Origin of the sequence: Paenarthrobacter sp. YIM B13468 (assembly GCF_042788025.1) — a bacterium.
GTDB classification, from domain to species: Bacteria; Actinomycetota; Actinomycetes; order Actinomycetales; family Micrococcaceae; genus Arthrobacter; species Arthrobacter aromaticivorans.
On sequence record NZ_JBHZPI010000013.1, the window covers coordinates 1 to 57,671 of the forward strand.

At 60.4% G+C, this 57,671-nt stretch carries 48 protein-coding genes (1 of these 48 running past the window's edge); 18 read left to right on the forward strand and 30 right to left on the reverse strand.

What is annotated here, in order from left to right; translation table 11 throughout:
- Positions 1-197: 197 nt before the first annotated feature.
- On the reverse strand, positions 198-2,288 hold the full coding sequence (locus ACFX4T_RS13380) for a PhoX family protein (protein ID WP_377652304.1): 2,091 nt from the start codon (positions 2,286-2,288) through the stop codon (positions 198-200).
- A 76-nt stretch (positions 2,289-2,364) separates the two neighbouring features.
- Positions 2,365-3,405: an o-succinylbenzoate synthase gene (locus ACFX4T_RS13385; protein ID WP_377652305.1), complete on the reverse strand. Its 1,041-nt coding sequence runs from the start codon at positions 3,403-3,405 to the stop codon at positions 2,365-2,367.
- 94 nt (positions 3,406-3,499) lie between these two features.
- Here ACFX4T_RS13385 and ACFX4T_RS13390 point away from each other — a divergent pair, with 94 nt between their 5' ends.
- Positions 3,500-3,877 carry a VOC family protein gene (locus tag ACFX4T_RS13390; protein ID WP_377652425.1) on the forward strand — a complete coding sequence of 126 codons (378 nt, stop codon included), beginning with the start codon at positions 3,500-3,502 and terminating at the stop codon, positions 3,875-3,877.
- An 18-nt stretch (positions 3,878-3,895) separates the two neighbouring features.
- On the opposite strand, the gene ACFX4T_RS13395 is transcribed toward ACFX4T_RS13390, so the two are convergent.
- Positions 3,896-4,504 carry a hypothetical protein gene (locus ACFX4T_RS13395; RefSeq protein ID WP_377652306.1) on the reverse strand — a complete coding sequence of 203 codons (609 nt, stop codon included), beginning with the start codon at positions 4,502-4,504 and terminating at the stop codon, positions 3,896-3,898.
- Positions 4,505-4,608: 104 nt separating this feature from the next.
- On the opposite strand from ACFX4T_RS13395, the gene ACFX4T_RS13400 reads away from it, so the two are divergent.
- Together ACFX4T_RS13400 and ACFX4T_RS13405 are read left to right on the forward strand one after the other, a co-directional pair.
- Positions 4,609-5,229 (forward strand): DUF2510 domain-containing protein, encoded by a 621-nt coding sequence (locus ACFX4T_RS13400; RefSeq protein WP_223946670.1) that lies wholly within the window; start codon positions 4,609-4,611, stop codon positions 5,227-5,229.
- 113 nt (positions 5,230-5,342) lie between these two features.
- Complete coding sequence (locus tag ACFX4T_RS13405) at positions 5,343-6,398, forward strand: LacI family DNA-binding transcriptional regulator (RefSeq protein WP_377652307.1); 1,056 nt, start codon at positions 5,343-5,345, stop codon at positions 6,396-6,398.
- A 114-nt stretch (positions 6,399-6,512) separates the two neighbouring features.
- Here ACFX4T_RS13405 and ACFX4T_RS13410 read toward each other — a convergent pair whose 3' ends face one another.
- The 4 genes from ACFX4T_RS13410 to ACFX4T_RS13425 are packed head-to-tail and all read right to left on the reverse strand — an operon-like array spanning position 6,513 to position 11,282.
- Complete coding sequence (locus tag ACFX4T_RS13410) at positions 6,513-7,997, reverse strand: glycoside hydrolase family 32 protein (RefSeq protein ID WP_377652308.1); 1,485 nt, start codon at positions 7,995-7,997, stop codon at positions 6,513-6,515.
- A gap of 23 nt (positions 7,998-8,020) precedes the next feature.
- The gene (locus tag ACFX4T_RS13415) at positions 8,021-8,893 is read right to left on the reverse strand and encodes a carbohydrate ABC transporter permease (protein WP_377652309.1); all 873 of its coding nucleotides are present in this window, start codon (positions 8,891-8,893) and stop codon (positions 8,021-8,023) included.
- A gap of 8 nt (positions 8,894-8,901) precedes the next feature.
- A complete protein-coding gene (locus ACFX4T_RS13420) occupies positions 8,902-9,867 on the reverse strand; it encodes a carbohydrate ABC transporter permease (protein ID WP_377652310.1) in 966 nt (321 codons plus the stop codon).
- The gene (locus ACFX4T_RS13425) at positions 9,864-11,282 is read right to left on the reverse strand and encodes an ABC transporter substrate-binding protein (RefSeq protein WP_377652311.1); all 1,419 of its coding nucleotides are present in this window, start codon (positions 11,280-11,282) and stop codon (positions 9,864-9,866) included. The genes ACFX4T_RS13420 and ACFX4T_RS13425 overlap by 4 nt, the downstream gene beginning before the upstream one ends.
- Before the next feature lie 193 nt (positions 11,283-11,475).
- Between ACFX4T_RS13425 and ACFX4T_RS13430 the strand changes: the two genes are divergently transcribed.
- Together ACFX4T_RS13430 and ACFX4T_RS13435 are read left to right on the forward strand one after the other, a co-directional pair.
- Positions 11,476-14,160: an AMP-binding protein gene (locus ACFX4T_RS13430; protein WP_377652312.1), complete on the forward strand. Its 2,685-nt coding sequence runs from the start codon at positions 11,476-11,478 to the stop codon at positions 14,158-14,160.
- A gap of 303 nt (positions 14,161-14,463) precedes the next feature.
- Positions 14,464-15,375: a phosphatase PAP2 family protein gene (locus ACFX4T_RS13435; RefSeq protein ID WP_223946677.1), complete on the forward strand. Its 912-nt coding sequence runs from the start codon at positions 14,464-14,466 to the stop codon at positions 15,373-15,375.
- A gap of 32 nt (positions 15,376-15,407) precedes the next feature.
- Here the strand turns inward: ACFX4T_RS13435 and ACFX4T_RS13440 are convergent, their stop codons facing one another.
- A complete protein-coding gene (locus tag ACFX4T_RS13440; RefSeq protein WP_377652313.1) occupies positions 15,408-15,623 on the reverse strand; it encodes a hypothetical protein in 216 nt (71 codons plus the stop codon).
- A gap of 246 nt (positions 15,624-15,869) precedes the next feature.
- On the opposite strand from ACFX4T_RS13440, the gene ACFX4T_RS13445 reads away from it, so the two are divergent.
- The 5 genes from ACFX4T_RS13445 to ACFX4T_RS13465 all read left to right on the forward strand — a co-directional run bounded on the left by ACFX4T_RS13445 (position 15,870) and on the right by ACFX4T_RS13465 (position 19,756).
- On the forward strand, positions 15,870-16,400 hold the full coding sequence (locus tag ACFX4T_RS13445; protein ID WP_377652314.1) for an alternate-type signal peptide domain-containing protein: 531 nt from the start codon (positions 15,870-15,872) through the stop codon (positions 16,398-16,400).
- A gap of 33 nt (positions 16,401-16,433) precedes the next feature.
- The gene (locus tag ACFX4T_RS13450) at positions 16,434-17,057 is read left to right on the forward strand and encodes a SipW-dependent-type signal peptide-containing protein (protein ID WP_377652315.1); all 624 of its coding nucleotides are present in this window, start codon (positions 16,434-16,436) and stop codon (positions 17,055-17,057) included.
- Complete coding sequence (locus ACFX4T_RS13455; RefSeq protein WP_377652316.1) at positions 17,041-17,760, forward strand: signal peptidase I; 720 nt, start codon at positions 17,041-17,043, stop codon at positions 17,758-17,760. Before ACFX4T_RS13450 ends, ACFX4T_RS13455 begins: the two co-directional genes overlap by 17 nt.
- Positions 17,757-18,269, forward strand: a complete 513-nt coding sequence (locus tag ACFX4T_RS13460; protein WP_377652317.1) for a hypothetical protein — start codon at positions 17,757-17,759, stop codon at positions 18,267-18,269. Before ACFX4T_RS13455 ends, ACFX4T_RS13460 begins: the two co-directional genes overlap by 4 nt.
- Before the next feature lie 119 nt (positions 18,270-18,388).
- Complete coding sequence (locus ACFX4T_RS13465) at positions 18,389-19,756, forward strand: acyltransferase (RefSeq protein WP_377652318.1); 1,368 nt, start codon at positions 18,389-18,391, stop codon at positions 19,754-19,756.
- Between the two features lie 117 nt (positions 19,757-19,873).
- Here ACFX4T_RS13465 and ACFX4T_RS13470 read toward each other — a convergent pair whose 3' ends face one another.
- A complete protein-coding gene (locus tag ACFX4T_RS13470; protein ID WP_377652319.1) occupies positions 19,874-21,091 on the reverse strand; it encodes an MFS transporter in 1,218 nt (405 codons plus the stop codon).
- Between the two features lie 103 nt (positions 21,092-21,194).
- Complete coding sequence (locus ACFX4T_RS13475) at positions 21,195-22,409, reverse strand: cell wall anchor protein (protein ID WP_377652320.1); 1,215 nt, start codon at positions 22,407-22,409, stop codon at positions 21,195-21,197.
- Positions 22,410-22,428: 19 nt separating this feature from the next.
- On the opposite strand from ACFX4T_RS13475, the gene ACFX4T_RS13480 reads away from it, so the two are divergent.
- The gene (locus tag ACFX4T_RS13480) at positions 22,429-23,052 is read left to right on the forward strand and encodes a hypothetical protein (protein WP_377652321.1); all 624 of its coding nucleotides are present in this window, start codon (positions 22,429-22,431) and stop codon (positions 23,050-23,052) included.
- An 82-nt stretch (positions 23,053-23,134) separates the two neighbouring features.
- Here ACFX4T_RS13480 and ACFX4T_RS13485 read toward each other — a convergent pair whose 3' ends face one another.
- The 4 genes from ACFX4T_RS13485 to ACFX4T_RS13500 form a co-directional block, all read right to left on the reverse strand.
- On the reverse strand, positions 23,135-24,304 hold the full coding sequence (locus ACFX4T_RS13485) for a hypothetical protein (protein ID WP_377652322.1): 1,170 nt from the start codon (positions 24,302-24,304) through the stop codon (positions 23,135-23,137).
- A gap of 116 nt (positions 24,305-24,420) precedes the next feature.
- Positions 24,421-25,308: an MBL fold metallo-hydrolase gene (locus ACFX4T_RS13490; protein WP_223946688.1), complete on the reverse strand. Its 888-nt coding sequence runs from the start codon at positions 25,306-25,308 to the stop codon at positions 24,421-24,423.
- A gap of 109 nt (positions 25,309-25,417) precedes the next feature.
- Positions 25,418-27,829, reverse strand: a complete 2,412-nt coding sequence (locus tag ACFX4T_RS13495; RefSeq protein WP_377652323.1) for a S8 family serine peptidase — start codon at positions 27,827-27,829, stop codon at positions 25,418-25,420.
- 230 nt (positions 27,830-28,059) lie between these two features.
- A complete protein-coding gene (locus tag ACFX4T_RS13500; RefSeq protein ID WP_377652324.1) occupies positions 28,060-28,896 on the reverse strand; it encodes a hypothetical protein in 837 nt (278 codons plus the stop codon).
- A gap of 296 nt (positions 28,897-29,192) precedes the next feature.
- Here ACFX4T_RS13500 and ACFX4T_RS13505 point away from each other — a divergent pair, with 296 nt between their 5' ends.
- Positions 29,193-29,924 carry a DUF6270 domain-containing protein gene (locus ACFX4T_RS13505; protein ID WP_377652325.1) on the forward strand — a complete coding sequence of 244 codons (732 nt, stop codon included), beginning with the start codon at positions 29,193-29,195 and terminating at the stop codon, positions 29,922-29,924.
- A 48-nt stretch (positions 29,925-29,972) separates the two neighbouring features.
- Here ACFX4T_RS13505 and ACFX4T_RS13510 read toward each other — a convergent pair whose 3' ends face one another.
- Genes ACFX4T_RS13510 through pdhA form a run of 3 tightly spaced genes read right to left on the reverse strand, consistent with a single transcriptional unit; the run spans position 29,973 to position 33,753 of the window.
- Positions 29,973-31,436 (reverse strand): dihydrolipoamide acetyltransferase family protein, encoded by a 1,464-nt coding sequence (locus tag ACFX4T_RS13510; protein WP_377652326.1) that lies wholly within the window; start codon positions 31,434-31,436, stop codon positions 29,973-29,975.
- A 2-nt stretch (positions 31,437-31,438) separates the two neighbouring features.
- A complete protein-coding gene (locus tag ACFX4T_RS13515) occupies positions 31,439-32,539 on the reverse strand; it encodes an alpha-ketoacid dehydrogenase subunit beta (protein ID WP_377652327.1) in 1,101 nt (366 codons plus the stop codon).
- On the reverse strand, positions 32,536-33,753 hold the full coding sequence (pdhA, locus tag ACFX4T_RS13520) for a pyruvate dehydrogenase (acetyl-transferring) E1 component subunit alpha (RefSeq protein WP_377652328.1): 1,218 nt from the start codon (positions 33,751-33,753) through the stop codon (positions 32,536-32,538). The genes ACFX4T_RS13515 and pdhA overlap by 4 nt, the downstream gene beginning before the upstream one ends.
- Before the next feature lie 171 nt (positions 33,754-33,924).
- Between pdhA and ACFX4T_RS13525 the strand changes: the two genes are divergently transcribed.
- The 4 genes from ACFX4T_RS13525 (at position 33,925) to ACFX4T_RS13540 (ending at position 38,415) form a co-directional block, all read left to right on the forward strand.
- The gene (locus tag ACFX4T_RS13525) at positions 33,925-34,389 is read left to right on the forward strand and encodes an Lrp/AsnC family transcriptional regulator (RefSeq protein ID WP_377652329.1); all 465 of its coding nucleotides are present in this window, start codon (positions 33,925-33,927) and stop codon (positions 34,387-34,389) included.
- Between the two features lie 59 nt (positions 34,390-34,448).
- Positions 34,449-35,018, forward strand: a complete 570-nt coding sequence (locus ACFX4T_RS13530; protein ID WP_377652330.1) for a YdcF family protein — start codon at positions 34,449-34,451, stop codon at positions 35,016-35,018.
- Positions 35,019-35,446: 428 nt separating this feature from the next.
- Entirely contained in the window at positions 35,447-36,601 is a 1,155-nt protein-coding gene (gene wecB, locus ACFX4T_RS13535) for a non-hydrolyzing UDP-N-acetylglucosamine 2-epimerase (protein ID WP_377652331.1), read from the forward strand.
- Positions 36,602-36,762: 161 nt separating this feature from the next.
- On the forward strand, positions 36,763-38,415 hold the full coding sequence (locus tag ACFX4T_RS13540; RefSeq protein ID WP_377652332.1) for a hypothetical protein: 1,653 nt from the start codon (positions 36,763-36,765) through the stop codon (positions 38,413-38,415).
- Between the two features lie 75 nt (positions 38,416-38,490).
- Here ACFX4T_RS13540 and ACFX4T_RS13545 read toward each other — a convergent pair whose 3' ends face one another.
- The 11 genes from ACFX4T_RS13545 to ACFX4T_RS13595 are packed head-to-tail and all read right to left on the reverse strand — an operon-like array spanning position 38,491 to position 53,352.
- Positions 38,491-41,040 carry a hypothetical protein gene (locus ACFX4T_RS13545; protein WP_377652333.1) on the reverse strand — a complete coding sequence of 850 codons (2,550 nt, stop codon included), beginning with the start codon at positions 41,038-41,040 and terminating at the stop codon, positions 38,491-38,493.
- Between the two features lie 9 nt (positions 41,041-41,049).
- Positions 41,050-42,702: a glycosyltransferase gene (locus ACFX4T_RS13550; protein WP_377652334.1), complete on the reverse strand. Its 1,653-nt coding sequence runs from the start codon at positions 42,700-42,702 to the stop codon at positions 41,050-41,052.
- Positions 42,703-42,707: 5 nt separating this feature from the next.
- Positions 42,708-43,790, reverse strand: a complete 1,083-nt coding sequence (locus ACFX4T_RS13555; RefSeq protein WP_377652335.1) for a hypothetical protein — start codon at positions 43,788-43,790, stop codon at positions 42,708-42,710.
- 29 nt (positions 43,791-43,819) lie between these two features.
- On the reverse strand, positions 43,820-44,728 hold the full coding sequence (locus tag ACFX4T_RS13560; RefSeq protein ID WP_377652336.1) for a hypothetical protein: 909 nt from the start codon (positions 44,726-44,728) through the stop codon (positions 43,820-43,822).
- Positions 44,729-44,788: 60 nt separating this feature from the next.
- Positions 44,789-46,069: a UDP-N-acetyl-D-mannosamine dehydrogenase gene (gene wecC / locus ACFX4T_RS13565; protein WP_377652337.1), complete on the reverse strand. Its 1,281-nt coding sequence runs from the start codon at positions 46,067-46,069 to the stop codon at positions 44,789-44,791.
- Between the two features lie 36 nt (positions 46,070-46,105).
- Entirely contained in the window at positions 46,106-48,001 is a 1,896-nt protein-coding gene (locus ACFX4T_RS13570) for a glycosyltransferase (protein WP_377652338.1), read from the reverse strand.
- Positions 48,001-48,891: an ABC transporter ATP-binding protein gene (locus ACFX4T_RS13575; RefSeq protein WP_377652339.1), complete on the reverse strand. Its 891-nt coding sequence runs from the start codon at positions 48,889-48,891 to the stop codon at positions 48,001-48,003. Before ACFX4T_RS13575 ends, ACFX4T_RS13570 begins: the two co-directional genes overlap by 1 nt.
- Entirely contained in the window at positions 48,878-49,765 is an 888-nt protein-coding gene (locus tag ACFX4T_RS13580; RefSeq protein WP_377652340.1) for an ABC transporter permease, read from the reverse strand. The genes ACFX4T_RS13575 and ACFX4T_RS13580 overlap by 14 nt, the downstream gene beginning before the upstream one ends.
- Positions 49,766-49,786: 21 nt before the next feature.
- Positions 49,787-51,517 (reverse strand): glycosyltransferase family 4 protein, encoded by a 1,731-nt coding sequence (locus ACFX4T_RS13585; protein ID WP_377652341.1) that lies wholly within the window; start codon positions 51,515-51,517, stop codon positions 49,787-49,789.
- A complete protein-coding gene (locus tag ACFX4T_RS13590; protein WP_377652342.1) occupies positions 51,514-52,785 on the reverse strand; it encodes a glycosyltransferase family 4 protein in 1,272 nt (423 codons plus the stop codon). Before ACFX4T_RS13590 ends, ACFX4T_RS13585 begins: the two co-directional genes overlap by 4 nt.
- A 3-nt stretch (positions 52,786-52,788) precedes the next feature.
- Positions 52,789-53,352: a hypothetical protein gene (locus tag ACFX4T_RS13595; RefSeq protein ID WP_377652343.1), complete on the reverse strand. Its 564-nt coding sequence runs from the start codon at positions 53,350-53,352 to the stop codon at positions 52,789-52,791.
- Between the two features lie 261 nt (positions 53,353-53,613).
- Here ACFX4T_RS13595 and ACFX4T_RS13600 point away from each other — a divergent pair, with 261 nt between their 5' ends.
- Both ACFX4T_RS13600 and ACFX4T_RS13605 read left to right on the forward strand, forming a co-directional pair.
- Entirely contained in the window at positions 53,614-55,353 is a 1,740-nt protein-coding gene (locus ACFX4T_RS13600) for a DUF4434 domain-containing protein (protein ID WP_377652344.1), read from the forward strand.
- Positions 55,354-55,418: 65 nt separating this feature from the next.
- Positions 55,419-56,474 (forward strand): LCP family protein, encoded by a 1,056-nt coding sequence (locus tag ACFX4T_RS13605; protein WP_377652345.1) that lies wholly within the window; start codon positions 55,419-55,421, stop codon positions 56,472-56,474.
- A 76-nt stretch (positions 56,475-56,550) separates the two neighbouring features.
- Here ACFX4T_RS13605 and ACFX4T_RS13610 read toward each other — a convergent pair whose 3' ends face one another.
- Together ACFX4T_RS13610 and ACFX4T_RS13615 are read right to left on the reverse strand one after the other, a co-directional pair.
- Positions 56,551-57,405, reverse strand: a complete 855-nt coding sequence (locus tag ACFX4T_RS13610; protein WP_377652346.1) for an acyltransferase — start codon at positions 57,403-57,405, stop codon at positions 56,551-56,553.
- On the reverse strand, positions 57,395-57,671 hold the 3' end of the coding sequence (locus ACFX4T_RS13615; protein WP_377652347.1) for a hypothetical protein. It continues 1,622 nt past the right edge of the window; the window shows 277 of its 1,899 coding nt (coding positions 1,623-1,899); its start codon lies beyond the right edge, outside the window — the gene reads right to left on this strand; its stop codon occupies positions 57,395-57,397. Before ACFX4T_RS13615 ends, ACFX4T_RS13610 begins: the two co-directional genes overlap by 11 nt.

A 57,671-nucleotide genomic window follows, 5' to 3' on the forward strand; every position in this document is an offset into this window, starting at 1 on the left:
CCTCTCGGGCCAACAGTCATGGCTACTCCTGCTCTCGTCACACACCACCTGACTCACAACCAGCCTGACGCAGAGGGACCCGACTGGAAGTGAGAGAGGAACGCTCAAAACCGGACAGGAAGTGAGAGAGCATCGGGGAAGACAGAAACGCTCCCCTGCTGGGAGATCCCAGGCAGAGGAGCATTTCTGGGCAAGTGCTACTTACGGAATACCTGGACGATCGACGGCCGGGGAGCCCGCGCCGCACCAGCGGCAGGCGTGGCTCCGGCGTCTACGTAGTCCGGGAAGAACGAGTGCTGGTCCGCGAACGTACCTTCCTCGCCCGGGTGCTGGACCGCTACGAAAACGGTCCGCTCGTCGTCGTGGATGATCGGACCACAAGTCTCAGCGTCGCGCGGAACAGCGAGGAACTGCTCCACCTTTCCGCGTTCGCGCCCTTCGAGGGTGACCTTGAACAGCCCATCTGCGTAGCCGATAGAGGACGGTGCGCCATCGGTGGAGATCCAGAGGTTGCCCACGGAGTCGAAGGCCACGTTGTCGGGGCAGGAGATGGGAGAAACCTTCTCCGCGGGGAACCCTGAGAAGTAGGTGGACGTGTTCTTGGCCGGGTCACCGGCTACCAGCAGCAGCGTCCAGTTGAACTTGGTGCCCGTCTGATCCGGCCCTTCGGTGATTTCCACGATGTGGCCGTCACGGTTCTGCGTCCGAGGGTTGACTTCGGTGGCGCCTTCCTTGCCGGTCTTGCCGCGGTCCGAGTTGTTGGTGCAGGCCACGTAAACCTTGCCGGTGAGCAGGTTGGGCTGGACGTCTTCGCAACGGTCCATCTTGGTGGGCCCAACCTTGTCAGCGGCAAGACGGGTGTAGACCAGGACTTCAGCAACAGACATGCCGGGAACTGCCGAGACGCCACCCACCACCAACGGCAACCACTCACCGGTGCCGTCAAAGGCACCATCGGCCGGAACCTTGCCCGTGCCGTCAATCTCAGCAGCTGGGGAGTCCCCCGTGAAGCGGGCAACATAGAGGTCGCCTTCGGAAAGGAGGCTCATGTTGTTCTTACGGGCCTCCGCTGAGTCGCCCGGCTGGTATTTGCCCTTGGAGACGAACTTGTAGAGGTAATCGAAGCGCTCGTCGTCACCCATGTACGCCACCACTTGGCCGGACGGGGCGACGATCACGTTGGCACCCTCATGCTTGAAACGGCCCATGGCGGAGTGTTTCTTCGGAGTGGAAGTGGGGTCGAAGGGGTCAACTTCCACGATCCAGCCGAAGCGGTTGGTCTCATTGGCGTAACCGGCGTTGCGGGTATCGAAGCGGGGCTCGTCGAGTTCCCACTGGCGCGTGGTCGGCTTCGCAGATATGCCGTAGCGCTTGTCGCTATCGCTGGTGCCCGGAGCGGCGAAGTAGCCGTTGAAGTTCTCTTCGCCGGAGAGAATGGTTCCCCACGGGGTGGTACCGCCGGAGCAGTTGCCCAAGGTTCCCTTGATCCAGCGACCCGCGGGGTCGTCGATGGTCTTGACCAGGTTTGTACCGGCAGCGGGGCCGGTCAGTTCGTAGACGGTGTCGGTGAGGAAGCGGCGGTTCAGAGGGGCTGCCTGAACGTAGTTCCACGGCTTGTTCTTGTTCTTCCGCTCGAGCTCTACAACGGTCAGGCCGTGACCGGCTCGGCCGATTGCGCGGGCTTCGGCGGCGTCAAAACCTGCCGGCAGCATGATGTTCTCGTTCGTGTACTCGTGGTTGGTGAACAGCACTGCACGGCGGTCCTTGGAATCGGGAACCGGGATGATGTCCGTGTAGTCGTTGTTGTAGCCAAATTGGCGTGCTTGGGCAGCAGCCGTCTGCGCATTAAGGTCGAAGGCTGGCGAATCAGCGAAGAGGGGATCGCCCCAGCGGATGATGGGCTTCCAGTCGTAGCCCTCTGGAACCGTGAAAGCGTCAACAGCGGCGTCAACAGGCTTGATGGCTGTGAACTGGAGCTTGGACTTCGCGAAGCCCTTCTTAGCTGCGTCCGACAATCCGTTGCCAGCATCGGCAACTGCAGTGTCAGAACCGGTTATGGCACCACCAAGAACGACGGCGAGAGCACCGGCGGCGCCAAGCCCCAGGGCGGCGCGGCGGCTCATTGCCGTTGAGGCGATGTCGCGGAAGTAGCCGTTGGAGCTCGTGTTGCAAACATCGCCGGCACAGGCGTTGTCGCATTTGAGAGCGCACGTGACGGCACTGCGTTTGCCTTTGGTGTGGCCGAACATGGGCAGCAGCGGGAACGTGCGTCCGGTGGTATCAGACATGAGGGGACCTTCCAGAGAATGTACGAGGTTCCCGCTGAGCCTTTCAGCGCAATCCGAATCCGAGAGGACTCTCTGGTTAAGTTTCGGTGAACAGGTCTTCTTGGGAGGAAGCGAGCGCCGAATGTACGCGTCGCAGCCTCTCCAGCCACCAGTCGCGACGTTCCGCCGAAGCGGCATGCTGCTCCAGCAGCCCAGCATCGGCGACGGCTTCGCGAAGGCGAATGGCGCCGTCGTCGGCTACCAAGGGATCCAGGGTGACGTCCGAGGCGAAGAGCGAAACGGTGCCAAGCCCACAGGCGTACGGCAGCGAAGGTAGCGCGGCTGCGAGCGCCAGACCGGCGCGGATACCAATGGAGGTATCCAAGGCGGAACTGACGACGGCGGGAAGGCCGGCTTGGGCGACGATGTCCAGGGCACGTGCCACACCCCCAAGCGGCGCTACCTTGACGACGATCAAGTCCGCAGCTCCAGCCCTCGCGACGCGAAGGGGGTCGGATTCTTTCCGAACGCTTTCATCGGCGGCTATGAGGACGGGCGCTCCCGCGGAGGCAAGGCGACGGCGCACCTCAGCTAAGCCCTCAATGTCCGGGACCGGTTGCTCTGCATATTCAAGTCCGACAACTGACAATTTGCCCAGCGCCTCTACGGCTTGGACGACATCCCAGCCGCCGTTCGCATCGACGCGGATGGCCGCGTCCGGGAGGGCATCGCGCACGGCGGTGACCCTTGCAAGGTCCTCGGCAAGGGATTGCCCACGTTCAGCAACCTTGATCTTGACGGCATCCACCCGGCCGAACCGGGCAAGTACTTCCGGGACACGTTCTGCAGCGACCGCAGGAACCGTAGCGTTCACGGGAATGCTGTCCCGAAGCGCTGGAGGGAACCCAACCCAGCCCCCTTCCAAGGCGGCAGAGAGCCAGCGCGAGGATTCGGCGTCGTCGTATTCCGGAAAGGGGCAGAATTCGCCCCAACCCAGCGGCCCTTTCAGGAGGAGTGTTTCCCGCTCCATGATGCCGCGGAACTTCACGCGCATGGGCAGTGAGACGACGTGGGCGTTGTCGAGGAGTTCTTCGAGCGACGGCAGAGGCGACGGTAAATCAGTAAGGCGAGCAGGCATATTGCCACTGTACCGGCGGCTCCTGGCGTCAAAGGCTGGCCAATCACGCTATGTGGACAACCCGGACATTCCAGGAATCCGTACACTGGGTTCCATGGCTTGCCGTATCAGCGAACTGGTCCTCCACTGTGCCGATCCCGAAGTGCTCGCGCGGTTCTGGAGCGACGTCCTCGGTTACGTCGAACTCGACCGGGAAGATGGCGCGATCGAGATCGGCCCTCCGGACGTGGGGTTCGGCGGCCTCCAGCCCACCATCATCCTGAGTCCCAGCAGCGACCCGCGGACTGGAAGGCTCCCCTTGCACATCGACGTCAATCCGGTCGACAGGGACCAGGAAGCCGAGCTGGAACGTTTGCTCTCCCTCGGCGCCCGTCCTGCTGACATCGGGCAGACCGGGAACGAGCAATGGCACGTCCTGGCAGACCCGGAGGGCAACGAGTTTTGCCTCCTGCGTAAGCGGCTTGAGCCCTGATCCCATAACCGGACGACGTTAGTCGGACCAGTACTTGCGAACCCTCCCGAGCGCCTGACCTAACTGTTCGGCGGATATCACCACTGAGCTTTCGGGCAATCCGATCGCATCCCATTTGGCGATGAGCCGTGTGTCTCCTTCGAGCGGCAGTGGCCAGAGCCAGTAACGTCCGGTGGACTCCACCTGTTCTCCACTCGCGCTGCTTCCTCCGCCACCGAGGACAGTCAGCACCGGCCCGGTCACATCCTCTTGGTCTCCTTCAAATGTCGGACCGTTATGGGCTGCAATGGCCCGGCGGCCATCCGCAAGCGCAACACCTATCCTGAGCCCGGAGTCGATTTCCAAGCCGGTGCGGGGATAATTGAGGGCTTGGTCAGCAGCGTCCCTCCACTCGCGTTCCGATTCGTTGCTGCGTCGCATGCTCCACACAAGATTCAGGACGCAGCCCGTAGAGAAAACTTCCACGGATTTCAGCGCCATCACCAACTGGGGACGAGAGTGGATGAACTCACCGATGTGGACCACGCCGGGTAACTCGTCCGACGGCGGTCCGGCCCAGCCTGGCCGCAATGGCTGGGGCTGACGTGGCCTTTCCGGAGGTTCGGGGAGGTCGTCGAAGAAGCTCATGCTCCAATCCTTACACCGTGGCAAAGAATTACGGGAGGACCCGCTGACGACTGGGAGGAAGCAACCGCGATATCCTCTGATTCACGACTCAACACGGGGGCAATATGACGCAAGCAGCAAACGGATCATCGACGCCGGCGGGCTGGTACCCGGATCCGTCCGAACCGCGGCAGATGCGCTGGTGGGACGGGTTCCAGTGGACACCACATCTTGCGCCTGCCACCGCGCAGTTCATGCCGCTCCAGCGTGTCCTGATCAGCAACGCAACCCCGGTTTACAACCCGTTCATTTGGGCCATGTTGATCCTGCCTTTGCTCTCTTTGGGGCTGTTGCTGACCTGGCAGCCAAATTTCCACTACATCACCACCCGGCAGGGCGCAACGACGTTTGACCCTACGTCCATCTATACGCCCGGCTACTTCATGCTTCAGATCTCGGGCTTCCTCATCTGGGCTTTATGCGTGCTCTGCGCGTACTTCGATTACCAGCGCCTAGCCCGTTCAGGGGTAATTCGTCCGTTCCACTGGGCGTGGTGCTTCCTGAGCCCAACCGTGTACATCATTGGCCGAACGGTCATCGTCCGTAAAGTGGCGCCCGGCCGAGGCATGGCCCCCATCTGGGCAATGATTGGGACGATCGTATTGTCATTCATCGTGGTGGGCATTTGGACGGCAACCCTGATGTCGTCCCTCTACTCGCAAGTCGGATACTCGGTCAACGCGTAAGTTCTGCGGCACGGTCCATAGGGCGGTGATCACTTCGGAGTCCGGCATTGCAGCCCACGTCCTCACACGCGTTAGGTAGAATGCTGACAAATGAAGGATGGAAGGACCTCCCGATGAACCGCAAGGCCACTGCACTGGACGTCGCCAAAAGGGCGGGGGTGTCCAGGAGTGCGGTCTCGCTGGTGCTCAATGGCCGCGGCGACGGCAACGTGGCCAAGGAGAGCCAGGACCGGATCCGTTTGGCCGCACAGGAACTCAACTACTCCCCCAACGCGATCGCGCTCAGCCTGCGGAATCAGCGCTCCCGGGTGATCGGCATCGTGTCTGACGAAGTTGTGGTCAGCCCCTTCGACGGCAACATCATCGGCGGCGCGGACGATGTCGCCCGCAGCCGTGGTTTCGTCACCGTGGTCATGGACACCGAGCTCGATGCCGCCCGGGATGCGAGCGCAATCGAAACCCTCCTGGACCGGCAAGTGGACGGGCTCATGTACGTGACCGTGGGTTTGAAGCCCCTCGACGTTCCCCACGGCATGCTGCGGGTCCCGTCAGTCCTGGCCAATTGCTACGACAGCAGCCCCAAACCTCAACTTCATCACGTCATCCCGGACGAAATCACCGGCGGCAGGGACGCTACCGAGCACCTGCTGCAGTTGGGGCATCGGGACATCGCCTTGCTCGCGGGCGCTGAGGGTTCCCCGGCCGCTCCCCTGCGCGTTGAGGGCTACCGGGATGCGTACGCCGCCGCTGGCCTGTCGGTTCGCGCGGACCGGATCACCATGGCGGGTTGGGACATCGACGCCGGTTTCCACGGCGCCATGAAACTGCTCGACGGCGTGTCCCCGGCTGAGCGGCCCACGGCCATCATGTGCGCGAATGACCGCCTGGCAATCGGTGTTGCCTTGGCCGCCGCCCGATTGGGCCTCAGCATTCCGGCGGATCTCTCGGTGATGGGTTACGACGACGAAGCACGCATCGCCGACACCATGGTCCCCGCCCTGACCACCATGGCCTTGCCGCTGCGTGAAATCGGACGCGCGGCCATGACGACGCTTCTTGACTCGATCGAGGGCGTTTCCGGCACGGACACTGCCGAAACTAGCGTGGAAACGATGGTTCCCTGCCGTCTGGTTATCCGGGAATCAACCGGCCCTGCGCCAACACGCTGAGCACGCTGAACCGCTGGGCAACCCCGTTGCTGACCCGCTATCTCGTTGTTGGGCAACAACGGAATAGCGGGCTTACGACGTCCTAGCTCCAAACGCACGACGTCGGCCTGCCGCCTACTCGGGGAGCTTCAACTCCCACACGTCGGCAGTTGCGCCGTCGGGCAGGGTGAGCTGCCATTCCTCGCCGGCCGCAGGGTACGCGCGAAGCGTCGTCGCGACCGAACCCGTGCGGTAGACCTCCACGAGGGAAGCATCGATGAAGATCCGGAGCTCCTCCCCCGGAGCCAACGAACCCGAATAGACCACTTGCCTGTTGCCGACGGAATCGCCATCTGCACTTGAAGCAAGCACCAGCTCCACATCGCCGGAAGACACGCCACTAGAGGGCACAGCACCAGCAGGCACAGCACCACCCCTCACGAGCACCTCGGCAAACGCGGGCACCACCACCGAACCGGCAGCACCCGCAACCACGGCAGCATCCGCATCCAAGGCAGCACCCGCAGCCACAGCAGCACCCCTGTATGCCAACACCTCGGGAGCCGGGGAAACAGCCAGTGCCCCGTCAACCAAGGACAGAACGCGAGGATGTGTCAGCACGCCGGCCCATCCGGCGTCGTCGATTTCCTCCTGGGTGCGGCCACGGCGACCGTCGCGTCCGGGACCTTCGTTGGCCCACCCCCACAACAATGCAGCAGGCGAAGAATCAGCCGAACCATAAGTGAGCTGCACGATCTGCGGGGCATAGAAGTCGCGTCCAAGATCGGATTTCCCACCGGAGGACGGCACAAACACAGGCAAGCCCGTCGCGGGGTCCGAGGAAAGGGAACCGATCAGGTGCCCAACCCCGTTGGCGTGCTCGTGGTCGTCGCCGGATAACCAAAGCGAGAACATCATCACCCAGGCAGAACCAGAGGAAGCACCAGAAGCAGGCACCTCTACCAGCTGCGGGCACTCCCAAATCTCGGCCGGCGTGTGAACAGCAGCCACTGGGTCAGCAGAGGTGAACCAGATGCCTTGGTACTTCCAGTCGTTCATGTCCTCCACTGTGTACAGGAGCAACGCGGCGCGCCCATCAGCTAGACCAGCTCCCTGGATGGCATATCGAGCACCGTTGAAGCGGAAGAGGAAGGGATCGCGCACTGCCGTGACCAGAGGATCGGAGGGCATGGAGGCTGCAACATGGCCGTCCTGCTCCCACGTCACCAAGTCCGAGGAACCGCGGGCAATCACTACCTGCGAATGCCCTCCATGATCGCGAACGCCCGAGTAAGCTGCGGTCGGAACGCCACCATCAGAGGCCACCACGCCGGTCCAGCAGCCCGCGGAATCGGGACCGCCGGCCTGAGGCGAAAGTGCGACGGGGTGTTCTTCCCAATGGACCAAATCCGCAGAACTCACGTGTCCCCATTGGATCTGCGAGTGTCGGGCCGATTCCGGGTTGTACTGGAAGAAGACGTGGTACCGGCCGTTGATGTAGCTGATGCCGTTGGGATCGTTGATCCAACCTTGGGCCGGACGGGGGTGGAATCGCGGGAAGGCCGGATCCGGGTGCGTCGAAGCAGACAACAGAGAATCAAAAAGTGCAAGGTCCGTCACTGGAACCCTTTCAATGGGAGAAGCTACTTGCCCGTTCCAGCGGTGAGTCCGTCCTGCAGTGCGCGCTGGCCGAACATGAACACCACCAGCGCGGGAATCATGGAGAGGACGACGCCTGCCAGCACCACGGAGATGCTTCCGGTGCCGAGGTTGCCCTGCAGCGACACCAGCCCCAGGGGCAGGGTGAAGTTCTGCTCGGAGATGGTCATGATGAGTGGCCTGAAGAACTCGTTCCAGTGGAAGTTGAACGCCAGGATGCCCACGATCGCCAGGCCGGGCACAGCCAGCGGTGCGTACACGGATCGGAAGGTGCGCCACGGCGAGGCGCCGTCGATCGCAGCCGCTTCAGCGAGCTCACCCGGCAACCCCAGGAAATACTGGCGCATCAGGAAGGTGCCGAACGCCGTCGGGATGGCCGGAATGATCAAGGCGAGCAGCGTGTCCGAGAGTCCGACGCCGCGGATCAACATGAAGACCGGCACGATCGTCACCTGTGCGGGCACCATCATGGTGGCCAGGACGATGGAGAACAGGGCGCCCCGTCCCCTAAAACGAAGGTGCGCGAATGCGTAACCGGCAAGTGCTGCTGTGACCATCTGCCCGACGGCGATCAGTCCGGTCACCAGGGCACTGTTCAGTACTAGCAGCACGATGTTGAGTTGCTTGAACACCTGCTGATAGGACGTGAGGTCCGGGTTCAGGGGCAGGAATGCCGGCGGCAGTTTGAAGGATTCCGACGGCGGCCGCAGCGAGGTGGATAGCGTCCAGAGAACGGGGCCCAGGACAAAGACGGCCGCGATCAGCAAGGCGGCGATGCGTCCGGCAACTGACCAGTCGCGCTTCTTGCGCGTAACCACAGGCGCCGTGGTTTCAACACGTTCTGAAATGAGGGTCATGGCGGGCCTTACTGGTAGAAGACGAATCGTTTGCTGAGCCGGAACTGTGCGGCTGTGATGGCCATGATGATGAGCGTCAGGATCACGCCGATCGCCGAGGCCTGGCCGAATTCGAGGCGTTGGAACGCGGATTCAAAGATGACCATGACGGCGGTACGCGTTGAGTCGCCGGGCCCGCCCCGCGTGAGCACGTAGGGCTGATCGAATACTTGCAGCGCGTTGATGATGGCCATCACGGATGCCACCAAGGTGGTGGGGCTCAGCAGCGGCAACGTCACGTAGAAATGCTTGCGCCAGCCGGTGGCGCCATCGATCGATGCGGCTTCGTACGTCTCCACCGGGATCGAGGCCAACCCACCGATGAACAGCAGGAATGAGAACCCGAAGTTCTGCCACACGTACACAAGAATGACGACGGCGGCCGAACCACCTGGCGTCGTCAGCCACGGCACCGCTGGGATGCCGACGAGCGAGAGCAACCAGTTCACCACGCCGAACTGCTCGTTGAAGAGATAGCGCATGAAGATGGACACCGAAGCTGCGGACAGGATCAGTGGGAAGAAGAAGGCGGAGCGGAAGAACACCCTCAGCCAGGCAGGAAGCTTTTCCTGCACCATGATCGCCAGGCCTAGGGCGAGTCCCAGCTGGAGGGCTACGGCCACGATGACGAACACGATGGTGTTAAGGAACGAGACACGGACGGTCGGGTCCTGGACTACCTCGGCGAAGTTGTCGAAGCCCACGAACGTCGGCGCGGAGATGATGTCCCAGCGGAAGAAGGCGAGCGCCACGGACGCGACGATCGGCAGCAGGGTGAAGATGCCCATGCCCACGATGGTCGGGGCAAGGAAAGCCCATGGCAGCCAGCGTTGCTGGACGCGGCCACGCTTGGAGGGTTGGCTGTGCTTGTGCGTGACCTGACGGCCGCCCGGCTTCCTCCCGGTCCCGGTGGGGGTACTGGTTGCGGTGCTCATGGCTGCCTCCTCAGGGCCAGTTCGAGATCGCGCTGCATTGATTCGAGGGCCTGCTTGAGCTGGCGCTCGTCCCCGCTGACAGCGAGGGATACGTTTTTCATGAGGGCCGTTTCGACGGCGGCCTGCTGGGGTGGTGCCGGAATGGGACCTGTGGTGGGGAACTTATCCAGGGTTTCGTAGAAGACCTTCCAGTTCCGTGGACCGGTGCCCGCGTAGAGTTCTTCGTTGACCATGGAACGGCGTGCCGGGGTGGTGTTCGGGGTGGGGAACACGATCTGCATGGCTTCCTTGCTGGAGCTGAACTTCACCCATTCCCAGGCTGCGTCCTTGTCCTTGGCGGTCTTCATGATCGCGTAGCCGGCCGTACCGAACTGGTGCCGCTGGGTCCGCCACTTCGGGAAGAACTGGACGTCGAATCCGTCCTCAGTCATCCCCGCTTCGTGGAGGCCTTGTACCCAGTAGCCGCCCGCCGGCGTCGTACCTATCCTGTTGGAGGCGAACAGACCGATCAGTGCACTGCCGCCGCCTTCCTCAGGCCGGACACCCAGTCCGTCCTTGACCAGACCACGGAGGTAGTCGAAGGATTCGAAGACCCGGGGATCGTCAGCGTTGGGTTCGAGCCACTGGTAACCGCCGGAGCGGAGGCTGCGCGAGGGGTCGTTGGCGTAGAAACCATCCCAGAGCCATTCGCCTCCGGTGGACTTGGTTTCTTTGAGGAAGCTCGTGTCGTTTGCGTAGAGCCATGGCACTACTCCGCCGAAGAGACGGTTGGTCCAGTAGTACGGCGTGAAGTCCTGGGGCTTGACCTTCTTCATCGCAGCGAGGGTGCTGCGGAAGTCCAGGTGCGTCCAGTCGTCGGCGGGGCGATCCAAGCCGGCCTGACGGAATGACGCGGTGTTGTAGTACATGTTGGCGGCATTCCAGTCGATGGGGAGCTGAAAGAGGCTGCCTTTGTACATGAAGGCTTCCACCAAGCTGGGGTGAACGTCCTCGAAGTACTCCTTCATGTGGTCGGCGTCGCGGCGAAGGTACTCGTCCAGCGGATGCGCCAGTTTCTCGGCGAACAGCTGGGCACCTTCTGTGGCCACGTACACAACGTCCGGCGGCGTGCCTGCTGCCACCATGGTGAGGATCTTGGTGAAGAAGTCCTTCCAGTCCACGGCCTGGATGGCTTGAACCTTGACCTTGATCTCTGGGTGGACCTTGGCGAAGGCGTCAATTACCTTCTGGCGGGCCGCGGCGTCGGCGGCGGTGCCCATGATGGCGATGCTGAGGCTGTTGTCTCCCCGGCCTGGAATATCCATCGCGGTCAATCGCGGCCACGACGCCGCTGTTGCTCCGACTATCCCAGCACCGAGGGCTGTGAGGGCGGTCCTGCGTGTGAATTGTCGCAAAGCCCCATTGGTTCCCGGCATTCTGAATTTCCCTTCCTAACACGTGTTAGGAACTGTAGACCCGCCACCTAACACGTGTCAAGCGTCACAGGAAAGTTGCAGCGAGCTCACCAGCACTCTCCGGTCCTATCGGGAGCAATAGCCGCGTCATGATTCTTCGCCAAAGCATTATCCAGTTGAGTTAGGTTAGGTTTACCTTGTTACATAGTCTTTCGTGACTACCCATCCGGACGTGGCCCGAATCTCGTTCGCCACCAACCTGGCGTCCTTCGGCGACCGCACCGCCATCAGAGCCGGCCACGGCTCCATCAGCTACCGCGACCTGGCCGCGCGCGTAGAGGATATGGCACGCCAACTCGGCCCTGGGCGCCGCCTGATTGCCCTTGAAGCCGACAACACCTTGCCGTCCCTGACGGTGTATCTCGCAGCCCTGGCATCGGGCAATCCACTGCTGATCCTGCCCGCTGGCGGTGGGAAAGCAGCCGAAACTCTCATTGCCGCTTACGATCCAGACATCATTGCGCGGTCCTCCGACGGCGAGCCTGTCCTGGACGTGCGCCGCCACGAGACAGCACACCAACTGCACCCGGATCTGGCACTTTTGGTCAGCACTTCAGGGTCTACTGGCTCGCCGAAACTCGTCCGACTTTCCGCGGATTCCATCCAAGCGAACGCAGCGGCAATCGCGCAATACCTGCACCTGCGTCCCAGCGATACTGCCGTCACAACACTTCCCCTCTCCTACTGCTATGGGATGAGCGTGGTGAACAGCCACTTGTTGGTGGGTGCATCCCTGGCGCTGACAGAGCTCTCCGTTGTGGACCCATGTTTTTGGGACTTGGTCCGCGCTGAGGGCGTCACGTCGTTCGCCGCCGTCCCCTACACCTTCGAGCTTCTGGACCGTGTGGGATTCGAGCACATGGACGTTCCCAGCCTGCGCTACATCACCCAAGCTGGAGGTCGTCTTGCTCCCGAGCGCGTCCGATCCTATGCAGAGTTGGGCCGCAAACGGGGTTGGGACCTTTTCGTCATGTACGGGCAGACCGAAGCCACCGCCCGCATGGCTTACTTGCCACCGGACCTGGCAGCGGAGCATCCGCATGCCATTGGCGTCGCGATCCCCGGCGGAGAATTCCGGCTCGAACCAGTGCCGGGGCTGGATGACTGGGAGCTCGTCTACACCGGGCCAAACGTCATGCTGGGGTACGCCGAGAAACCCGAAGATCTGGCCCTGGGCCGGGAAATTACCGAACTCCACACCGGCGACCTCGCCCGGCTCGGTCCTGATGAACTCTATGAGATTGTGGGCAGGCGCAGCCGCTTCGTGAAGATCGTTGGGCTCCGCGTTGACCTGGGACGTGTTGAGCGGCTCCTTGCAGATCTTGGCCTGATCGCAGCTGCCGCTGGTTCAGACGACGTCGTGGTTGTGGCCGTGGAAGGACACCACGATCTTGCCTTGGTCGCCAAGAGCCTTGCGCAGGCTCTGGGTGTCCCCCGCGCGGCCGTCCAACTGCATTCGGTACCAGCCATTCCACGGCTGGGCAACGGGAAGCCTGACTATCCGGCCATCCTCGCGTTGTCTGCGCAGCCGGAGCCCCTGTGTGCGGAGACGGAGCCCCTGTCTTCGGAGACGGAGCGCCACCCCGGGTCAGAATCCACTCCGGGGACAGAGACTGTGCTTGAGATTTTCGCAGAGGTCCTGGAACAGCCAGACATCACCGAGACCGACAGCTTCGTTTCCCTTGGCGGAGATTCACTCTCCTATGTGGCGGCGTCGGTACGGCTTGAGCGTGCACTTGGCCGCATCCCGCAAGGGTGGCACCTGATGCCCATTTGCGAGCTTATCCCCGCACCCGAAGCCGCAACCCATCCAGCACATGAAGATGCGCGCGCCACTGGCAGGAAATTTCTCCGGAATTGGCGCGGGAAGTTGTCAGCACGTATGGAAACCGGGATCGTGCTGCGCGCGGTCGCCATCATTTTCATCGTCGCCACTCACATCAAGTTCTTCTCCTGGGAAGGCACCGCCCACGTGCTGATGGCGGTTGCCGGCTACAACTTTGCCCGCTTCCAACTGACGGGATCCCGGCGCGAACGGCTCCGGAGGCAAATGCGTGCCGTCACGCGGATCGTCGTACCCAGCGTCCTGGTGATCGGCGTCGCGTTCGCCGTCACTGACGACTACGGCTGGCACAACGTGTTCTTGTTGAACTCAATCGTTGGTCCCCAAGGGGGGACGGATATGTCCCGCTTCTGGTTCGTTGAAGTGCTGGTGCACATCCTGATCGGGTTGGCTCTGCTGCTGGCCATACCCGCGGTGGACCGCGCGGCACGCAGATGGCCGTGGGCGTTTCCACTCGCGTTGGCCGGCGTCGACCTCCTGCAGCGCTTCGACATCATCGAGCTGCCCTACCCTGGCCAAGGGCCTGTCCTGTGGCTGTTCGCTTTCGGATGGGCTGCGGCTGTATCGCGGCAGTGGTGGCAACGCGCCGCTATGACCGCGTTCGCCCTACTGACGATTCCTGGGTCCTTCAGCAACGAATACCGCAGCGCCACCATCCTGGTAGGTTTCCTCATCCTCCTCTGGATTCCTACCTTGCCCGTGCCCCGCGGCCTTCACCGCATCACGGCTCTTCTGGCCAGCTCGTCACTGTATATCTACGTCACGCACTGGCTGGTGTACCCGCTCTTTGAACAGACCCACAAAGGGCTGGCCGTCGCGGCATCATTGTTGGTGGGCGTGGCCTACTGGGCCACCGCGACGCGCGCCATGGGCAGCATCGAGCGGTGGCTTCGTAACCGACAAAAGCGGAGCCACTTCAATTCCCCCGACCCGCGGCCGGACAGGATTTCAGTGCTGGATGCGAGGGTGCCGCATCGATCGCGTTCTCGCGGATGAGTGCGAGAAGACCGGCCGAGCGCCCGAAAACGCCCGTGCGTGACCGTCACGGCGGCCCCTCCGGTTCGCGGAGGACCCATCTTCCCGCCGAGAATGCGACGGAGCCAACAGCGCCAGCGGCACAATGGTTATCCCCAACCAGACAATCACAGCCAGCAACGCCAGCATCAGGCCTGTAGTAGGTTCCATAGGTTAAGAATAGGCTGATTTGCCCTTGACCATAAGGCGCCTTATTGGTAGGTGCGCCGCGCCGGAGGCATCTTTCACATGAGCCTTCCAGCGAACTGTGGCAGTCTTGATTCAATGAGTTCCCAGCAGTCCCGCCCCATCGCGATGTCCCCTGACCGGTCAGCACAAGGTCGCAAGCCCGGCATCGGTACAGGACTGCTTTTCGGCTTGGGTACCCTTGCCAGCATCCTGGGGTTGGTTGTCACGTACTACTTCTTCGTGCGAACCACCATGGGTCAGTTCATCGACGAGTCGGCATTGGTTGAGGCCACTGAACTGAGCGGCTCTGCGGGCAGGGCGTCTACAAAGTTCCTGGATATGCTGCCCATTCTGTCCCTGGCAATCGCTATCATCGTGGTGCTCTTCGTGACCGTTGCGCGCCGCCGTTGGACTGCGGCCGGAATTGCCGTGGCCGCATGTATCGCCGCCAACCTGGCTACCCAGGTGCTCAAGTTCTTCATCCCGGACAGGCCCGATCGCGGCGTTCAAACACTTGAACTCAACTCACTCCCCTCCGGCCACACAACATTGGCAGCGTCCGCTGCTACGGCGGTCTTCCTGATGGTCTCGCCCCGCTGGCGGCCCCTGGCGGCGTTCCTTGGCAGCACCTTCGCAGTTGCCACTGGAGTTTCGACACTCATCAACCAATGGCACCGGCCCTCCGATGTCGTAGCCGCCTTCCTCGTAGTGGGCGCCGTCATGCTTCCTGCCGGATGGCTGATCCTCCGCGGCGGCAGTGACTGGAATGTTTGGAAAGGCTACGGCGAGCACTGGGCAGCGTCGCGCTTCTGGGTATGGTTGACCGCCATTGCCTTGCTCCTGGCAGCTGTCGTGGCCGGCTACTCACTGCTCCAGGTCATGCCGGGGCTCAGCGCCGACAGCACTGTGGACTACTTCTGGGCCGGCACTGCATTCATTGTGGTCGCTGGCTACCTTTCCGCGCTGGGCGGGACATGGCTGTTCGGCCTGGCGGCCAGGAAGCGCTAAGGACCGGAGATTTAGGGCTCGACGGCGGCAGCTTACTTCCGCTCGATGCGCCGGGCCTGTGTGCGGATGAACTCCCGGTCCTCTTCCGTCAGCAAGGTGCCTCCGTGCCCGTCGACAGGGCTATCCTCACCCGTCTCATGGTTGAGGATGGCCGTCTGGGTGCGCGGGATGATCATGCTTCCCGGATTATCGATGAGCCATTGCTGCGTTTCCGGTGAAAGTTGATCCCAGAATTCCTTGATGTGCATGGTAATCAGCGCCGCCCCTTCAATGTTTGAGTAAATTCCCGCACTGCCAGATTCCCTTAATGCCTCAAGCATATTTTTACAAGATTACAAACATCTTTACGGATTATTTCCAAACTGCAACATCTTCGGTTTCAAGCCCCGAAAAGCTTGATCCAACCTTGAGCCAGCGCCGCATGGAGCCTTGATCTGAGACCGCGACAGTAATCGCAAGGCAGAAGCCACAACAACACGAAAGAAGGTCTCACCGTGAAAAACACAACAATGCTTAAAGGCGCAGCGGCCGTTGCACTTGGTGGAGCGCTGCTCCTGGGTGGCGGAGGAACACTGGCTTGGTGGAATGCTTCGGATTCCGCCGCAGCAGGCACCATTGTGGCTGGCGACTTGAATGTCCAGGCAGCAACCGGCGTTTGGACCGACCGCGCAGGCAACCCTGTCAACATCGGCACATACTTGGTGGTTCCCGGCGATCTCCTGACCTACACACAGGATCTGGACATCACCCTCACGGGCGACAAGATGGCCGCCAACCTCGTCGCCACCAACACCGATGCGGGCGCAGGATTCGATCCCGCCAACGTCACCGTCACCTCGCCCAAGCTGACTGACGCTGATGGGGACGTCATCGCCAACCCCCTCACTACTTCACAGCACGTCACGGCCAGCATCACCTTCGAATTCAAGTCCAGCACCTCAACCCGCACGGACGTGAACGCCAGCAGGAATCTGGGCAACGTGTCGTTCACGCTGACACAGGTGCAGCAGTCCGGCCTCCAGTAGTCCTTACCCCGCAACAATTCAACAGGAGTGTCAATGGGAATCCCCAGGAGCATCAAGACGGCTGGCCTTATGGTCGCTGCCGTACTCCTGGGGCTCATGGCCGTTCAGGGTACGTACGCACTCTGGTCTGCTAACGCCGTTGCCCAGCCGGGCACGATCAAAGCATCCAGTTTTACGGTCAACCTGACAGGAAACCCTTCAGGGTCCTCGATGCCCATGACCGTCAATGACCAAGCGACAACGTTGGCACTGACCACGGCACAGGCACCTCTGGCGGACTTGGTCCGCGGCAGCTCCGTCTATACGTCCATGGGAATCGGAAACGCCAGCGACGCCGGAGGGGTCTTCGACATCACCGTCACCGCTACGGCACCTACAGTCAGCAACGTGTCCGGCGGTACCTTGGGCGACTATCTCACTGTGAGTGCCGCCAGTGCGGCGTCGAGCACCGCATGCTCATCGGCAAGCGGCTATCAGCCTTTGGGCGGGGCAGGATTTACGACGCCGGCAATCGCCAAAGGTGCCACCGCCACACTCTGCTTCAAGGTGACCTTGGACGCTGCCGCGCCTTCCAGCGTTGAGGGCAGTTCCGTCTCAATCACTCTTCCGCTACACGCTCGTCAGAAATGTGGGGTTCCCAATGGTTGCGCCCAGTAGCCTGAAAGATCGCAATAGCCTTGATGAGCTACTGCTGGAAACAACGCCTGGCACCGAATCGTCCAGCACTCCTGCATTTGGTGAAACTGGCGCCGACGTGTCCGTCGCAGTCGAACTAGAAAACGCGGAACCGCAGGAATCCGAGCGGCTTTCCTCAGAACGTACTTCCAGCCGCCGGTTACTGGGCCGCATCGGCCGGGGACTCGGCGTCGTACTTCTTTCGCTCGCACTCCTGGCGGTCACGGTGCTGATCATGCTGCCGAAGGTGACCGGTTCGCAAACATATTCAGTGCTGACCAACTCCATGGCACCGAAGTACGCACCGGGTACGTTCCTGGTTTCGCAGGCGGCGGACTTTGACGAGCTGAAGCTCGGCGACGTGATTACGTACCAGATCGAATCTGGCAAGCCGGGTGTCATCACGCACAGGATTGTTGGTTTCGGATTCCTCCAGACGGGCGAGAAGACGCTCACCACCAAGGGCGACAACAACGACGTCGCGGATCCCCAGCCCGTTCGTGAAATCCAGGTTCGCGGTAAGTTGCTGTACGCCGTACCGTTCGTGGGGTTCGTCGCGAACGCCCTGGGCAACAGCGACCGCTCGCTGTGGTTGGCTGTGGGCGCCGTGGGTTTGATCGGCTACGGTGGGTTCACCATGCTCCGGGAAGTACGGAGCTCGCGAAAGGAAAGGCAGTCTGCGTGAAGCAGGGAACTGGCCCCTCGGCCAAAGCCTGGGCCGTTGGCCTTTTCTGCCTGACTGTATTAGTGGGCATCGGCGGAACGTCCGCATTCGGACTGTGGGAGCAGAGCTCCACCGCAACCATGACCGTAAGAGCCGCGGTTTCAACGCCTACCCCCACGCCTACCCCGACCGCAACACCCACGCCTGTCGGATTGACGTTGACCTGCACCCAGATAACTACAAGCACTGTCCGGATCAGCATCGCGGGTTTAAGCTCCCCGACAGCGATGACGGTCGGCGGCAAGATGAGTACCAGCAGCGTCTACGTTTCCATCCCGGTGGTGCCTCCGTCTGCAACTTTGGACTTGACGCCCAGCAGCCCCATCTTCCTCACCGGCGTTCTCGACGGCCACAACCCAGAAGTTGACGTTCAAGTGACGGCGTTGCAAAACACTGGGACCACGGCCACGGGCGAGCTACGTCGCTTGAAGCTCTCCGGCAATGGAAAATACCTGACCTGTCCGGTGTAGACCGGACCGACCTCGAGCCGGCGATAACCACCTGGTAGAAGTACCCATGGCCTTCACGGGACGCTTGATCTACGATTAATCTAATCGATGGAGTAAAGCCCAAGTTTCCCAGGAGCCCCATGTCTTCCACTTTTAGGTCCGGTCAGCGCCGCGGCACTCCCCGTTCCCTCGCGGGAGTTCCGGCCTCCCGCGACCTCGTGGTCGATCTGATCCGGGTCTCCTGCATGTTTGCCGTGGTCGCCGTCCATTTGCTCATGATGGGGATCAGCGTTGATGGCTCCGGGATCGGCGTCGGAAATCCTTTGACATCACTGAGCTGGTTCGCCCAAGGCACGTGGTTCGGTCAGGTCATGCCACTGTTCTTCGTCGTGGGTGGATTCGCTTCGCTCACCTCGTGGCGCAGTCTTCGGCGTAAGGGCGGGGATGCCGGCGACTACCTGCGTAACCGCGTCCTGCGACTGGTCCGCCCCACAGTTGCGTTGTATGCGTTCCTCGCGATTGCATTGTGGACCGCGACGGCGGCAGGTGTCCCTAGTGGCCTGCTGACAGTTATCGCTGCGGGCGCCGGGGTGCAGTTGTGGTTCCTTGCCGCCTACCTGATCTGTCAGGCAATGGTTCCCACGATGGCGAAATTTCACGAGGCAGCTCCTTACAGGACCGTCGCAGCGCTGGCCGCGGGCGCCGCCGTCGTCGATGTCCTGCGACTGGGGCTGGAACATAACCCGTGGGGTTTCGACTCGAACCCCATTGGCTTGGTGAACATGGTGTTCGTCTGGGGCTTGCTGCAGCAGTTCGGGTTCTTCTACGCCGATGGTTTCTTTAACCGGTTTGCCCGCTGGAAGCTCGTGGCGGCAGCAGTCGGCTGCTATGTCGCCCTGGTGCCGCTCACGCACGTCGGCCCCTATCCCGTGGACATGCTGACCAGCCAGAACCCGCCGATGTTCCCGCTGATCCTTGTAGGTCTGGCGCACGTCTTGCTTGTGAAGGCCGCGTATCCCCTGCTTCAGCGTGCTGTGCAGTTGGCATGGATTCAGAAAGTGATGTTCGTGGTGGGTAGCCGGGCGATGACTATCTATCTTTGGCACCTGCCGCTGATCATCGCCATGTTCGGGATCGCCTTGGTGCTTCGGCTTCCCTTCCCCGAGCCTGCCAGTACGGATTGGTGGCTGAGCCGGCCACTGTTCTACGTGGCAGCCTGGGTGCTCGTTCTGCTGGTGTCCACGCCCTTGGTCCGCTTGGAACTCGCGAGCACTGCGCTGGCGCCCGGTGCTGCGAGGCCGGCAATGTGGCGCATCGCAGTTGCTACGGCGCTGGCAATCATTCCGCCGTTCGTCGTGATGCGGACGGCATTGGATACCGCAAATGCAACGTGGGGATTGGTGCTGCTGGTGGTTGCCGTGGCGCTGGTGACGGGACGTCGTCCGGACAGGAAGTGGAAGACTCCCGTTGCCCTAGATCGCGTGGCTCAGGAGCGCGCGGCTTCCTGACCTACTTTCAGCTTTCGTCGGCTTGGAAACAGCCTGAATGGGTTGATTTGCGGCCTGACCAGCCTCAAACAGGGTCCGGAAGCAACGTCGCCCGGTACCCCAACCAAGAATTGGAGCCTAGTAGTTCCGCCGATGCTTCAACCTGGGGATTGCGACGGCGAACACGGCTGCCGCTGCGAAGCCCAGGACGCCCGTGGCCCAGACTCCAGCGGCGAGCGAAATGGCAGCAGTCAGGGCGGACAACAGCACAGGCCCACCCGTGGCACCCGAATCAGCAATGAACCGCCAGATGCCAAGGAAGTGGCTCCTTCCGTTATCCGGGGAGAAGTCGGCGCCCAGTGTCATGATGAGCCCGGAGCTAATGCCGTTGCCAAAGCCAATCAGCAGAGCTGCCAGCAACAGTGGAACGAACCCGCCAGTGAACGGAATGAGGATCAAGGCCGTGCCCATGATCACTGTGGAAGGAACCGCCACCCATTGCCGTCCCTTGCGATCCATCAGCTTCCCAGCCGGATAGAACACCAGCATGTCGATCGCGCCGGAGAGGCCGTAAATCAGCGATGCTTGCGTCGCATCCATGCCCAAGTGGTCGGCCCACAGTGGGATGACCACTTGGCGCGAAGCACGCAGCGCGCTGAGCAACAGAATTCCGAAGCCCACGGACAGGAACACACCGGCATGCGAAGCAGCTACATTGCGCAGCGTTGACGCCGGAATGACCGGTCCGCCGTCGGACGTAGCGGGAGCCACCAAGTCGGGAATGGTGAGCGACAAAGCAGCGGCCGCCATCATCCCGACAAAGCCAACCCAGTACGCCCCGCTGATTCCGGCGAACTGCATCACCCCTGCACCAATGAACGGACCTATAAAGATTCCGATCCTCGTGACTCCGCCCAAAGTCGACAGCGCACGGGCGCGGAACATCACTGGGACGGCCTCGGTGAGGTACTTCTGCCGGGCCAGGTTGAAAACGCTCGCAGACATACCCACCAACGTCATAGCCGCGGCCAGCAACCAGATTCCGTGCTCCATTTGTGGAGCGAAAGCTGCCGCGCCGAGCGCGAGGGCTCCTACGGCACCTGCCCCAACAATCGCCCAGCGTTCGCCGAACCTCATGGTGATGAGCGATGCCGGGATATTGAATAGCCAGGACCCCAAGCCGATTAGAGTCACGATCAACGCCGAGACTGCCACGGATGCTCCAAGATCACGCGCCGAGAGCGCGATCACCGGAAGAACCGCCCCCTCGCCGATACAGAACAACAGCGCAGGCCCGAATGCCGGTAACGCAATGCTGCGGAGGCTGAAGTTTTGATCTTCCTGGGTGGTTGTCATCCCCTTCATCCTAGGACTCCAGCCCAGCCGCCTCGCAGTTGTCGCAGTTCCGGGAGTCCGGAACCGCAACAACTGCTCGCGAGACTAGGCCTCGTCCAGGCGATTAGATGCGGTTAGCAGTTGCCTTCCGATGACCGCCTGCCGAGAGTGCCAAGCCGGTGAGGAGAAGGCCAACTGCCCAGAGGGTGAAGCTGCCGTCCAAGCCCGTAGTGGCCAGAGAATTGGAACTCCCGACGCCTGTCGCCGCGCCTGCAGTCAGCACACCCTGAGTGCCTCCTGCGGTTACCAAGCCGCTACCCAGCTGAGCGCCTCCGATTCCGGTTGTCCCGACGCCGGCATTGCCGAATCCGGCCCCACCGATCTCGATGCCAGGGTTGTTGGTGCCCGTGTTGGCACCGCCCAACCCAATTCCACCACTACCAGCAGGCTGGTTAACTTCCGGCGGATTGACGGCTGGAGGGTTCACCACTGGAGGGTTGACCACCGGTGGGTTCTCTACCGGAGGCGTGACCGCCGGAGGATTCACCACCGGAGGATTCCCTGCCGGAGGGGTGACCAGGGGAGGATTCACAACCGGCGGCGTGATGGAGCCAACTGAAGCGCCACCGATGCCAAGCGACGTGGAGTCGACAGTGATGGGAGCCGTGATCGGAGCAACCAGTTGCGTACCGGAAAGGATCCCGTCACTTCCACTCGTAGTTCCACTTGGTGCGGTTCCCGCCGGGGCCGTCCCACCGGACGTACCGGCAGTGTTGGCCGACGAATCACCCAACACACCAGCCGACGTCGAACCAACAGTCACGGGAGCGGTAACCGGAGCAACCACCTGAGTCCCAGAAGCAACGCCATCCGATCCGCTGGTCCTGGCACCCGACGTTCCCGCCGGGGCAGTCCCACCGGACGTACCAGCAGTGCTGGCCGACGAATCGCCCAGCACACCAGCCGACGTCGAACCAACAGTCACCGGAGCGGTAACCGGAGCAACCACCTGAGTCCCAGAAGCAACCCCATCCGATCCGTTCGTGGTGGACCCTGATGTCATACCCGTCCCGGAAGTACCGGTTGAGGTCCCGGTGTTGCTAGCCGACGAATCACCCAGCACACCAGCCGACGTCGAACCAACAGTCACGGGAGCGGTAACCGGAGCAACCACCTGAGTCCCAGAAGCAACCCCATCCGATCCATTGGTCGTAGCACCGGGTGTAGCGGCAGCAGGTGCGCTGCCTGTATTCGAGGGTGCGCCGGACGTGGCTGTTGAATCTCCAGCCACACCCGCGGCAGTGGCTCCGATGTTAACAGGGACCAATATCGGAGCCACTACCTGAGCGCCGGATGCGATGCTATCTCCCCCCGACGTTGTTGCCTGCGCCGGCGCTTGGGCTGGCGCAGAACCTGATGTTGCTGCTGGTGATGTCGTTGCCGATGAGTCCCCCAGGACACCCGTCGACGTCGATCCCACCGTTACGGGGATCGTCACCGGTGCAACTACTTGGGTACCGGAGGCTGTGCCTCCAGTACCGTTGGTGCCAGCCGCCGTCGAACTGCTTGTTGCAGTTGGAGCGGCAGGTTTGGCTGGGCCCGTCGCAGTGGAGCCCCCCAGCAGACCCACTGATGACGAGCCCAGGTTTATGGGCGCTGTTACTGGCGCGACTACCTGTGTCCCGGAGCCGACGCCGTTGGAACCGTCGGTGCTGGCAGCGGGCGCCGTCCGTGCAGCCGGAGCGGCTGCTGGCGCCTTTGTGGTTGAGGAAGAATCTCCCACGAGGGCCAATGACGTCGCTCCGATGTTGACTGGCGCTGTCACCGGTGCCACCACCTGTGTGCCGGAAAGGGTGCCGTCCTTTCCGCTGGTCGTATCTGCCGCGTTGGCCGCGGTCCCGCCGAGGGCAATTAAGCCTCCGGCAAAGCATGTGCCGATCAGGCACCTGCGAATTGTCGAGTTCATTGTGATCTTCTCCTGAAGGTCGTGTTCCCATAGACGTCCGATGACGGATCGTCCGGCTAACCATCGGCCGCATGTAGAGGCGCGGCTGGGTTGGGGAACTAGTCAGGAGATGAGCCGGGATCGAAAGAAACCGGCTTTGGATGATCTTCATTGCTGGCCGCTGCTGGACCAGAAAGTGTGTCTGCAGGGACGATTAGCGCACCGTGCAGGAAGGCTGCGGCAGGGCTTGGTGGCCCATTTTGTGAGGTACCCGAGCCCGTACCCGTGACACCAAAGGGTGCCGCGTCCGGGTCGGCAGGCAGCTCGGATGGAGCGTCAGGTTCGACGATCACAGAGGCGCCGGTTATGGCACCGGGTGAAGCAGAAGCAAAACCTCGCGCCAGGACAAAGGCCAGTGAAACGTCGGCATTGAGGCTGGGCGGGGTTGTCCCGAGGGGCACGCCAGTAGATTCCGTGGCCAACCCTTCGGCCGTTGAAGTCCCTGTTGAGCTCCCGACGGCGGGTGGCGGCACCGCGCCAGCGCCGGGCGTCGTGGGGAGCATAGCTCCGTCGCCCCCCAATAGCGGCGGAAGCAGGCTCCCGGGTCCAACAATCGGGGGCAAGGCGTTGCCGACAGGCGCGAGGATAGTGCCGATGACCCCAACGATGGGGACTACAACCGGGTTGCTCACGTCCGTCACGGGGTCGAGGCCAGCCGGTTCCAGGACATTATTTACCGGAGGAACAACTGCCTCGACGGTGTCGTCAACGGCGCCAATGACAGGTTTGACTACCGTGTCCACAACGCTGCCGACCGTATCGCTGGGAACAACCCGATGAACCACGGGGACTGTGGCTATGACTTTGTCCGCGGAGTCCGCGACGCGCTCAACCACCGGCGTCACAGAGGGAACGTGCACGGTTATCGGTTGCGCCGGGACCACGGCTTTGGCGGGAGCCGGCAGGGGTAAGTTCGGTACCGGGACAGTGACGACGGGCGCGGAGGGCTTAGGCCCAACGGAAGTAGCAACGGACGCGGCCGCCTTCTTGACCGCACCCGTTGCAGCACTGAGAGTCTTGTTGGTTTGCTTGCTTACGCTGTCGGCTGATGGAACGGCCGACGACACCGAAGACGTCACTCCATCCAACAGCGAGTGGTTATCGGTGATCCCGGAATCGGCGCTGGCGGCCGTCGCGGACAATGCCATCCAAATTGCGGTACCGGCGCCAGCGATCATGACGGAGCGGAGAATCTGAGTAGCGCGCGGAAATACGCGAATGGCCTTCATCTCGACACCCCCCAGGTAGCCGCAAACCGATGGTCGACTTCATCCTAGGACTGGTCTGACCCAATAGTCCATGGGGAGACGGTAATCAAGATGACAAATTTATAAGGAACCTTCATTTATGAAGAAGGATAGAAGCCAGTCTTCCCGGGGCCAACGTCGGGGGTTGCCAGGGATCCGCCAGCAGCCCTTCCGTGCTGGGCGTTGGTCTCCTGGAGCCGCTTGATGAACCAGCGCGACTGCTCCGGTCCATAAGGAAGCACCGGGATGGCCTTGGTTGCATCGTTGGGCATGTCGCGGATGGACTGTGTTGCCTGCCGCACTGCGGTGCTCATGGTGTCGGCCATGGTTTTGACGAATTCGTCGCTCGCAGGCTTGCCGTGGCCTGGGACCAGGAACTCGTACCGGTGACGCAAAGCGGAGATGTGCCGGAGGACGTCCGCCCATTCCTCGGGGTACGAGTCCTCGAACGAAGGATGGGCGCCCTGCTCGACGAGGTCCCCGACGAACAGGGTCGAGTTTGTCCCCACCAAAAGGTCACCGTCGGTGTGGGCGCGGCCCAGATAGAACAGCGTCGCGGTGATTCCGCCAAGGTCCACCAGAACGGGCTGGTCACCAACGATTGCGTTCGGAACAACGATGTCGACGGCGTCACCCTCCCCCGCGGCCATCTCCGGTTCGTTCGTGGCGACGAAGCGACGCTGGTTGTCCGCGTCCCGTTCGATGGTTGCCGCACAGTTGGCGTGCGCCCAGAACTCTGTCACGCCGTCGTCGGCAAAAACAGCGTTACCGAAGAAGTGGTCGTAATGGGCGTGCGTGTTGACTACCACCAGCGGAAGCTGGGTCTTTTCGCGGACAGCAGCGAGGATCTCGCGGCCTTGGCGCGGGCCACATCCGGTGTCGATGACCATGGCGAGCTCACTGCCCACCACGAGCCCGGTGTTGAGTAAGGACCCCTCGGTCTCCAAGACGTAGTTGTCTGTGCCAAGTTCGTGCCAAGCTGACAATGAGTTCTCCGTATCCAATGCAATCCGGCGATGTTCAGGCCTCGATTCTACCCATGCCCGGCTGGGAGAAGCCGGAATGACCCGGCGCCAGGTGAACCCGGGGGCCGAACTACACGATGGCTGTCATGACGTTCCAGCCGGACCCAATCTGACGGGCAGCAAGCCAACCACCAGAACCGTCACCGGGGTACAACCACAACACCCCGGACCCGTTGCGGGCAACGACGTCAACCTTGCCGTCACCGTCAAAGTCGCCGGGGCCTTCCATCGCGGTCATGACATTCCAACCGGAACCAATCTGGCGGGCAGCAAGCCAACCGCCTGTCCCGTTACCGGGGTACAACCACAAAACGCCGGATGAGTTGCGAGCAAGAACGTCAGCTTTGCCGTCCCCGTCGAAATCTCCGGGACCATCGATAGCGGTCATGACATTCCAACCCGAACCGATCTGGCGGGCAGCAAGCCAGCCACCTGAACCGTTACCGGGATAAAGCCACAAAACTCCATTGGCATCCCGGGCGATCACATCGGCTTTGCCGTCCCCATTGAAGTCACCGGGTGCCTCGATCGCGGCCATCCCGTTCCAGCCAGTACCGATCTGGCGGGCGGCAAACCAGCCACCGGACCCATTGCCCGGGTACAACCACAAAACACCATTCGCATCCCGCGCGATGACATCCATTTTGCCGTCACCGTTGAAGTCGCCGGGGGACTCAATGGACGTCATGGCATTCCAGCCTGCACCAATCTTGCGGGCTGGAAGCCAGCCACCGGAACCGTTGCCCGGATACAGCCACAAAACACCGGCGGTGTCCCTGGCAAGAACATCACTCTTGCCGTCACCGTCGAAATCAGTGTTTTTTTGGGTGGAAGTCTTGAAGGTGAACTTCCACTCGGCCACTGCCGCAAGAGCAAACGAATAATCTGTCAGAGCCCTGGCGGTAACAGTCACTGATCCGCTGCCGGCATAGGTGCCAGCGGCAAGAACCTTTCCGCCAACCAAGTATTCAACGCCGGCCGACGTGGGAATCGTGTAGGTATCGTTCGAGGTGCCGTCCCGGTCAATGAATACGACTGCTGCAGGCGTCACGGGAAGATGCCCACCAAACGTTGTGAGGGCTGCAGTGGCATCAATCAGACCGGCGCCACACCCGGCGGAACAGCCAGCAGGAAGTGGCCTCGAGGTCTGCTTCAGTTGTTGTTCCAAGTGCTCCGGAGTCAGGGTGATGCCCTCAGCCGAATAAAGGAGAGCCGCAAGGCCCGCCACGTGAGGGGCCGCCATGGACGTACCCTGCATGAATGCGTAGCCCGGCGTTCCCTGCGTGGTTGTCCCGGAGTTGTAGGTGGACAAGATACCGTTCAAGGCTGAGGAACTCATCTCGCCGCCGGGAGCAGTTACATCCACAACGCTCCCGTAGTTGGAGTACGACGCCTTTGCTCCTGTCCTGTCGCTGGCGGCAACCGTGATGACGTTCTGGCAGTTTGCAGGGCTGGAGTCTGCCGCGGGCCGATTGGAATTCCCGGCAGCGACTACCACGGCAGCGCCAGCGTTATAGGCGAAATTGATCGCGTTTTGATAGGTGGCAGAGCACGGCTTGATGCCACCAAGGCTGAGGTTGATGACGCGTGCCGGGTTGGGGTTGATTGGAGCCCCGGCAACAACGCCGCCTGCTGCCCAAATGATTGAATCCGCGATGTCCGACGTATAGCCGCCGCAAGCACCCAATGCCCGCACCGGAAGAATTTTTGCCTTCGGCGCCACGCCCGTTACTCCGGTGGCGTTGTTTCCGATGGCTGCAATTGTTCCCGCCACGTGGGTTCCATGCCAGGAAGAATTTATCTGCGGGCTCCCCACTCCGCATTCATTTGCCGTAGACCAATCGCCAGGGTCTGTAGGGTCTGCATCCCTGCCGTTCCCATCCCTTGCATCGGCGGCATCGGACATCATGTCATAGCCGGGCAACACATTGGCGTTGAGATCCGGATGGCTCGTGATCCCGGAGTCGACTACGGCAACGACTACGCCTTCACCGTGATTGTATTGCCACGCCCCGGAAGGCCGAATGCCGGCCAAATCCTCTGAGAGATCCCACTGCGTTGAATAGTAGGCATCGTTCGGATCAGCAGCCACCTGCATGATGTCGTCAGCTTCGGCGTAGGCAACGTTGGGATCCGCACGAAGGGTTTTCAGGAATTGCTCAGCAGTTGTCCCTGAAAGGGCCTTGCCAAGTTTGATGACCTGCCCGCCCGCTGCGTTTTGGTGCGCGCTTTCGGCAGCCACTCCGAGCTTGGTGGCCGCGCGATCTGCAGCCTGCTCCGCCGTAGCCGCAGCCGCGGCTGCTTTGACGTTGTCCCGTAGCCCGACAATAAACTGGTCCGTTGCCACTTCAAGTGCCGGACGCAGTGATTGCGGGGTGCTCGGGATGATGTCATTGTCATCGGCTGCTGCTGGCTGAACGGCCAGTCCCCCGGTAATGAGGAGCGTGGTCAACGCGAAGCCGACGGTCCTCAAGGATCGCATTGGGGAGTTTTTTACCATGGGTTGGGCATCCTAGAACGGCGACTGAGCACGGTAAGGCTGGGTCGCGGGCAACTGGAGACCACCAGCTGACCCCCACAGAAAATTGTACGCAGAGTTGGTGGCACTCTCCGCCAGTATTTTGTGAGGATTTCCCGAGGATTTGCACCACAAAGAGCAGGACCCCAATCACCTGAATCGGGGTCCTGCTGCGTGGCCGGCGAAGCCTCGTTCTACTCCGATGGTGGTAACTGAGCCCGTTCGAATCCCATGGCGGCGAGTCCGGATTGCCAATCGGGGCTTGCCGCGACCGTTAGCGCCTCGACGTGAATGGGCTTGGGCGGCGCGACGTGCCCGTTTCCCCAGTCGCCGAGAAGGACATGGATTTCGTTGTCTGGGTGCGACGCCGACAAAAAAGGATTCATGTGGTCCTCGACGTGGGAGAAATCCGTACTGTTCTGCATGTACGCAACAACGTTGCCGCGTGGCTCTCGATAGAGTTCAACAAGGTTGGTCGTGACGTCGTCCGGGAGCCGGGACATAGGGTCCTCACCCTTGACGCCATAGCAAACTTCCGCAAAACGCTCAACGGCTGGCAACTCGTATTTGGCAACGTTTGTCTGGGGGTTCGAAACAATGGCCAGCGAGCCGGGGAAATGTGCAGAGAAGAACAGTGATGCAAACCCGCCGCCTGAAGCGCCGTAAAAGACGACTCGCTGTTGCCCCCACATGTCCACGATGTGATTGATGATTTGGAGGAGGTTCTTCTGGATGTTCATGCGTGAATTGCCGACGAACCATCCAAGGTTCAGTCGGTCAGTCAGGACCAGGCTTGGGTCCGAGATGAAGATTCGGTTCACCTGAGCATCGGACGAGACACCCATGCCGCCGAAAGCGGGGAGCGTCCATGACGGGTCGATGGCGCCCTGGAAGAAAACCACGGTTGTATCGAAACCCCGGTTCTGGCAATTAACATCGATGGGAAGCCCGTTTTCCACGATGATCTGATATCCAGCCGGGATCTTGGTCACGTTAAGGAACGCTTGCACACCCTTGTAGTTTGTGACCATGTGCTTTGAGGGGTCAATGATTCGGGGCCTGGTAGGACAGGGGTGGTCGGGCCCGTCATTTTGACCGTTCAGAAAGAACGCTTCGGCACACAGCTCGCAGAACCCAAAGCCCATATCGAAGGCATAAGTACGGCGTTCAGCGAAGCCTTCTATTTTCCCCACTAAGACAAGATACCCGAACAGATCTGCCCCGGACGAACCGGCTGGCATGCCTCTGGACCCTGTGTCAACCACATGTGGGCTCGTCAACGGCGCGCACACCTGTCTTGCTAGGCTGGGGGAATTCTCTTCCGACAATGTGGGAGTTCATCTTGCCTGGCTTGTTCATTTACGGCAGCTGCGTGTCCCGTGACACGTACCCTTTCCTCGACAAAGACTGGTCCATAGTCGAATACGTCGCCCGCCAAGGGATGATAAGTGCAGCCTCCCCTCGCGGCGTTCTTCGTGGTGAGAGTTCACTCACCTCCAAGTTCCAGAAGCAATGCGTGCGAAATGACATCCGCTCATCGCTTTTCGACACCATAGATCGGTCGGCAAGCGCCACTGACCTATTTTTGCTGGATCTCGTGGACGAGCGGCTGGGAACTTATGAGCTCGGGCGGGGTACATACGTCACAAATAGCTGGGAGCTGGGCGAAAGCAAGCTTCTGCAGCAACAGCCCAGCGAACCCAGGCTCATTGCGTTCGGCTCGGAGGAACACTTCGCGCTCTGGTCAAAGTCAGCAACCACCGTTGTGCGGAAGATCAAAGAGACTGGACGCCCGATGCTCGTCCTGGCTCCAGAATGGGCTGAAACATCCGATAGCGGACATTCCGGCCTCATCTACCGAGGCCTCTACGCTGCAACGTACAACAAGGTCTATCAGCGCTACTTCGACCACCTCCGCCAAGAAGGTTGCAACGTGCTCTCGATTGGCCAGGATGTCGTCAAGGCGGCAGCGGGGCATCAGTGGGGCCTCGCGCCTTATCACTACGTTGACGCGGTCTACCACCAGATGCGAGACGCAGTCACGGCAGCCGCGAACTAAAGGCGCACACAAAGGGGGTCGGCACCAATCGGCGCCAACCCCCTCCGTCTACATATCCGCGAGCGCCCCGCCCGGGTTCTCGATCGCGTCCGCGACGTACCGAAGGAAACCGGCCGCGGTCTCGCCATCGCACACACGGTGATCGAAGGCGAGGGTCAACTCGGTAACCTTGCGGACGGCAAGCTCGCCGCTGACTACCCATGGCCTGTCGATGATGCGACCCACGCCGAGCATCGCAACCTCCGGGTAGTTGATGATCGCGGCCGAGCCGTCCACTCCGAATACGCCGTAGTTGTTCAGGGTGAAGGTGCCTGAGCCGAGCTCGGTTGGAGTGGCCTTACCTTCACGCGCCACGGTGGTGAGGCGCCGGATCTCGGCGTCCAACTCGCGGGCGCTCAACTGGTGCGCGTTCCGGACAGACGGGACCACAAGACCGCGGTCCGTCTGTGCTGCGAAACCGAGGTTGATTCCGTCAAAACCGACAATCTCCTGGGAGCCGTCCTGCCCCACTTCAAAGCGCGTGTTCAGCGCGGGGTACCTTTTTAACCCAGCCGTGACAAAACGGGCGATGAAGGCCAGCAGACCAGGCGTGTCATGCGGGGCACGCTTCTTCAGTTCAGCCCGCATTTCAAGGAGAGCCGTCGCATCCACGTCCACCCAGACCGTCGCCTCCGGGATCTCCGTGCGGCTCTTGGTCATGTTGGCTGCAACTGCCTTGCGAACTCCGCGGACCGGAGTCCGGGCCGCGACAGCCAGTCCCGTACGGGAATCGAGGTCGCCCCCGGCAACGGCGGCCGAGGCTGGAGCATCCGCCTTCGCTGCAGTACGAGCCGCAGCAGGAGCTTCCGGTGTAGAGATCGCAGCTTCCACATCCCGGCGCATGATCAGCCCACTGGCCCCCGAACCCTCGATAGTCTCAAGGGAAACACCATGGTCCCGGGCCATCTTCCTGACGAGCGGCGAGATGACCGCACTCAGTTTGCCGGGGATGCGCGTTCCGGCGACTGCCGGTTCTGAAGCAACCGGAGTCTCGGCCAGGGTCTCCTTTTCGCGATCGACGACGCCGACGCTCGCCTTCCGCGGGCGGGTGCGGCCTCCGGTCACGCCACCAGGAGTCCCGTATCCGATAAGTACGTTGCCGGAACCAGCTTTCTCCTCGGTGCGATACGTCTCGGCCGCCGCATCAACCTGGGGCGAGGCCACGATCCCGGTCGAGACTGCATCTTCGGCAGAGGATGGAGCCTCCGGCGCAGCGGGAGCGGCGCCCGAACGAGCGATCGAGATCAGCGGCTTGCCGACGTCGAGGGTTTGGCCGGCCTCACCGTGAAGCTCTGCCACCGTGCCCGCGTAAGGCGAGGGCACCTCCACCATGGACTTGGCTGTTTCGACTTCAGCGATCGGCTGATCGACCTTGATTTCGTCACCCACAGCGACGAGCCAATTCACGAGTTCGGCCTCGGTAAGGCCCTCCCCCAGGTCCGGCAGACGAAATACCTGCATATCTGAGCTCATGGTCAGTCCTCCCATTGAAGGTCGTCGACGGCGTCGAGAATGCGATCGACGCTTGGCAGGTAGTAGTGCTCCAACTTGGGTGACGGGAACGGAACATCGAAGCCAGTCACACGGCGGATCGGTGCGGCGAGGTAGTGGAACGCACGCTCTTGGACACGCGCCACGATCTCGGACGACACAGAGGCGAAGCCGTGCGCCTCGGCGATCACGACGGCGCGTCCCGTCTTACGCACAGACGCGCAGACGGTCTCGTCGTCGAAGGGGACAAGAGTTCGGACGTCAATGACCTCGAGGGAACGGCCCTCTTCGGCCGCAGCGGCCGCGGCTGCGAGCGCAGTGGGAACGGAGGGACCGTACGCAATCAAGGTCGCGTCAGTGCCCGGACGCGCAACAGCCGCGCGGCCCTCGGTGGAGGTGCCGGCGTCGTGCTCTGCGCGCAAGGCTTCCAGGTCCACCTGGTCCTTGGACCAGTAGAGCTTCTTGGGCTCCATGAACATGACGGGATCATCGGAGTCGATGGCCTCGCGAAGCATCCGGTAACCGTCCGCAACGGTGGCTGGTGTGTACACCTTCAGGCCAGCGGTGTGGGCGTAGTAGGACTCGGAGGAGTCGCAGTGGTGTTCCACTCCCCCGATGCCGCCGGCGTACGGAACGCGGATGACCAGGGGCATCTTGAGCTTGCCCTTGGTTCGGTTGTGCATCTTGGCGACGTGGCTGACGATCTGTTCGAACGCCGGGTAGGCGAACGCATCAAACTGCATCTCGATGACGGGGCGCATGCCGTTGATGGCCATTCCTACAGCCATGCCGACGATGCCGGATTCTGCCAGCGGGGTGTCGAAGCAGCGCTGCTCGCCGAACTCGGCCATGAGGCCGTCGGTGATGCGGAAGACACCGCCCAGCATCCCGACATCCTCGCCGAAGACCAGCACCGAGGAATCGGCACGCATGGCATCGGCCATTGCTGTGTTGAGCGCCTTGGCCATGGTGATGGACTGAGGGCCGCTCGCCTCAGCGGTAGCTGCAGCGGACGCGGCGGCGCTTGCGGTGGCTGCGCTGACGTTGGCTGTGGTGGTGCCGTTGGCAGTAGTGGTGACGGTCATTTTGCGCTCTCCGTTCCGTGATTTTCGGCGCTTTCAGCGCGGGCGAGTTCGTCAGCCAGCAGTTCAGACTGCTCTCTCAGCTGCGGGGTGGGCTTGGAGAACACGTACTTAAAGAGGTCCAGCGGTTGTACGGGGACGTCTTCACCGAGGCCTTCGCGCAACTGTGTAGCGACGGCTTCTGCATGTTCGGCAATACGATCATTGGCGGCGGCGTCCAGAAGTCCCTTGTGGGTGAGATAGGACTTCATTCGGGTCAGCGGATCCTTCGCTTGCCATTCGGCCACCTCGCTGTCCGGGCGGTAGCGCGTAGCATCGTCGGCGTTGGTGTGCGCCTGCATGCGGTAGGTGTGGGCCTCGATCAGGAGGGGTCCGGAGCCTTCGCGGGCCAGCTTCACTGCCCGGTCCATGACGGCGAGGAGCGCGACGAGGTCGTTGCCGTCCACTCGCTCCCCGGCCATACCGTAGCCAACAGCCTTGTGGGCCAGCGACGGTGCCACCGACTGGTGGCTCAGCGGGACGGAAATCGCGTATTTGTTGTTCTGCACGAAGAAGATGACTGGCAGGTGGAAGACGGCAGCAAAGTTCAGGGCCTCGTGGAAGTCACCCTCACTCGTGGCGCCATCGCCGCACATTGCCATCACCACGGTGTCCTCACCGCGGAGTTTGGCGGCATGCGCGACGCCGACGGCGTGCAGCAGCTGTGTGGTCAGCGGGGTGCACTGGATCCCGACGTGGTGCTTTGAGGGGTCGTACCCACCGTGCCAGTCACCGCGGAAGATCGTCATCGCTTCGACAGGATCCACACCACGGGTCATCACTGCGACGGCGTCGCGATACGTCGGGAAGAGCCAGTCACCTTCGCTGAGGCACATGGCAGCCGCCACCTGGCAGGCTTCCTGTCCGTGGCTTGACGGATAGACAGCCATACGGCCCTGCCGGACCAGAGCAGAGTTCTGATCATTGACACGACGCCCGACGACGAGCTGCTCGTAAGCGGCCATGAGTTCAGCATCGCTTGGCGTGGGGTACTCATGGCCCGGTTCGGTGCCCTGCTCTTCGTGGGAGCGAAGGGTTCCATCCGGATTCACCATCTGAATCTGGTGCCGGGCGGGCAGCATGTAGTCCTCTACGCTGATGCCGAATTTTCTTTGAACGTCAGCAGCCTGGTCCTCTACTGCCGCTTCCGGCGCAGTGTGGTCTGCGTGGATCGTCATTGGTCCGCCCTTCTCTAGCCACTATGTGCTTCCAGTATGTTCCGGAGAGCTGTTTCGTATCCAGCTTTCATTCAAATCATGGAAGAGCATGCAGGAAGTGGTTATTCTGAAAGACGAATTGCAAATGTGAGCTGGGTAACGAGCCAGTCCCGTAGACGAATTGGAGACCACGTGAGCGAGACCGAGGCGGAGCAGACTGCCGTTCCCCTGGATGATGTTGACCGGAACATCATCCGCGAGCTCACAACTGACGGCCGGATGTCCATCACACAAGTGGCCGAGAACGTGCACATCAGCCGGGCGCATGCGTACTCACGAATTGCCCGGCTGACCGGCGAGGGGGTTTTGACCAAGTTCACGGCGTTGGTGGACCCGATCAAAGCCGGCCTGCGATCTTCGGCCTACGTAACCCTCAAGGTCCAGCAGCATTCTTGGCGGGAACTGAAGGAGCACCTGCGGGCGATTCCCGAGGTTCACCACATCGCCCTGGTGGGCGGCGACTTTGACGTCATTCTGCTGGTCCGCGCCACCGACAACATTCACCTACGCCGTGTGATCTTCGACCAATTGCAGTCTATGGAGGGAGTCCTGGATACCCAGACTTTCCTGGTCTTTGAGGACGTCGATACGCGGTAACTGCCCTAGCGGCAGGAGCCTCGTACCGAACGCACATTCAGGCACCATAGACTGTCCCCGTGCCCCTCAAAACCGCCTCCGTCACACGCGCCGCTGCGCGGCTTGCTGTGTCGGTTGTGGCCATCGCGCTGCTATGGCTGATTGCCGCTTTTCAGTTCTTTTACAGCCCTCCGAGAGCAGTCCCTCACCGTACCGACGCCATCGTCGTTTTGGGCGGGTTAAGTAAGGAACGACTTCCAGTGGCTCAGGAACTCCAGGAAAGCCTGGACATCCCCATTTTGGTGGTCTCGACGACTGGCCTGTCCGGCAACGTTGAGGGTGATGCTTTGTGCCATGAAGACGACGACCCCGATCTGATCTGTTTCCGGCCCTCGCCGCTGAACACCCGAGGTGAAGCCAGAGGCCTTTCGGAGCTGATTGCGCAGAACGGATGGAAGTCCGTCACCGTGGTTACGTCCGACTATCACCTCCTTCGCGCTGGCACCCTGATGCGCCAGTGCACGTCGGCAGAGGTCCAAATGGTCGGCTCACAACCCGACCTTTCGGCGGGAGCATGGCTGGACCGATTCGTCGTCGAAACAGGCGGCCTCATCGACGTGTGGATGCAGCCGGAGTGTTCTTCTCACTAAGGTAGAGGGGAGAACTGTCAGAAAACACGTCGCCGAGCGACCGGCCATGGAAGGTGCACAAGGTGAGTCCAACACCAGTCGGCCCGCTTCCAGCGGGCCGTCACTACCGGCGCCGTCGGTTGCGCTTCAGTCTCCCGTCGGTCCCCGCCCGGACGCCATCGGCGCCCATAACCGACCATCCGAGGCCTTCGTCAGCCCCGATCCCCATAGTCCCCACCAAGAGTTCCGAGCAGCAACAGTTTAAGCGTCGGGTGGCGCTGGTTCTTGTCGTTCTGGTTGTTGTGGCCGTGCCGGCATTGCTCGCTATCCTTCTCGTTGCCGGCTAGCTCCCAGGAGCCCAACCCAGGCTTCGATTCTGGCTCAGCGGTCGGCTCCGATAGGATGTTGAAGTCTCTGTCTGTCGCAAGATCGCTCTCTTGGGGGAAAACGTGCCCAGCATTATGCCCATTTTCGGTACTCGTCCGGAAGCCATCAAAATGGCACCCATTGTTCACGCTTTGCACGAATCCGAAGAGTTCGACTGCATCGTAACCGTCACGGGTCAGCACCGGGAAATGCTCGACCAGGTCAACGACCTTTTCGGCATTAGTCCCGACCACGATCTCGATATCCTCCAGCCCGGCCAGTCCCTTACTGACATCATGACGCGCACCATGACCGGACTCGACAAGCTCTTCTCGGCCAACAAGCCTGACGCCGTCATCGTTCAGGGTGACACCACCACGTCGACGGCCGGAGCAATCGCCGCTTTTTACCATGGCATCCCCGTCGTGCACGTTGAGGCAGGCCTCCGTAGCGGCAACCTTCTTTCGCCGTTCCCCGAGGAAGCCAACCGCAAGATCACCAGCCAAATCACGACGCTGCATCTTGCGCCCACCACGACCAGCCGGGCCAACCTCCTTGCCGAAGGCGTATCTGCTGAAGACATCGTCGTCACGGGCAATTCCGTGATCGACGCACTCTTCACCACAGTGGACAAGCAGATTCCCTTCACGGACCCGCAGCTCGAGGAACTGGCAGCCAGTGGTCGCAAGATCCTCCTTGTCACCACACACCGCCGCGAAAACCAGGGTGACGCCATGCGCGGCGTGGGCCGCGCGTTGGCCCGCATTGCAGACGCCGAGCCGGACCTCGTCATCGTCCTGCCCGCGCACAAGAACCCGGTTGTCAGGGAAGCGGTCCTGCCCGCCCTCGAGGGGAAGCCGAATGTGGTGGTCACGGAGCCATTGGCCTACGGGGAGTTCACTCGAATGCTGTCCCTGGCACACATCGTCCTCACCGACTCCGGTGGAGTCCAGGAGGAAGCCCCGAGCCTCGGCAAGCCCGTTCTGGTGATGCGCGAAAACACTGAACGTCCTGAAGCCGTTGAAGCCGGCACGGTTACTCTTATTGGTACCGATGAGGAACGAATTGTCTCCCAAGTTGACCGCCTCTTGAACGACGCCGATCATTTCGATGCCATGGCCAACGCCGTCAACCCCTACGGCGACGGTCGCGCTTCAGAACGTACAGTGGCCGCCATTGCCGAGCTCCTCGGTGTCGGGCAGCGGATCGACGAGTTCGGTGTGACAGTTTCCGTTTAGTAAAGACAGTCCCTGCAACAGGGCTGTCACGAACGGTTAGCACAAATTACAGTTCTTTTTGGTGCTTGAAAGTTGATGTCAAGTCATTGAGTTTGGCGTGCCCGCACGCCATTCTTTTGCCATAGGTCCAAGGTCTCACCCTACGAGCCCAAGGATCCACCGTGGCAAAGTTCAGGTCCGAGACGTCCCTCCCACCTACTTTTAACGCCAGACATATTACGGCCAGCCTTCTGGCCGCATTTGTCCTAGTAGTAGGTTTCCTGCACGCATCGACAGCCCAAGCGGCTGCACCTCCCGTCTATCCCATAAGTGGCTACTTCATTTTTGGGAGTAGCAGTGACGCCGTGAACTTGCAGAAACTCTCCGACATCAAAGCTGTCGGTGGGGACACTGTCGTAACGTTTGGGTCGCGCATAAAGCCCGCCACCCTGACGGACATTCCCGTCGACTGCAAAGTCAACGGGACAAACTGCGCGCAGGCAGCGGCAGCCGGCGTAAAGGTCAACCGGTACTTCACTTACTCAGATAGTGCCCTGTGGGGTGCGCCGTCGCATGTCTGCCCCCGCGATATTTCCCTCACGGGAAATGGCAAACCTTTCACAGTTTTCGTACTGCCCAACCAAGGCAGCAGTTGCACATCGACGAATGGCTTATACGACGTCGTAGTCGTTAGCGGCGCAACGGCAGCGGGAACGGCTGGCGTTAATGTTTCACTCGCCAAGACTGCGACTTCATTGGGAATGAAGTACTATGCCGGGCTCCCAATACCGGTTGCCCGCACGGACTACGGATATCTCCCGGATGTCACGTATCTTCCTGCTTTTACGCAGTTCACCGATCGATTCCTTCGCTACCAAGCCAACGTCATAAACGTAGCCGGTCTCGCTGGTTTCTACCTTTCTTATGAGATGCCTGTAACCAGCGGCACGACGTTCGACCCCATCTTGAACCTATACCGCATTCAGAACCAGGCTATAGCCCGCATACATCCGGACCGCGGCGGACTCGTCAGTCCCTATCTGGACGGGAGGAAGACAGTTGGCCTCACGACTACACAGGTCCGCGACGGTGCCGAGAAGATAGGCAAGACGGCAGGCAACAACAGCCTTGCGATAGCCATTCAGGATGGTATGGGAACGGGTAAGTCCGGCGCCTTCTTTGGCAACGAAGCTGGGAGCCCCGTCGATCAGTTCAATGCCTCCATCGTGGGGAGCGGCACCTGGGGTAGTAAATACCAGGCACCGGTTCGTGACTATTTCGCGGCCGCAGCTGAAGGGGTCGATGGCACGGGAGCCCAGCTGTGGGCCAACCTCGAGGGCATGGCGCCAGCGACAAGCCAGAACCCATGTGACAGCAATTTGCGAGGCCAAACCACGAAAGCACGGGTTGACAGGCAACTCCAGCAGCTGGGTAACTCCCCCATGAAGGTCATCTCCTTCATGTGGGACGGCTATTACACGTGCACCGGTACTTGGTCTCCACTCGCCGAGCGCATAAAAGCTGGCAACATGACGCCCGTAATAACGGATTCCATCTTCTACGGCAACGGAGATGTTCTGGTCACGGGACATAATCTGAGCGGCGGAACCGTGACCGTAAAGTGGACCGACGTATATGGCCGGACCTATGAAAAGACAGTCACCGCTGCAAACTACAACCCGGATTATGGCGAGCAACGTGGCATTAATCCACGGCTTGAGTCAGTCACGGCCAAGCTAGGCAGCACCTCGCTCGGGATTGGGAAGTACTACATGATCGACGTCGTGAATGGCGCGGGCGCAAAGAACGATGCGTTCTACTCAGACCGCGGCTAAGAGTTCCACAGTTAAGTAACGAGGCCTTCTGCCCGGGCTTGGGCAGAAGGCCTCGTTCTGTCGGCAAGTAATTTGCTAGTGGGAGGAAATACCGCTGCCAGCACCCCAAGGGGACGTTGAAACGGCCACCAAGGAATTCACATTTTCCAGGGACCCAACCCACTCCAAGTTGCTGATCTCGGCGGAGGGGAACGACGCGGGCCGGACCTTCAGAGACTTGGAAGCCGGAAGGATAGCGAACGACACCTCCGGGGTTTTCTGGTTCTTGGGGACGTGGACCCGCAGATTGCGTGTAACCGGCGAGGTCTTCAAGACCTCTGTGTAGGCGACAGATCCACCCACACTGACCGTCAGTTTGTACAACCCAGCTGACTCTTCGCTGACGCTGTGCGCCACCGTTGCTATCAGGTCTGTGCCCTTGCCCTTGATCCGCTCGTGGGTTACCAGGACGGACCTCCGGTCATGTCCCAGCACCCAACTGACCGCTGGCTCGACAATATCGATGTCGCTAACAATTTGCTGAACGGTGGAACTTGTTGCTTCGCTGGCAAAGATGCGCTCCAGCAATCCTTCAAATCTCATTTCAGCATTGAGCGGCCCTAGGACCACGGTACGGGCTGCAGCCAGAATTCTCGTTGTACTTGCATTCGAGGAGGCCAATCTGGCGAGTTTCATAGCCAGTTCGCCCCTCTCCCGAACGGACACTGAGGCGATCCCGGCAGGACAAATGTTCATCGTACCGACTCCGCGGGGCACCACCACCAGAGAACCGGAAGCCATGGCAAACGGCAAGGCTTCGGACGGCAGCGGACCTGGAATGCTGGCATCAAACGGGGCCACAACAACTGTGGACTTCAAGGCAGCCGCCAGGAGCCCAAGGTCGTTGAATTCCGCAGGTGACTCCTCAATGAACAGCTCCAGCGAAGGCCAGTCGGCCAAGTCCCGGAAGGCTGCGGCTTGCTTGTTGAAATGAAGTCTCCGCTTTCCGGCAACTACAACGCGCTGCTCGCGTTCGCGAACCCGTTCCGTAGCCATCCGGAACGAATGATCTACCAGATGCGGCAGGTGCTCCACGGATTCGAAGCCGTCGCTGACAAGTCCAGCGGCCACAGTTTCGTTCAAGACGCCGAGGTAGTCCACCCTGGAAGCCAAGCGCTTAACCTTCTCACCGCCCTTGGCATGTTCAGCACCAATTACCGCAAGCCGAACGCCGGCCGCGAGTAACTCATCCCTACCCGCCTGAGTGATGCCGCAATCCAGCCCCGAAATAACAAGCAGTTCAGGAAGCTCCTTGACGGACTGAATGAACTTAGCGGCGTTGACAACAAACTTAAACTCATTGTTGGGATCGGGTACAAGGACACTCTTATATTGGGCAAGGTCAAGGGCTACTACGTTATGCCCCAACGTTTGCAGTGCCCTCATGGCCACCGATGAAGTGGAAGTGACTCTTCGGAATCCCACACCGAGTACGGCAATTGAGCGAGCCTTCGTGGTGCCCTTCACCTCAATGCTCTCCTGCGGAACGGCAGCTTCGGCGGAACGAATTGGTTCGGCTTTCTCGCGACCGGCATCCACAGCATCAAATTGAGTGAACCAGAGACTGCGTTCAGTGGCATCCAGATCCTGCCAGGAATCATCGGAAAGCACCGATTCCAAGGCCATGACGCGAGCCGCCGCGGAGTAGTTCCTGAGGAAGCGATCGTGCGTTGAACGGCTCAATTCTTCCAGCGAAGAAGACGCAAGCAAAGACTGAATGGTGCTGTCCAGTTGCGTGATCGAATCGACGCAGATGATTTCAGGGAAGGAGGCCAGGTCCTCGGCGTCCGGGACAACGGAGACGATCGGAATTCCCATTGCAGCGTACTGGATTACGCGACTCGGATACTGGAAGAAACCCAACTTGTCCAAACCGTCGAACCAGGTTTCGAGACCTTGATGGTCCCGGAAGTACTGCGGAATATTGATCGCGAGTCCAGTTCTGGCACCGGCTTCGACCACTTCCTCGTCGCTGTCTAGGAACCCACCACCGATTCGGTAGTAGTCGCGTCCGACGCTGCCATGAATCCGGACACTTGAGGTAAGTGAACCCAGGTCGAAGTACCTGGTCCGGCGAACTTCGTCGTGAACGTTGCCCAAGAACATTGCATCTGATTCCCGTGGCTGCGAGCCAAACACGTAAGGGAATGCAGTTTGGTCTGTCCAGAAGGGGAAGTTGATCCCAGTGGGACGCCCAAACATGGACTCGTAAAAATCCAAGACCCTGGCAGTACCACAATGGAGTACTACGTCGTAGCTTTCCACAACCGGGCCATAGGAGAGATCCCAAAGAACGGGGTCGTCAGAAAGCCAAGCCACCAGACGTGCACCCGTACGCTTAGCCCGCTCGAGCAGTGGCATCGGAAGGCTGGCCGGCCTGAACACGAAAATCACGTCAGGACGAAAATCGATGACCTTATCCAACGTTGAGTTGAGGACGTGCAATTGGGCAGGGCCGGTCGCAAACTTGTACCCGTGGCCGACCTTCCCTGTGTTCAGAACCGTATGGCCGGCGGCCGCAAGGGCGCGCTCAAGGGAGCTAGCTACGTGCGTTTCGACTATGCCATCAAACAAAGCAATTTTCATGATGTTTCCCTAAACCGTCCAGGACGGATCTGAACTGGCGGATGCCTCGCGTACATTGAACCGATCAGAAATCGTCACCAACTCCGAAGATTCAAAGACAGATCCAGGAGTCAAAGACTCGTGCACGAGAAGGGGCTTCCAATCAGCTGAGATCGGGGAAATCCATGCCCCGGATAGGATGCGGAAGCCTTCGGTATCTTCAGGCCAGCTATCGCCAATATAGGCACTATCCGGCTTCTTGGAAGTGGACGTGACTGCCTTGCCTGTAACACGGGACTCAGCGTCGTGAAGTGTGTAGAGCCGTAGGTCGCTTACATAGTTCGGCGCGTAATCAAAGGCCTCAGAGAACACGGCCACAAACGGGGATTCCAGCTGGAAACCCTCGATGTCCTGAAGGGTTCGCAGGATGGTTGTGGATTCGGACATGCCTCTGCGCTTCAATGCCGCTCGAATTTCACTATCTTCAGGTCCCACGCGGCAAACAATCACAACCTTTTCCAACTCGACCGTCTGTTCATTGGCCTGGGCGATGAGCCTGTCCAAGGACGACAAAGAGGATGCAACGAGCACGGCCGTAACGCCATCGCGGGGAATCTTCCACTCAAGCCCGGCCATGGAATAGATTTGCTGCATCCGTTGGGCATAGGTGTGCTGCTGCAGGGTCCGACGCCAAGCCTTATGCGTGGCGCGTTCCCGGAAGTCATGATCGCCCACGAGACGCCCGAGAACTTCCTTAGCCTCGGACTGCGTCCGCACCGTGAAAACTTCGTCAGCCGCGTAAGCACCAGCAATAGCTTCTGATTCAACGCTGACAACAGCCGTCTTGCTGCTGCTCAGTTCAAAAATCCGCCTCGCACACATGCTCTTCGACTGCGGCACAGAATTTACGTTGAGGAAGACCTTGTGGTGGCCGTACGCCCTGACCATTGCCGCGTACGGCAGCGAACCGACGACGAACTGTGCGTAAGGTTCAGGAAACGCGTAATTTGCGTCCCCGCCGAGGGCTCGTGAGTATATCGACAAACCAAGCTCTGCCGACGGGGGGAACAACAGATTCATTTGGTCACGGCGTTCCGGGAACTTGTGCGCAAAATACTGCCCTGCGAAGGCCACGTTACCGACATTGGACTGTGAGTCACGTAGCGGCTTGTGGATACGCGGTTGTGCAGCAAAGGGAAGGGTTGCCACGTTGTCATGACCAGCCGCTGCCGCATAATCCTTGATCAAGGATTCTTCGGACGTGAGGATAACGTCGAATTCCTTGGCTGCAGGGAGGAATTCTTCGAAGTGGGGTGGGTCTTCCTTGTTCCAGAAGACTGTAGGTATTCCTTGTTGTCGGCATGCTTGGATCAGTGAATAGAACGCCGTCTTGGGACCGCCGGGGCCGGTAATCTGATAGGCCCAGTCGCCATCATTTCCACTCCAGGCAGACTCAACAAAGAGGACATCTGGACGAAGTCGCTCCAGCGCCTCTGCATAGTCCCTTGTGGAGATCGGCCAGAGTCGCGCTTCAGGGGCAAAACACTGTGTCGAGAATTCGTCCAAGATGACCCCAACGGACGGAAGGTCCCGGGTGGATTCAGGCAGGGCATAGGAAATCTCCAGCCCAAACGAATTATTCACCAGGTTGAACAAGCCAAGGTGGACGTCGCTTGAGTTCATCGCTTTCACGTTCCAATCAATTCTGCGCGGTTGTACGACTTCGACATGTTCTTTACGTAGAGTCCAGGATGAGCCTCGAGGAACGCCTGGACCGCGGGCCGAACATCGATGGCGGACGAGTCGACGATCACCACAGGCGTTTTAGGTCGGAGCCAATTGAAATACAACGCCGGGATGTTGTCCGTTAACGCGGTGCCTGAGGCAATGGCCCCGAAGTCGATAACGACCATGTCAGCCGAGTGTGCCGTCACTCCGGAGAGGGAAGCCGCCGGAACAGGGCTCGCGGGCAAGAGATCGCAACTTGCATTCGCTTCTTGGGCTGCACCCACAACGGCGCGGAAGGCAGCGATCTCTTGGTCGGACCCCACCAATCCTGCTGTCAGGGAAGGCCGCGGTTGGAGGTGCGTCAAGCAGTTCGCGACCCATGCAGTTGAGATGCCGGAACCGATATGCACCACCGTTGCCGGCAAGTGATGGCTGATCGACTCAAATATTCCACTTGCCGCTGCAATCGAAATGTTTCGGCTTTGTACGTGCCGGGTCATTCCCACCCAGTCCCGGATCTGCTCCAAATAAGGAAACGACTCGGTATTGGTTACGTGTTTAGCATGGTTGCCAACGGATACAAGCTTGGCCACATCCGTTTCGTTTAAGCGAACACTCTTGTCGATCGAATCTGCCGACCTGGCAATATTCGATATAGCGCGAGTTTGCTCTGTAGTCTTTTGCGTATTCTGTCGCACGGCCGCCAGTGAACGGCGAACGGTGTAAGTGCCTTCGAAGAGAACCGGGACGGTCGCTGCCAATCCGATGACGACGAGGAAAATTCCTAAGTTCCTGGATTCCAAATAGGAGATAAGGCCGCCAGCGAAGATTAGGGCGCCGATGGTCAACCCAAGAATACCTCTGGGTGTTCGAAGGAATCTGGACAGCGGTGAGTTATTTTTGAGTCTTAACATTCTGCAATGCTCCGTGAAGTCGTTTCGTGCATCGAAGTTCTCTGGGAAGTATTTAGTTTTCTTTGCATCGCGCTCCGTCCGGCTGGGGCTGTCTCGTTCGAATACCAGAGAGGTACTCGAACGAGACACCGGGCGTTATCAGGCATAGTTCGGAGGGGCTACTCGCGAACTCGCCGTCCTCGCCGCGTTGCAGCATCCATGCCATCGAAACTCGGCGGGGCAAAGCCAAGTCCCTTCAGTCCTGCCGTCCAATCATCACTCGCGGCCACGTTCAGAACATCTGTTATGAGTGTCTTAGGGGGAGCAGCATGCCCGTCACCCCAGTCATCACCCATGAGTTCAAAGACGGCATTGCTGTAGTGCAAATTCTCAACAAACGGGTTCCGGTGACGTTCGATGTGGAATTTATCGGTGCTGTTCTGCATGTAGGCAACAGTGTTCTCTACTGGTTTGCTGTATACCTTCACGAGATCCGTCGTGACACTGTGCGGAAGTCTTTCCATGGCGTCACTTCCGCTGACCTCAAAGCAGGTCTCGGCGTAGTTGGCAACGGGGATAGGCTCATATTTAGCGATGTCGGTCTGTGGATTTGCAACGATTGCGAGTGAACCCGGGAATTGCGAAGAATAGTAAAGAGATGCAAATCCTCCGCCTGATGTGCCGAAAAAGACGAGCTTTTCGCTACCAAAGGACCAAACAATCTTGGCAATGATGTCTTGGAGAATCTGCTGGAGTCGTTGCTTTGAGTTACCCGCATACCAGCCAAGGTTCATCGTAGGGCTGATGATCAAGCTGGGATCAGAAATAAAAATCCGGTTGACATCCACTTCGCGGGAAACGCCGAGACCAGCAATCATGGGTAGCCGGTACTCGGGACGTACGGCGCCATGCAGAAAAACGGCCGTCGTCTTGTGGCCGCGGTTTTGCACCAGGACGTCAATAGGGAGCCCCCCATGATCAATCACGTGGTATCCCCCCTTGATTTCGCGGGCGCCCAGGAATGCGCCAATCGAGGGATAGCCTGTGATCGCATGAACCTTGGGATCAATATTTCTTGCGCGGGTCATTCTCAACTCTCATGTCTTTGCTCGCTGAGCTGTATGAACAGCTCGAACCGATCTGGGAACCTAGACAGCGACAGCCGCTGGGGTGGTTTCAAGGTTCAGCGCGCCGCGCGTGTCAATGACAATCTTGCCGGACAGCAGCTCAGGGGCCACGGCCTTGACGTCGTCGTGATCAACCAAGACGACTACTACGTCCGAACGCTGGATGGAGTCTTCAATCGAGACAAGCTCCACGTTGCTGCGTCCAGCGAGCTGCTTGGGCAGTTCTTCGACGTGCGGTTCAGCAACGTTGATGCGACGGTCCTGCAGGGCGTCCGCGAGGTGCGCTGCGATCTCGATGGCGGGTGATTCGCGGAGGTCGTCGATGTTGGCCTTGAACGCGAGGCCGAGAACTGACACCTCTGCCGTGGTGGGCAGCGTCTCCAAAGCCGAAACGACCTTCTGGAAGACCCACTCCGGCTTGGCATCGTTGACTTCACGCGCAGTGCGGATCAGGCGGGATTCCTCGGGAGCTGCTGCAACAATGAACCACGGGTCCACGGCGATGCAGTGGCCACCCACGCCGGGGCCCGGCTGCAGGATGTTGACGCGGGGGTGGTGGTTAGCCAGGCGGATCAGTTCCCAGACGTCAATTCCCAGCTTGTCACTGATGACCGAAAGCTCGTTGGCGAAAGCAATGTTGACGTCGCGGTAGGAGTTCTCCACCAGCTTGGCCATCTCGGCAGTGACGGCGTCCGTGGTAAGGATTTCACCCTGGCAGAACACTGCATAGAGGTGCTTCGCCTTCTCGGCGGCCTCGGCAGTCATACCGCCAACAATCCTGTCATTGGTGACGAGTTCGATCATGACGCGCCCCGGGAGGACACGCTCCGGGCAGTGGGCCACGAGGATGGCCGGCTTCGAGTCGGAACCATCAAGGCTAAGGTCCGGGCGGAGGTTCAAGATGTACTGGGCCATGTGCTCGGTGGCGCCGGGAGGTGACGTGGACTCCAAGATCAGAAGCTCGCCGCCCTGCAGCTGCGGCGCAATGGCCCGGGCTGCAGCTTCGATGTAGCTCAAGTCGGCGGAGCGGTCTTCCTTGAACGGTGTGGGGACGGCAACGATGTAGGCGTCGGCCTGGGGAGTGGAAGTACTCGCGCTCAGGTGGCCCTGGCTCACGGCACCGGACACGTGGACCCCAAGGTCCGGTTCGACGAACGGAACCTGGCCTGCATTCACGGCATCCACCGTGCGCTGGTTTACGTCCACGCCGATGACCTCGACGCCGTTCGTTGCCAGGATGGCGGCGGTTGGGAGGCCTATGTATCCCAGGCCGATGACTGCTACTCGTTTTATGGTGTTCAAAATGTTCCCCTTTTTATTTTCAAATCTTGAGTCTGGCTAAAGCGTGACGTGCTCGGTGGGATTGCCCCAGAACCGGACTTCTCCTGAGGCGAGGAGCTCGTCGTCGGAGGCGTTCCAGGTGTGTCCCGATCCGCTCCTGAGTTGGTAGTAGTTGTATCGGTCAGAGGAATAGATCTTTCCGCCTGCTTGGGTCACTGCGTTCAGGAAGGCAGTGTCTTCGCCGCGGCTTCTGTCCTCGAATGGATGCTCTTCAAAGACGGAGCGTTTTGCCATGATGGTTGGTCCCATGACCATGTGGCTGAACCTGTGCTCCATGTGTCCAAAACGGTACACAGCAGCATTCCTGCTCGAAATGAACATGAAGTGGGCGAGCTTGCCCACTACGTCCGCCCCCGAGTACTGAAGTGCGTTGACTTGGTCCCGTAGGTAGTCAGGACCGTAGTAGTCGTCGTCATCCATCTTGGTGAGTACCGCACCAGTGGATTCGGCAACACACCTGTTCAGGCAGGCTCCGAGGCTCAGCGATTCCGGCTCTTCCAGCAACGTCAGTTGAGTCACGTTGTACTTCTTGCTAAGCCTCTGGATGGTGGAAGCACTGGGTTTGAAGCCGTGGGTCAACAACACGAGCTCAACCTCCACCCCACGTTGGGAGCCGACTGTCTTGAAGATGTGCTCCAGTTGGTGGGGGCGAATGGTGGAAACCAGGGCACTGACGGTCTCCGGCTGAACAGGCTTTTGACGGGCCGGCAGCACAAGCCGTACAACGTCCTCAGCCCTGTGCGCGTAGGTGTGCTCAGCCCAGATTTGCCGCTGCGCAAGGTGCACTGAACGATCGTTGAGCTCGGGGCTTCGCAAGAGCGCTTTGATGACGTCCGCAGCCTGTTCGGTGTTAGCCACACTATGGATTTCACCATCAGGGAAGAACCGCGGCAGCGCAGGGCTCGGAGTGGTGACCACCGGAGTGCCGGCTGCCGTGATCTCAAAGATCCGACGCGCACACATGCTCGGGGAATCCACCACGGAGTTGACGTTCAGGAAGACCTTGTACGCCTTGTACGCGGTGAGCATCTGGTCATATGTGAGCGAACCTACTACATGCGCGTCATAGGGTGCGGGGAACTGATATTCGGGATCTCCGCCCAACTGCCGGGAAAAGATCTCAAGACCATTCTTGAAGGTGGACGAACCCGCGATTGCGCCGTCCAAAAGAACCTGCAGCTGTTCCCGGCGTTCCGGGTACTTGTGCGCAAAGTACATCCCCGCAAAAGCTACGTCCCGGGAATGCCTGCCGTTCGCCGGCCTAACCGGGTTATGGATAGCAGGCTGGGCCGCAAACGGAAGGACCCCGATCCGATCGTGGCCAAGGGCCGCACGATAATCAGGAAGCTTGTTCTCATCCGACGTGAAGACGGTGTCGAATTCGCGCGCCGCTGGAAGAAAGTCCTCAAAGTGCGGAGGGTCTTCCTTGTTCCAGAAGACAGTAGGGACACCGTGGTTGCGGCACCACTGCATCAGATCCAAGAACTCTTGTCGTGGGCCGTTGCTGCCGGTGAGCTGGTACTGCCAGGAGCCGGAGTTGCCGTTCCAGGCAGACTCCACAAACAAGAAGTCAACGCGCTGCTCCTGCAACTGTTGAAGCCAGTTGTCCTTCTCGAGGAAAAGCACGTTCCACTCGTAAGAAAACGAACGAGCAGAAAAATCGTCGAGGATGACAGCGACAGTAAGATCGCTGCGGCGAGGAGGGACAGCCGGGTAGTCAAAAGCGCTGAAGGACAAAGAGCGCCCGTCCTTGGCGCGCAGCATGGTGCCGCTGGCACTGCGAACAGGGCTCGCTCCAGCGGTCCTGTGCCGCCGGTACCACTTTCGCAGCTGGGGAAGCCCTCCTTGGCGAAAATGCCAGGCTGCCGTACGAACATCGGATACGTAGCGCATTAGACCCGGCTCCTGCGCATCTTGCTCCGTGCCAGGACTTCAGTCATCTGCAGATTGGCACGGGCTTCATCCCGGATTCGCGCCGCGGTGAGGTTGTTTCCCTTGGCCAAATTAGCGGTGAAGTCCTGGTAGGCACGGACAGTTTCTTCAGGGTCGCCGTCCATGATCAGGTGTCCCTTGTCCAGCCAGAGGACCCGGCTGCACATCTTGGTGATGGTGTCCAGGGAGTGGCTGACCAGGAAGACACAGCCAGCCTGTTCGCGGAGTTGGTCCATGCGTCGCTTGCTTCGATCACCGAACTGGGCGTCACCAGTGTTCAGTGCCTCGTCCACCAGAAGAATCTCGGGGTCGATGCTCGCAGCGATGGCGAAACGGAGCCTGGAGGCCATGCCCGACGAATATGACTTCATGGGCAGGTAAATGGAATCCTCCAGCCCACAGAGTTCGACGATGCTGTGGAACTTGGCCTCCACTTCCTGCCGACTCATACCCATGGCGAGGCAGCCGAGGACTACATTTTGGTGCCCGGACAAGTCAGGCATCAGCGCAGCATTTACACCGAGCATGATCGGTGTACTTGAAGCGAAAATCGCTCCGGAGGTAGGGCGCATTTGGCCGCTGATGAGTTTCATCAGCGTGCTCTTGCCGGAGCCGTTGCGGCCAATGATGCCCACGGACTCGCCGCGTTCCACCACCAAAGACAGTTCGTAAAGCGCACGTACCGTCACAGTGTTCGGCCGGCGGCCCAGGCGGCTCAGGAAACTCGTGTCCCGGCGTTCTTGCGCGACGGCCTCAGAGTCGGTTGTGACCACACGGTATTCCATCGCTGCACGGTCAACCACCACGCACGGGTGGCCTTCAACATCCAGGACTTGCTCATCCGCGACCATAGGACTCCTCCCCCTGCCAGAAAAAGACCATGCCCACAAGAAGGGCACCCAGCGCCCAGACGGCCAGAGTGGCCCAGGACTGCCATGTGGGTGATTCCGCATAGAGGATGCAATCGCGAAGGATGTCGATGACGTTGAACAACGGGTTCATCTTTAGAACGGCCAGAAGGTCCGGGTGAGTCACAAACTTCTCATAGGAGTAGAAGATCGCGGAGCCATACATCCATGCGCGCATGAAGAACGGCAGCAGGTGCGTGGCATCATGGACGCGCGAAATGATGCGGGCCAGAATCAGTCCAACGCCAAGATTGAAGACTGACTGCAGCAAAAGTGCCGGGATGATGAGTACCCACAGCCAGGTGATCTTCTCCACGGGCGGGATCAGGGTGATGATCAAAAGCATCGCGAGGATCAACGGCACGTTGGACATCATTTCCCGGATGTTCATGCCGATCGGCAAAGTCGCCCGCGGAAAGTTGAAAGCCTGGACCACGGACTTATTGCTGTGGATGGACCGGGCACCGCTTGTTATGGCGCCCGATGTGCCCTGGAAGATGAAGATTCCAATCACCAGGTAACCGACGTAATTCTCAATGCCGCCGCTGGTCTGGAGCAGGATGCCGAAAATAACGTAGTACGTAAGGCCATTGAAGATCGGGTTGAGCAGCAACCATGCACTGCCCAGGCGGTCTCGTCGCGTGCCACTCTGCACCCTGGCGCGGGCGTCATAAAAAATGAACTCACGGAAGTCCCAGAGCTGAACCAGATAGTCCAGAAAGCCCGGGCGCGCACCAACGCGCGTCAGGCGGCGCATGTCCACAGCCAGTGGTTGTACCAGCGCTGGCTCGGGCAGTAGTGCTTTCTTCGCCGACATCAGCTGACCCTCCTTACGTTGTTAGACGCCCAAATTTTCATATGCCCGGATGTATGCCTGGGCATTTGCCTGCCACGTCCTCGTAGCCAATACTTCTTGCCTGCCCGCGGCGCCAAGCCGCTTCCGTAAACCTTCATCATCAAGCAATTCGTACAACACCTCAGCCAGTCCCCCGGGATCTTCAGCGTTCGCCACTCTGCCGTTTACGCCGTCGTGCACTATCTCCCGTAAGGCGTCCAGATTGCTGGCCACCACAGGCCGGCCGGAGGCCAGGGCCTCCACAGGTTTAAGCGGTGTCACGGCCCGGGTAACAGCAAGGTCCTTGCGTGGGACCACAAAAATATCCAGCGCCAAGTGATAAAGGCGAGCCTGTTCCGAAGGGACACGCCCCGTGAAGATGGTCCGTTCCGATAGTCCCAAGCGCCGGACTTGGTCCTGAAGAGCGGGCGCGGCAGTGCCGTCCCCGACCAAAACCAGCTTCAACTGTGGCAGTCGTGGCGCAAGCAGCGCAAATGCTGTGACCAGATCGTCAAGGCCCTCATAATCCACAAGGCTGCTTACTGTCCCTATATAGAGCCCGTCGGGGTCCAGTCCCAAAGCGAGCCGAGCCGCGCCATGATCGAGCGGTTCAGACAGGTACGCGCCGCCCACTGCGTTCGGGCAGATCAGGATTTTGCTGTCCGGGACGCCCATGGCCACGATGTTGTCTTTCATGGATTCGCCAAGCGTCACTACAAGGTCCGCGCTCTGCATGATGTCGGCTTCCCGCTCGGTAAAGAGCTTGTACCGTTCGCTCCGGCGAGCTTCCTCGCCGCGCGTTGACGCCCACGTGTCGGCCAGTTGTCCCCGAACTTCGTACGCCCACGGGACGTCCAAGGCGTTTGCGACTTCCCGGGCTACCAGGCCGTTGACGAAGTGGGTGGTGGTATGGACGACCGACGGCCGGAAGTCACGGGCGAGCGACAAAATGCCTTCGGCCTGCTGCTGTAAGCGACCATGCATGGACGGCTCCATGCGCGCGGGCAGGAGACGTTCGTAGCGCACGCCGTCAACAACGTCGTGCTGTCGCGCTGTCAACGCGCCGATTTGCACGGGGTAACCCAGGCGCGTTACGGCCATTGCTGCCCAACCGGCGTCCTGTTGGGCGGTCAAGATGGAATGGCTCCGCCGAGCGTAGCCGCTGCCGGTATGCGGCACGGAGTTCGTCAGCAGGTGCAAGACCCTGCGTGGTTGCGGTTTTACCGCGGATGCCGTCAGCGATGGCCGCCACCCTTGGAAGATGCGGACTTCGGACTCAAGCCGCTGCCGCTGTTTTGCCATGCCGCCCCGCTCGCCAGCGAGGACGACGACGGCGCCGCTCATGTCGCCGTCGTACCACTTGCGTCTGGCGAGGGTCGCCGGAGTCCGGGTCGCCCCTGCGGCGAGGGGCAGGAAAACATCGGCCCACGCTGGCTGCCCGGCAGCGATGGCTACTTCTGCGGCCTTGCGGGCGCGGTCGCCATCAAGACCGGCACGCACGGCATGCTCAAACCGGCGGGTCAGCCCGGTGGTGTCCCCCGCCGCGTGGCTGGACAGCAAGAAGAGGGGACGGGCGGAATTGGGCGCAAGCTTGGCCACGAAACGAGCCACCGGCCTGACGATCCTGGACGGTAGCCGGCGAAGGACCTGGAGGAACAAGACGAAGGGCGACTCAGTGAGGTGCTCTGACACGGTTCCTGCAGTCAGGGCAATGTTCTTGAGGAGTTGGATCACGCAGTCCCCCGGGCATCGGCTGACTCCGGATTGACCAAGGAGGATATCGAGTCCATGTATCGCAGGGCCAGTTGGGCGTAGTCAGCGTTGTCCCGGACCCAGTCGCGTCCGCTGGTGCCTGAGGCCAGCCGGCTCCGGTCCTCGGAAAGCTCCCGCCACAGCTGTGCCACTGCCTCGGCGTTCGCCGCGACGACGTCACCTCCGCCGGCTTCAATGATGATGCGTTCCGCTTCACCCCGCACTACGGCCGTGACGTGCCTGCCAATGGCGAGAACCTCGTAGGTCTTGGACGGGACAGTGGTCTCGAACGACTTCCAGTCATCACGCAGGGAGACGATGCACGTATCCGCCTCACGGTATTTGTCCATGACTGCTTGACCCTGCAACGAAGGGAAGAAGGTCACAGGCGCGTTGAGCTCGCGAGCCAACTTCACCAGTTGCGGACGGCTGGTGCCGTGACCCACGAGCGTGAGGTGGAATCCCTCGCCGAGCAGCGCGCTTGCCCTGATAAGGATGTCCAGGCGCTGGCTCTTGCCATGATTTCCGAGGTAGACGGCATGAAAGACGTCGCGTTCCAAGGCCGGGGGCTCAAGGAAAGGCATTGAGTTCAAATCAAGGCCGTTACTCACGGTGACGACGTTCTTGATGCCGCGGTCCCGCAGCGTTTCGGCAAAACCGTCCGTAACCGTGACAACCAGGTCGGCTCGCTGCTGCACGAACTCGACCACACGCTCCACCAGGCTTTTGACACTGCCTTGCACGATTCGGGCGTCGCGGGCCAGGTCCGGCCAGGCATCCCGCATCTCGACGATGAAGGGCACCCTGCGAAGCCGGGAAAGTGCGTACCCAGTAGCCAGCGTCGGGAGGCTTGGAGCCGTGGCGAGAATCGCGTCGGGTTTCTTGCCGCCCAAACCTATCGGAACGGACATCACCGCGGAGAAGAGTTGGTCAACGAAACGTGCCAGTGGCGAGGTGCCAAGATGCCGAAGGTACGGCACGCGCCTGATGGTTTCGCCGTGCGGGCCTTCCTGGTGGGCGAAAGCGAATCCGGCCTTTCGCCTGGGCAGATCCCGCTTGCCGTTGGGATAGTGCGCAACGGGAGCGACGACGTCGACGTCCCAGCCTGCTTTCCGGAATTCCCGGGTCAGGGACAGCCAACGGCGCTGCGGAGGGCTGTGTTCCGGCCAATATGAGTGGGTCAGAAGCATTAGACGCAACGGGAATGCAGGATTTACGGCAGCCGCATCCCTGGGGAGGGAGGTATCCATGGACTACTTGCCGTTGAGGCGGGGTCCGCGGATCCCCTTTGAGCGCAAGGCACGGAAGTACGCAAGGCCCAGCAGCAGCAACACCAAGACCGTCAAGCCTTGGACAAGGGGGTTGTTCTCCGCGACGGGGGCCAGGGCCACCTTCAAGGGGCCGGTGATGTCTGCGCTGACAACTGGCGGGGCGGCGGTTTTGGTAGGAGTGGGTGTGGGCGTAGGCGTTGCTTCCGCTGTGGCCGTGGTGGTCTCCGCGGCAACCTCGGGCTCTACAACGAAGTTCTCGATAGCAACATCCGTGGGTAGAGCAGGAACGGGCGACGTAGGGGGTGGAGTCACAGCAGGCACTTCCACGGGCGGAGCGACGGGCTCGACGACGGGCGGCACCACGGGCGCGGGAGCTGGCACTTCGGAAGGCTCGGGAGGTGCCGTAGGAATAGGTTCCAGAGTGGCCGGAGGCTCAGAAGGCTGAATGACCGGTGGGATGACGACCGGAAAAGTAGGTTCGGGTGTCGGCGATGGGTCCGCCGGCTGCTGGGTGTCCGTGTCCGGGTTGGTTACCGTGGTGGCCATGGCCGGCTGGGTACCAAAAAACCCGAGAATAGCCAGCAAGATGACCACTAGTGCGGCTTGAACACGTCTAATTGCGGTGCCCAACTTTCCCCCCGTTGATATGTCGTACAGAACGCCAGCAGCGTCCGTTCCAGCGCGTCCACCTGAGTGGGGGTGGGCGAGGCCACCAACAGCAGGAGGGCAGCCCGGTTTAGTCTAGCGTATGGATAACAGTCATTTGATTCCGTAGGATCGTCTGCTGATGCCGACCCCAAGGAATTCATGACGCTCATTCGCGGAAGCCGTCCACGCATCAAAGTCATCCTCGCGGCACTTGTGCTCATAGCCGGAGTTGGAGGAACCGCTTTGGTTGCGCCGAGCCCCAGCACGGAGGCGGAGCGGCAGTCTCAGGATCAACAGCCCCCAGCGGCCCCGAAGCAAACTCCGGCTGCCCGGGCGCCGAAAGCGGCAAGCTACCCCATTGGGGGCTATTTCGTTTTCGCCTCGCCTAGTAGCTCCAGGAACACGCAGAAGCTCAGCGAAATCAAGACAGCAGGCGCTGACACTGTCATCACTTTTGGAACGCCCCTCGTACCAGCTACCTTGGCAACGATTCCCAAGGAGTGCGTCATCAACGGAGTGAATTGCGCCAAGGCTGCTGCAGGAGCTTTGGAGGTCCACCGCTATTTCACCTACTCCGACGGAAGCGTATGGAGCAGCCAAGCCGTGAATTGCCCCCAGGACCGCAGGATCACCAGCCAAGGCAAGGCATTCGTCGTGTTGGTCCTCCCTGCCCAGGGCAGCGGCTGCACGTCTACGAACGGGAAGTATGACGTGGTAGTCGCCGGGGGTGGCACTGCTGCTGGCATGGATCCAGCGGCTTCCCTCGCCTTGGCGGCCACGAAACTTGGCATGAAGTTCTATGCCGGCCTGCCCCTACCGGTGAAGAGAACTGATAAGGCATACCTCCCCGATGTTTCCTATCAGGGGACCTTGGCCCTCTTCACGGAGCGCTTCCTTCAGTATCAGGCTGCGGCGAATAACGTGAAGGGCCTGGCTGGCTTCTATCACAGCACAGAAATGCCCGTCACCGATGGCCACACTTTCGATCCCATTCTGGATCTGTACCGGATGCAGAACCAGGCCATCCATCGGATCTTCCCCACGCGCGCTGCAATCATTAGTCCCTACCTTGATGCGCGGGTCAGCGCCTTCGGTATCAGCCTTACGGAGGCTCGAAACGGGATCCGAAGGATTGCCCAGACGGCCAGCGGGTTGGTTCTGAACATCGCCATTCAAGACGGCATGGGAACCGGCAAGGGTGGCGCGTTTCAGTCGAACGAAGCGAACTCTGCGGTGGACCGCTATGCGGAGAGCATCGTGGGCAAGGGGTCGTGGAGCAGCAAGTACGTGGCACCTATTAGGGACTATTTCCTTGCAGCTGCTGCAGGCATTTCCGGAACTGGCGCCGTCCTGTGGGCAAACTTGGAGGGCATGGCTCCGGCCACGGCTTCGAATCCTTGTGGAGACAGTCTCCGCGGACAGAGCTCCAAAGCGAGGATAGACCGCCAGCTGCAACAGCTTGCCAACGCACAGAAGATCATTTCCTTCATGTGGGATTCGTATTACACCTGCGTTGGTACCGGCGTTCCCCTCAAGGCCCAGGTGGAGTCTGGAGTTGCAACGCCGATTATTACCGACGCGACTTTTGACGCGTCCACCGGCCAAGTGCGGATAACTGGCTTCAATCTATCGGGTGGCAACGCCGACGTGAAGTGGACAACGAAAGGGGGGCAACGCCTCACGAAAACCGTGAAGCCCACGAGCACAAATACTGCGTACGGAGTCCAGAGCGGCATGAACCCGGAACTGGAAATGATCCTCGTAAATGTGGGCAAAACAACCCTTGCTGCGGGCCGTTACTACACCGTCAATGTCACCAACCAATGGGGCGCGGAAAACGACGCTTTCTATTCGCAACACATCTATACAGCGCAGTCTTCCCGGGGCTCCAAAGGCTAGCGCCGGACCTGGCGTGTTTGTCCATTTGTTAGAATCGACTCTGCTGCTGCCAACTCTAGGAATACATGACGCACCCTATTGATACCGAAGCCGTTGCGACGGACTCCCGTCCGCGACGTCAAAAAAGCTCCAAAAAGACGGCTCGAAACGTCCTCCTCGGCTTCGCGGCAGCAGTCGTGATCATTGGCCTGGTCTGTGGTGCGTACATCTATAACCTGGCCCAGACTTTCAACTCCGGGACCACCAAGATCGAGAATGCCTTCCCGGATGAGGCGACGCGACCCACCAAGAACGTCACCGGTGCCATGAACATCTTGGTTATGGGTAAGGACAAGAATGCGGACCGATCGGTGGACACGGATGACTCCGCGCCCACTGACCAACGCACCGATACTCTGATCTGGGTCCACATCCCCGCAGACCGGAAGAACGTCTTCGCCGTTTCGATCATGCGTGACACCTGGGTGAACATTCCCGGGCACGGTGAGGCGAAAATCAACGCCGCCATGGCCCAAGGCGGGGTTGCCCTGACCGTGCAAACTGTGGAGTCGCTCTTCCAGCAACGTATCGACCACGTAGCGATGGTGGACTTCGAAGGATTCAAGGGACTCACAGACGCGTTGGGTGGCGTGGAAGTCAACATCAAGCAGGGATTCACGCCCAGCGTACTCAAGGGCAAAGTGACGTTCCAGGCGGGTAAGAACATGCTCGATGGAGAGAAGGCTTTGGCCTTCGTCCGTGAGCGCAAGTCCTTCCCCGATTCTGACTACTCGCGCGTGAAGAACCAGCAGCTCTTCCTCAAAGCCGTCATCAGCAAGACGATCTCCCGGGATACCCTCACCAACCCCGTCAAGGTCAACAACATGGTGGACGCGATCTCGCCGTACATCAGCGTGGATAAGGACTTCGACGCCGCCACGATCGGTGGGCTGGCATTGCAGTTCAAGGACCTTCGTGAGAAGGACACCATCATGTTCACCCTGCCCAACCTGGGCGTGGGAACCTCGACCGATGGGCAGTCGATCGTGTTGGCGGACAATGCCGCCATTTCGGAGATTGCTGCGGCCATTGGTAATGACCAACTTGCCGCCTATGTCACGGCCAAGGGGCTGGGAAGCTAGCCTCCTCAGCTGCTTCAAGGGTCAAGGTGACGCCTAAATGCTGCTCACCTTGGCCCTTGGTCAGGTTGGATGCTGATCAGATGAAGAAGCGGTTCTTCCGCTCAGTTCGATCCAACTCTTGGCACCACTCAGCGCGCTCCAAACCTGAAGAGGCCCCATCCAAGGCGGCCTCCAGCTGGGGAACATCCAAAACATGCTCATCGCGTGTGTAGATGAAGTCGTCCTGGGCGTTCACCAAGCTCTGCTCGGTCTGCTCAGACGTGTAGGCATGTACAGAGGGCCGCGTCCAAAGAATGCCGTTACCCACAATGCGGGCCGGGACACCGGCTGCCGTTGAGTTGGACTGCACGCTCTTGGTGACAACAGCCCGGGCCGCCAGAATGCTCCCAGAGCCAACACGCGCCCCCTTGAGCAGCAGGGTGTCTTCGCCCAGCCACACGTGGTCCCCCACCCAGATAGATGCGCTGGGATTGATTCGCTGGTGATTACTCGCCGAATAGATCAGATGCGGATCTGCCGTCCGAAAGACTACCCGCGAAGAAAACATGGCATCGCTGCCAATGATGACGTGTTTGCGTTCCGTTGGCAGGAACCGCGCTTCGGAAGTAAACGATGCTCCGGGGCCCAAGTAGAAGACCGACTCATGGAAAACAGTGGCAAGTAACCGCAAATAGAGGGGCGAAGTGCGGACATGAATCACCGCGTTATTGCCCAGGAACCGAAGCCGAGAATTACGCAGCTTGGCTCCGTCCTCTACGTAGAGCACATTTCCAGTCCCCGCAAACTCGACTGAGGAATCAATAAATTCCGAATCGTGTGTCTGGTTGAGGTGAATCATGTTGTCCCGAACGACGGCGGCATCCTCGTAAGAGCGAATAATTTGGGTTTGCCCGACTCTTCCGGAGCCAACGACGGAGTCGCTAGCTGACATTTACGGGCACCTCATGCGAGGAGAGCGCCTCATCCACGATGGCAATAACGCTTGAGGCCTTCCAGTCCACTGCTCCAAAGGTATCCACGGCCTCGTCAGCCGAACCGGCAGCATGAACCACGATCAACAGACGTTCGGCTTTGGCAGCGATGACGAATCTCAAGGCGAGCAGGTCCGCCATGGCCCAGCCATCCAGAGGCTCCACGACGGCAACATGCGAAGCCTTATGCTCGCCACGGTCAAGGGTCTCGCCGGTCACATCGATT

Bases quoted from the DNA above. Each gene is read 5' to 3' on its own strand.
- ACFX4T_RS13405 (WP_377652307.1), top strand. From the start codon at position 5,343: ATGAACCGCAAGGCCACTGCACTGGACGTCGCCAAAAGGGCGGGGGTG.
- ACFX4T_RS13420 (WP_377652310.1), bottom strand. From the start codon at position 9,867: ATGAGCACCGCAACCAGTACCCCCACCGGGACCGGGAGGAAGCCGGGC.
- pdhA (WP_377652328.1), bottom strand. From the start codon at position 33,753: ATGACGATCCACGCAGACCACACTGCGCCGGAAGCGGCAGTAGAGGAC.
- ACFX4T_RS13400 (WP_223946670.1), top strand. From the start codon at position 4,609: ATGACGCAAGCAGCAAACGGATCATCGACGCCGGCGGGCTGGTACCCG.
- ACFX4T_RS13465 (WP_377652318.1), top strand. From the start codon at position 18,389: ATGTCTTCCACTTTTAGGTCCGGTCAGCGCCGCGGCACTCCCCGTTCC.
- ACFX4T_RS13570 (WP_377652338.1), bottom strand. From the start codon at position 48,001: ATGCGCTACGTATCCGATGTTCGTACGGCAGCCTGGCATTTTCGCCAA.
- ACFX4T_RS13485 (WP_377652322.1), bottom strand. From the start codon at position 24,304: ATGAAGGCCATTCGCGTATTTCCGCGCGCTACTCAGATTCTCCGCTCC.
- ACFX4T_RS13610 (WP_377652346.1), bottom strand. From the start codon at position 57,405: ATGTCAGCTAGCGACTCCGTCGTTGGCTCCGGAAGAGTCGGGCAAACC.
- ACFX4T_RS13390 (WP_377652425.1), top strand. From the start codon at position 3,500: ATGGCTTGCCGTATCAGCGAACTGGTCCTCCACTGTGCCGATCCCGAA.
- ACFX4T_RS13455 (WP_377652316.1), top strand. From the start codon at position 17,041: ATGGTTGCGCCCAGTAGCCTGAAAGATCGCAATAGCCTTGATGAGCTA.
- ACFX4T_RS13425 (WP_377652311.1), bottom strand. From the start codon at position 11,282: ATGCCGGGAACCAATGGGGCTTTGCGACAATTCACACGCAGGACCGCC.
- ACFX4T_RS13415 (WP_377652309.1), bottom strand. From the start codon at position 8,893: ATGACCCTCATTTCAGAACGTGTTGAAACCACGGCGCCTGTGGTTACG.
- ACFX4T_RS13590 (WP_377652342.1), bottom strand. From the start codon at position 52,785: ATGGATACCTCCCTCCCCAGGGATGCGGCTGCCGTAAATCCTGCATTC.
- ACFX4T_RS13440 (WP_377652313.1), bottom strand. From the start codon at position 15,623: ATGCACATCAAGGAATTCTGGGATCAACTTTCACCGGAAACGCAGCAA.
- ACFX4T_RS13595 (WP_377652343.1), bottom strand. From the start codon at position 53,352: ATGGCCACCACGGTAACCAACCCGGACACGGACACCCAGCAGCCGGCG.
- ACFX4T_RS13505 (WP_377652325.1), top strand. From the start codon at position 29,193: ATGTGGGAGTTCATCTTGCCTGGCTTGTTCATTTACGGCAGCTGCGTG.
- ACFX4T_RS13510 (WP_377652326.1), bottom strand. From the start codon at position 31,436: ATGAGCTCAGATATGCAGGTATTTCGTCTGCCGGACCTGGGGGAGGGC.
- ACFX4T_RS13605 (WP_377652345.1), top strand. From the start codon at position 55,419: ATGACGCACCCTATTGATACCGAAGCCGTTGCGACGGACTCCCGTCCG.
- ACFX4T_RS13495 (WP_377652323.1), bottom strand. From the start codon at position 27,829: ATGCGATCCTTGAGGACCGTCGGCTTCGCGTTGACCACGCTCCTCATT.
- ACFX4T_RS13500 (WP_377652324.1), bottom strand. From the start codon at position 28,896: ATGGTCACAAACTACAAGGGTGTGCAAGCGTTCCTTAACGTGACCAAG.
- ACFX4T_RS13395 (WP_377652306.1), bottom strand. From the start codon at position 4,504: ATGAGCTTCTTCGACGACCTCCCCGAACCTCCGGAAAGGCCACGTCAG.
- ACFX4T_RS13385 (WP_377652305.1), bottom strand. From the start codon at position 3,405: ATGCCTGCTCGCCTTACTGATTTACCGTCGCCTCTGCCGTCGCTCGAA.
- ACFX4T_RS13550 (WP_377652334.1), bottom strand. From the start codon at position 42,702: ATGAACTCAAGCGACGTCCACCTTGGCTTGTTCAACCTGGTGAATAAT.
- ACFX4T_RS13545 (WP_377652333.1), bottom strand. From the start codon at position 41,040: ATGAAAATTGCTTTGTTTGATGGCATAGTCGAAACGCACGTAGCTAGC.
- ACFX4T_RS13480 (WP_377652321.1), top strand. From the start codon at position 22,429: ATGCTATCTCCCCCCGACGTTGTTGCCTGCGCCGGCGCTTGGGCTGGC.
- ACFX4T_RS13450 (WP_377652315.1), top strand. From the start codon at position 16,434: ATGGGAATCCCCAGGAGCATCAAGACGGCTGGCCTTATGGTCGCTGCC.
- ACFX4T_RS13515 (WP_377652327.1), bottom strand. From the start codon at position 32,539: ATGACCGTCACCACTACTGCCAACGGCACCACCACAGCCAACGTCAGC.
- ACFX4T_RS13380 (WP_377652304.1), bottom strand. From the start codon at position 2,288: ATGTCTGATACCACCGGACGCACGTTCCCGCTGCTGCCCATGTTCGGC.
- ACFX4T_RS13435 (WP_223946677.1), top strand. From the start codon at position 14,464: ATGAGTTCCCAGCAGTCCCGCCCCATCGCGATGTCCCCTGACCGGTCA.
- ACFX4T_RS13600 (WP_377652344.1), top strand. From the start codon at position 53,614: ATGACGCTCATTCGCGGAAGCCGTCCACGCATCAAAGTCATCCTCGCG.
- ACFX4T_RS13575 (WP_377652339.1), bottom strand. From the start codon at position 48,891: ATGGTCGCGGATGAGCAAGTCCTGGATGTTGAAGGCCACCCGTGCGTG.
- ACFX4T_RS13470 (WP_377652319.1), bottom strand. From the start codon at position 21,091: ATGACAACCACCCAGGAAGATCAAAACTTCAGCCTCCGCAGCATTGCG.
- ACFX4T_RS13560 (WP_377652336.1), bottom strand. From the start codon at position 44,728: ATGACCCGCGCAAGAAATATTGATCCCAAGGTTCATGCGATCACAGGC.
- ACFX4T_RS13580 (WP_377652340.1), bottom strand. From the start codon at position 49,765: ATGTCGGCGAAGAAAGCACTACTGCCCGAGCCAGCGCTGGTACAACCA.